This window comes from Hydrogenophaga sp. YM1 (assembly GCF_016903055.1).
In the GTDB taxonomy this organism is placed as follows: domain Bacteria; phylum Pseudomonadota; class Gammaproteobacteria; order Burkholderiales; family Burkholderiaceae_C; genus Hydrogenophaga; species Hydrogenophaga borbori.
On record NZ_CP070223.1, the window covers coordinates 4,407,008 to 4,461,443 of the forward strand.

General features: G+C 66.9%; 56 protein-coding genes and 1 tRNA gene (2 of these 57 cut by a window edge). 17 read left to right on the top strand and 40 right to left on the bottom strand.

Features of this window, described 5'->3' with window-relative positions; translation table 11 throughout:
• From JNX00_RS20680 to JNX00_RS20695, 4 genes are all read right to left on the bottom strand, one after another.
• Nucleotides 1–115, bottom strand: the beginning of a protein-coding gene (locus JNX00_RS20680) for an acetyl-CoA acetyltransferase (protein ID WP_204743561.1). It extends 1,055 nt beyond the left edge of the window; only the first 115 of its 1,170 coding nucleotides appear in the window; its start codon is at nt 113–115; its stop codon lies off the left edge, out of view.
• Complete coding sequence (locus JNX00_RS20685) at nt 112–1,689, bottom strand: AMP-binding protein (protein WP_204743562.1); 1,578 nt, start codon at nt 1,687–1,689, stop codon at nt 112–114. Before JNX00_RS20685 ends, JNX00_RS20680 begins: the two co-directional genes overlap by 4 nt.
• 53 nt (nt 1,690–1,742) lie before the next feature.
• Nucleotides 1,743–2,723, bottom strand: a complete 981-nt coding sequence (locus tag JNX00_RS20690; protein WP_204743563.1) for a tripartite tricarboxylate transporter substrate-binding protein — start codon at nt 2,721–2,723, stop codon at nt 1,743–1,745.
• Nucleotides 2,724–2,821: 98 nt separating this feature from the next.
• On the bottom strand, nt 2,822–3,376 hold the full coding sequence (locus JNX00_RS20695; protein WP_204743564.1) for a VOC family protein: 555 nt from the start codon (nt 3,374–3,376) through the stop codon (nt 2,822–2,824).
• Between the two features lie 275 nt (nt 3,377–3,651).
• On the opposite strand from JNX00_RS20695, the gene JNX00_RS20700 reads away from it, so the two are divergent.
• Nucleotides 3,652–4,464, top strand: a complete 813-nt coding sequence (locus JNX00_RS20700; RefSeq protein ID WP_204743565.1) for a LuxR family transcriptional regulator — start codon at nt 3,652–3,654, stop codon at nt 4,462–4,464.
• 29 nt (nt 4,465–4,493) lie between these two features.
• Here JNX00_RS20700 and JNX00_RS20705 read toward each other — a convergent pair whose 3' ends face one another.
• From JNX00_RS20705 to JNX00_RS20740, 8 genes are all read right to left on the bottom strand, one after another.
• A complete protein-coding gene (locus JNX00_RS20705) occupies nt 4,494–5,453 on the bottom strand; it encodes a tripartite tricarboxylate transporter substrate-binding protein (protein WP_204743566.1) in 960 nt (319 codons plus the stop codon).
• A gap of 106 nt (nt 5,454–5,559) precedes the next feature.
• On the bottom strand, nt 5,560–5,901 hold the full coding sequence (locus tag JNX00_RS20710; protein WP_204743567.1) for an NIPSNAP family protein: 342 nt from the start codon (nt 5,899–5,901) through the stop codon (nt 5,560–5,562).
• Between the two features lie 379 nt (nt 5,902–6,280).
• Nucleotides 6,281–7,819, bottom strand: a complete 1,539-nt coding sequence (locus JNX00_RS20715) for an AAA family ATPase (RefSeq protein ID WP_204743568.1) — start codon at nt 7,817–7,819, stop codon at nt 6,281–6,283.
• A 17-nt stretch (nt 7,820–7,836) separates the two neighbouring features.
• Nucleotides 7,837–9,936: a hypothetical protein gene (locus tag JNX00_RS20720; RefSeq protein WP_204743569.1), complete on the bottom strand. Its 2,100-nt coding sequence runs from the start codon at nt 9,934–9,936 to the stop codon at nt 7,837–7,839.
• A 227-nt stretch (nt 9,937–10,163) separates the two neighbouring features.
• A complete protein-coding gene (locus JNX00_RS20725; protein ID WP_204743570.1) occupies nt 10,164–11,639 on the bottom strand; it encodes a site-specific integrase in 1,476 nt (491 codons plus the stop codon).
• Between the two features lie 400 nt (nt 11,640–12,039).
• The gene (locus JNX00_RS20730) at nt 12,040–13,590 is read right to left on the bottom strand and encodes a hypothetical protein (protein WP_204743571.1); all 1,551 of its coding nucleotides are present in this window, start codon (nt 13,588–13,590) and stop codon (nt 12,040–12,042) included.
• Nucleotides 13,591–14,552: 962 nt separating this feature from the next.
• A complete protein-coding gene (locus JNX00_RS20735; RefSeq protein WP_204743572.1) occupies nt 14,553–16,964 on the bottom strand; it encodes a hypothetical protein in 2,412 nt (803 codons plus the stop codon).
• Nucleotides 16,954–17,895: a PIN domain-containing protein gene (locus tag JNX00_RS20740; protein WP_204743573.1), complete on the bottom strand. Its 942-nt coding sequence runs from the start codon at nt 17,893–17,895 to the stop codon at nt 16,954–16,956. Before JNX00_RS20740 ends, JNX00_RS20735 begins: the two co-directional genes overlap by 11 nt.
• A 345-nt stretch (nt 17,896–18,240) precedes the next feature.
• On the opposite strand from JNX00_RS20740, the gene JNX00_RS20745 reads away from it, so the two are divergent.
• Together JNX00_RS20745 and JNX00_RS20750 are read left to right on the top strand one after the other, a co-directional pair.
• Nucleotides 18,241–18,678 (top strand): HU family DNA-binding protein, encoded by a 438-nt coding sequence (locus JNX00_RS20745; RefSeq protein WP_204743574.1) that lies wholly within the window; start codon nt 18,241–18,243, stop codon nt 18,676–18,678.
• A 155-nt stretch (nt 18,679–18,833) separates the two neighbouring features.
• Entirely contained in the window at nt 18,834–19,277 is a 444-nt protein-coding gene (locus JNX00_RS20750; RefSeq protein WP_204743575.1) for a helix-turn-helix transcriptional regulator, read from the top strand.
• 621 nt (nt 19,278–19,898) lie between these two features.
• Here the strand turns inward: JNX00_RS20750 and JNX00_RS20755 are convergent.
• A tRNA-Arg gene (locus tag JNX00_RS20755) sits at nt 19,899–19,974 on the bottom strand.
• Between the two features lie 235 nt (nt 19,975–20,209).
• Here JNX00_RS20755 and JNX00_RS20760 point away from each other — a divergent pair.
• On the top strand, nt 20,210–21,061 hold the full coding sequence (locus JNX00_RS20760; protein ID WP_070401211.1) for a c-type cytochrome: 852 nt from the start codon (nt 20,210–20,212) through the stop codon (nt 21,059–21,061).
• Between the two features lie 30 nt (nt 21,062–21,091).
• Here JNX00_RS20760 and JNX00_RS20765 read toward each other — a convergent pair whose 3' ends face one another.
• Genes JNX00_RS20765 through JNX00_RS20775 form a run of 3 tightly spaced genes read right to left on the bottom strand, consistent with a single transcriptional unit; the run spans nt 21,092 to nt 23,085 of the window.
• Nucleotides 21,092–21,625, bottom strand: a complete 534-nt coding sequence (locus tag JNX00_RS20765; RefSeq protein ID WP_204743576.1) for a DUF2946 family protein — start codon at nt 21,623–21,625, stop codon at nt 21,092–21,094.
• A 10-nt stretch (nt 21,626–21,635) separates the two neighbouring features.
• Nucleotides 21,636–22,646 carry an alpha/beta fold hydrolase gene (locus tag JNX00_RS20770; RefSeq protein WP_204743577.1) on the bottom strand — a complete coding sequence of 337 codons (1,011 nt, stop codon included), beginning with the start codon at nt 22,644–22,646 and terminating at the stop codon, nt 21,636–21,638.
• A 1-nt stretch (nt 22,647) separates the two neighbouring features.
• On the bottom strand, nt 22,648–23,085 hold the full coding sequence (locus tag JNX00_RS20775; RefSeq protein WP_204743578.1) for a nuclear transport factor 2 family protein: 438 nt from the start codon (nt 23,083–23,085) through the stop codon (nt 22,648–22,650).
• Nucleotides 23,086–23,156: 71 nt separating this feature from the next.
• Between JNX00_RS20775 and JNX00_RS20780 the strand changes: the two genes are divergently transcribed.
• Genes JNX00_RS20780 through JNX00_RS20790 form a run of 3 tightly spaced genes read left to right on the top strand, consistent with a single transcriptional unit; the run spans nt 23,157 to nt 25,243 of the window.
• Nucleotides 23,157–23,756 carry a LemA family protein gene (locus JNX00_RS20780; protein WP_070401214.1) on the top strand — a complete coding sequence of 200 codons (600 nt, stop codon included), beginning with the start codon at nt 23,157–23,159 and terminating at the stop codon, nt 23,754–23,756.
• Between the two features lie 49 nt (nt 23,757–23,805).
• Nucleotides 23,806–24,705: a TPM domain-containing protein gene (locus JNX00_RS20785; RefSeq protein WP_204743579.1), complete on the top strand. Its 900-nt coding sequence runs from the start codon at nt 23,806–23,808 to the stop codon at nt 24,703–24,705.
• 10 nt (nt 24,706–24,715) lie between these two features.
• Nucleotides 24,716–25,243, top strand: coding sequence for a TPM domain-containing protein (locus JNX00_RS20790; RefSeq protein WP_070401216.1), 528 nt, complete (start codon nt 24,716–24,718; stop codon nt 25,241–25,243).
• Nucleotides 25,244–25,316: 73 nt separating this feature from the next.
• Here JNX00_RS20790 and JNX00_RS20795 read toward each other — a convergent pair whose 3' ends face one another.
• From JNX00_RS20795 to JNX00_RS20840, 10 genes are all read right to left on the bottom strand, one after another.
• On the bottom strand, nt 25,317–25,886 hold the full coding sequence (locus tag JNX00_RS20795) for a cyclic nucleotide-binding domain-containing protein (RefSeq protein ID WP_070401217.1): 570 nt from the start codon (nt 25,884–25,886) through the stop codon (nt 25,317–25,319).
• 117 nt (nt 25,887–26,003) lie between these two features.
• On the bottom strand, nt 26,004–26,420 hold the full coding sequence (locus JNX00_RS20800; RefSeq protein WP_070401218.1) for a F0F1 ATP synthase subunit epsilon: 417 nt from the start codon (nt 26,418–26,420) through the stop codon (nt 26,004–26,006).
• Between the two features lie 86 nt (nt 26,421–26,506).
• Nucleotides 26,507–27,919, bottom strand: coding sequence for a F0F1 ATP synthase subunit beta (gene atpD, locus JNX00_RS20805; protein ID WP_070401219.1), 1,413 nt, complete (start codon nt 27,917–27,919; stop codon nt 26,507–26,509).
• Nucleotides 27,920–27,963: 44 nt separating this feature from the next.
• Nucleotides 27,964–28,830 (bottom strand): F0F1 ATP synthase subunit gamma, encoded by an 867-nt coding sequence (gene atpG, locus JNX00_RS20810; protein ID WP_070401220.1) that lies wholly within the window; start codon nt 28,828–28,830, stop codon nt 27,964–27,966.
• Nucleotides 28,831–28,857: 27 nt separating this feature from the next.
• Complete coding sequence (atpA, locus tag JNX00_RS20815) at nt 28,858–30,414, bottom strand: F0F1 ATP synthase subunit alpha (protein ID WP_070401221.1); 1,557 nt, start codon at nt 30,412–30,414, stop codon at nt 28,858–28,860.
• A 52-nt stretch (nt 30,415–30,466) separates the two neighbouring features.
• A complete protein-coding gene (locus JNX00_RS20820; protein WP_070401222.1) occupies nt 30,467–30,997 on the bottom strand; it encodes a F0F1 ATP synthase subunit delta in 531 nt (176 codons plus the stop codon).
• Nucleotides 30,998–31,018: 21 nt separating this feature from the next.
• Nucleotides 31,019–31,489, bottom strand: coding sequence for a F0F1 ATP synthase subunit B (locus JNX00_RS20825; protein WP_070401223.1), 471 nt, complete (start codon nt 31,487–31,489; stop codon nt 31,019–31,021).
• Between the two features lie 126 nt (nt 31,490–31,615).
• Nucleotides 31,616–31,861 (bottom strand): F0F1 ATP synthase subunit C, encoded by a 246-nt coding sequence (gene atpE, locus JNX00_RS20830; protein ID WP_009519254.1) that lies wholly within the window; start codon nt 31,859–31,861, stop codon nt 31,616–31,618.
• Between the two features lie 77 nt (nt 31,862–31,938).
• The gene (gene atpB / locus JNX00_RS20835) at nt 31,939–32,805 is read right to left on the bottom strand and encodes a F0F1 ATP synthase subunit A (protein ID WP_070401224.1); all 867 of its coding nucleotides are present in this window, start codon (nt 32,803–32,805) and stop codon (nt 31,939–31,941) included.
• Between the two features lie 22 nt (nt 32,806–32,827).
• The gene (locus JNX00_RS20840) at nt 32,828–33,334 is read right to left on the bottom strand and encodes an ATP synthase subunit I (RefSeq protein WP_204743580.1); all 507 of its coding nucleotides are present in this window, start codon (nt 33,332–33,334) and stop codon (nt 32,828–32,830) included.
• A gap of 141 nt (nt 33,335–33,475) precedes the next feature.
• Between JNX00_RS20840 and JNX00_RS20845 the strand changes: the two genes are divergently transcribed.
• Genes JNX00_RS20845 through lipA form a run of 4 tightly spaced genes read left to right on the top strand, consistent with a single transcriptional unit; the run spans nt 33,476 to nt 36,345 of the window.
• The gene (locus JNX00_RS20845; protein WP_204743581.1) at nt 33,476–34,351 is read left to right on the top strand and encodes a D-amino acid aminotransferase; all 876 of its coding nucleotides are present in this window, start codon (nt 33,476–33,478) and stop codon (nt 34,349–34,351) included.
• Nucleotides 34,352–34,360: 9 nt separating this feature from the next.
• The gene (locus JNX00_RS20850; RefSeq protein WP_070401227.1) at nt 34,361–34,645 is read left to right on the top strand and encodes a DUF493 family protein; all 285 of its coding nucleotides are present in this window, start codon (nt 34,361–34,363) and stop codon (nt 34,643–34,645) included.
• A 4-nt stretch (nt 34,646–34,649) separates the two neighbouring features.
• Nucleotides 34,650–35,342, top strand: coding sequence for a lipoyl(octanoyl) transferase LipB (gene lipB / locus JNX00_RS20855; protein ID WP_070401228.1), 693 nt, complete (start codon nt 34,650–34,652; stop codon nt 35,340–35,342).
• Nucleotides 35,343–35,364: 22 nt separating this feature from the next.
• Nucleotides 35,365–36,345, top strand: a complete 981-nt coding sequence (gene lipA, locus JNX00_RS20860; protein ID WP_070401229.1) for a lipoyl synthase — start codon at nt 35,365–35,367, stop codon at nt 36,343–36,345.
• 13 nt (nt 36,346–36,358) lie between these two features.
• Here the strand turns inward: lipA and JNX00_RS20865 are convergent, their stop codons facing one another.
• From JNX00_RS20865 to JNX00_RS20900, 8 genes are all read right to left on the bottom strand, one after another.
• Entirely contained in the window at nt 36,359–37,714 is a 1,356-nt protein-coding gene (locus tag JNX00_RS20865; protein ID WP_070401230.1) for an amidase family protein, read from the bottom strand.
• Complete coding sequence (locus tag JNX00_RS20870; RefSeq protein WP_204743582.1) at nt 37,714–38,880, bottom strand: ABC transporter substrate-binding protein; 1,167 nt, start codon at nt 38,878–38,880, stop codon at nt 37,714–37,716. Before JNX00_RS20870 ends, JNX00_RS20865 begins: the two co-directional genes overlap by 1 nt.
• Nucleotides 38,881–38,941: 61 nt before the next feature.
• On the bottom strand, nt 38,942–39,658 hold the full coding sequence (locus tag JNX00_RS20875; protein ID WP_204743583.1) for an ABC transporter ATP-binding protein: 717 nt from the start codon (nt 39,656–39,658) through the stop codon (nt 38,942–38,944).
• Nucleotides 39,651–40,442, bottom strand: coding sequence for an ABC transporter ATP-binding protein (locus JNX00_RS20880; protein ID WP_070401233.1), 792 nt, complete (start codon nt 40,440–40,442; stop codon nt 39,651–39,653). The genes JNX00_RS20875 and JNX00_RS20880 overlap by 8 nt, the downstream gene beginning before the upstream one ends.
• A complete protein-coding gene (locus JNX00_RS20885; protein ID WP_204743584.1) occupies nt 40,439–41,404 on the bottom strand; it encodes a branched-chain amino acid ABC transporter permease in 966 nt (321 codons plus the stop codon). Before JNX00_RS20885 ends, JNX00_RS20880 begins: the two co-directional genes overlap by 4 nt.
• A 126-nt stretch (nt 41,405–41,530) precedes the next feature.
• Nucleotides 41,531–42,391: a branched-chain amino acid ABC transporter permease gene (locus JNX00_RS20890; RefSeq protein WP_204743585.1), complete on the bottom strand. Its 861-nt coding sequence runs from the start codon at nt 42,389–42,391 to the stop codon at nt 41,531–41,533.
• A gap of 33 nt (nt 42,392–42,424) precedes the next feature.
• Nucleotides 42,425–43,618, bottom strand: coding sequence for an ABC transporter substrate-binding protein (locus tag JNX00_RS20895; RefSeq protein WP_083293372.1), 1,194 nt, complete (start codon nt 43,616–43,618; stop codon nt 42,425–42,427).
• A 40-nt stretch (nt 43,619–43,658) separates the two neighbouring features.
• Nucleotides 43,659–44,912 carry an FAD-dependent oxidoreductase gene (locus JNX00_RS20900; protein WP_204743586.1) on the bottom strand — a complete coding sequence of 418 codons (1,254 nt, stop codon included), beginning with the start codon at nt 44,910–44,912 and terminating at the stop codon, nt 43,659–43,661.
• A 276-nt stretch (nt 44,913–45,188) separates the two neighbouring features.
• On the opposite strand from JNX00_RS20900, the gene JNX00_RS20905 reads away from it, so the two are divergent.
• From JNX00_RS20905 to JNX00_RS20915, 3 genes are all read left to right on the top strand, one after another.
• The gene (locus JNX00_RS20905) at nt 45,189–45,923 is read left to right on the top strand and encodes a GntR family transcriptional regulator (RefSeq protein WP_070401237.1); all 735 of its coding nucleotides are present in this window, start codon (nt 45,189–45,191) and stop codon (nt 45,921–45,923) included.
• Between the two features lie 10 nt (nt 45,924–45,933).
• The gene (locus JNX00_RS20910) at nt 45,934–46,623 is read left to right on the top strand and encodes an AraC family transcriptional regulator (protein WP_204743587.1); all 690 of its coding nucleotides are present in this window, start codon (nt 45,934–45,936) and stop codon (nt 46,621–46,623) included.
• Between the two features lie 71 nt (nt 46,624–46,694).
• Nucleotides 46,695–47,537 (top strand): DMT family transporter, encoded by an 843-nt coding sequence (locus tag JNX00_RS20915; RefSeq protein WP_204743588.1) that lies wholly within the window; start codon nt 46,695–46,697, stop codon nt 47,535–47,537.
• 7 nt (nt 47,538–47,544) lie between these two features.
• Here the strand turns inward: JNX00_RS20915 and ptsP are convergent, their stop codons facing one another.
• The 5 genes from ptsP to JNX00_RS20940 all read right to left on the bottom strand — a co-directional run bounded on the left by ptsP (nt 47,545) and on the right by JNX00_RS20940 (nt 51,855).
• On the bottom strand, nt 47,545–49,290 hold the full coding sequence (ptsP, locus tag JNX00_RS20920; RefSeq protein ID WP_204743589.1) for a phosphoenolpyruvate--protein phosphotransferase: 1,746 nt from the start codon (nt 49,288–49,290) through the stop codon (nt 47,545–47,547).
• Nucleotides 49,291–49,372: 82 nt separating this feature from the next.
• Nucleotides 49,373–49,642 (bottom strand): HPr family phosphocarrier protein, encoded by a 270-nt coding sequence (locus tag JNX00_RS20925; RefSeq protein ID WP_070401241.1) that lies wholly within the window; start codon nt 49,640–49,642, stop codon nt 49,373–49,375.
• On the bottom strand, nt 49,611–50,057 hold the full coding sequence (locus JNX00_RS20930) for a PTS fructose transporter subunit IIA (protein ID WP_070401242.1): 447 nt from the start codon (nt 50,055–50,057) through the stop codon (nt 49,611–49,613). Before JNX00_RS20930 ends, JNX00_RS20925 begins: the two co-directional genes overlap by 32 nt.
• A complete protein-coding gene (locus JNX00_RS20935) occupies nt 50,054–51,325 on the bottom strand; it encodes an MFS transporter (RefSeq protein WP_204743590.1) in 1,272 nt (423 codons plus the stop codon). The genes JNX00_RS20930 and JNX00_RS20935 overlap by 4 nt, the downstream gene beginning before the upstream one ends.
• Nucleotides 51,322–51,855 carry a hypothetical protein gene (locus JNX00_RS20940; protein ID WP_204743591.1) on the bottom strand — a complete coding sequence of 178 codons (534 nt, stop codon included), beginning with the start codon at nt 51,853–51,855 and terminating at the stop codon, nt 51,322–51,324. The genes JNX00_RS20935 and JNX00_RS20940 overlap by 4 nt, the downstream gene beginning before the upstream one ends.
• A 69-nt stretch (nt 51,856–51,924) precedes the next feature.
• On the opposite strand from JNX00_RS20940, the gene JNX00_RS20945 reads away from it, so the two are divergent.
• Nucleotides 51,925–53,190, top strand: coding sequence for a CaiB/BaiF CoA-transferase family protein (locus JNX00_RS20945; RefSeq protein ID WP_070401245.1), 1,266 nt, complete (start codon nt 51,925–51,927; stop codon nt 53,188–53,190).
• A 6-nt stretch (nt 53,191–53,196) separates the two neighbouring features.
• Nucleotides 53,197–53,601, top strand: coding sequence for a thioredoxin fold domain-containing protein (locus tag JNX00_RS20950; protein ID WP_070401246.1), 405 nt, complete (start codon nt 53,197–53,199; stop codon nt 53,599–53,601).
• A 7-nt stretch (nt 53,602–53,608) separates the two neighbouring features.
• Here JNX00_RS20950 and JNX00_RS20955 read toward each other — a convergent pair whose 3' ends face one another.
• Nucleotides 53,609–54,313, bottom strand: a complete 705-nt coding sequence (locus tag JNX00_RS20955; protein WP_204743592.1) for a DUF4197 domain-containing protein — start codon at nt 54,311–54,313, stop codon at nt 53,609–53,611.
• A gap of 67 nt (nt 54,314–54,380) precedes the next feature.
• Between JNX00_RS20955 and JNX00_RS20960 the strand changes: the two genes are divergently transcribed.
• Nucleotides 54,381–54,436, top strand: partial view of a TlpA disulfide reductase family protein gene (locus JNX00_RS20960; RefSeq protein WP_239478200.1) — the beginning only. It continues 460 nt past the right edge of the window; 56 of the gene's 516 nt are visible here — the first part of the coding sequence; the start codon lies at nt 54,381–54,383; its stop codon lies beyond the right edge, outside the window.

Below are 54,436 nucleotides of genomic sequence, written 5' to 3' on the forward strand. Positions count from 1 at the left end.
TCAGCCCGGCATCGGCCAGAGCCTCGCACGTCACACGGACCATGAGCGACTCGACCGTTTCATCGCTCAGCCGACCGAACTTGGTGTGGGCCCATCCGATGATGCATGGATTCATTTCGCTTTTCCTTGAATCGCCCGTTCGCGCAGTTCCCTTTTGAGCACCTTGCCGTAGGCGTTCCTCGGCAGTTCATCGACCCAGTGGAAGGACTTGGGTCGGCGGTAATCGGCCAACTCGCGGCTGCATCGCTCGGCGATGTCACTGGTCTGGGGCCGGGTGGTGCCGGAGGGCACCAGGAAGGCCGTGACGGCTTCGCCCCAAAGGGGGTCCGGCAGGCCCACCACAGCGGCTTCGGCAATGCCCTCGAACGAGGCCAGAACATCCTCGATCTCACGCGCGTAGACGTTGGAGCCGCCGCTGATGATCATGTCCTTCTTGCGGTCCACCACGAACAGGTTGCCGTCCGGGTCGAAGTAGCCGATGTCACCGGTGTGCAGCCAGCCGCCGAGCAAGGTGGACTCGGTGGCTTCGGGGCGGCGCCAGTAACCTTTCATCAGGTGAGGTCCCTGCGCGCAGATCTCGCCGAGCTCGCCCTGCGGCAGTGCCTGATCGGCCTCGTCCACGATGCGCAGGGACACGCCGCGGCAGACCTTGCCAGCGGAGCGGATCAGACCCGACTTCTCGCCCGAGGCAATGAGCGCATGGGTCTGGCGGTCCATGACCGTCAGGAACATCGGGCACTCCATCTGCGCGAAGGACTGCACCAGCGTCTGGGGGCCGAAAACCCTCAGCGCATCGGTCAAGGTGGCTTGGTCGATCGGCGAGCCGGCGTAGTACAAGGTGCGCAGATCGGGGAAGGTCTCGTCGCTGTGCTGGTTCAGCAGCATGCGGATCATCGACGGCACCAGGAAGCAATTGTTGATGCCGTGTTGACCGAACCACTGCAAGCACACTCGCACGTCGAACTTCGAGGACACGAAGTTGGTGCCACCCAGGTCGAAGGTCGGCAACATCAGAAAGCCGGCGCCATGGGTCAGTGCCGCGACGTGCAAGGTCTTCTCGGCATCCTGGTAGTCGAGGTAGTGCTTGATGTACTCGGCCGCCTCGCGCCACGAGCGGTGCGACAGCATCACCCCTTTGGGCAAGCCGGTGGTCCCGCTCGTGTACATCAGGGAGCAGAGCTCGTCGGCATCCACCGCCTCGGGCTCCCGGCGGCTGCCGTCGCCCGTCCATTGCATCAGCTCGCTTCGGGCGACCTTGAGCACGCCAGGCACCGCGCACAGCGTTGGCCGCGCCGCCAGCAGTTCATCGTCTCCGATCAGCACGGCGGCCTCGGCGTCCTTGACGAAGTGAAGGTGCTCCGCCTCCAGCAGTCGCACGCTCATCGGCACCACCACCATGCCGGCCGCCGCGCACCCGAAGAACACCTGTACGTATTCCAGCGAGTTGCGCATGAGCATGGCCACGCGGTCACCCCGGCGCAGCCCCAGATGGCGCAGTGAAGCGGCCACGGCATCCACTTTCGAGGCGAGTTCGTCGTAGCTCCATTGGCGCTGCTCGGCATCACCGATACCCAGCTCGACGACAGCGCGAGCCTGCGAACGTTGTGCCGCGAACTTGAAGATCGGATCAGCGATGTTCGTGCGCAGGCTTCCTGTCTGCGCATCCACACAGTCGACTGTGTTGGTCATTTCAGGTTTTCAATGGTTCTGTGGAACTGGCCGCCTATGGGTCGAAGCCGCGCTCATTCACCGCGAATGCCGCGCTGCGTGATCAGCGGGTGCCAGCGCGCGATTTCCCGGTCGAGCAGAGCGCCAAACTCCTCCCTGGAACTGGTCAGCGTTTCGACCCCCATCTCGCGCGTCTTGCGTTCCACGCTGGGGTTCAGAAGCGCCTTGGCGTATTCGGCTCTCAGTTTCTCGATGACCTGAGGAGGCGTGCCTCGCGGCACCACCAGCCCCTGCCAGGCATACAGTTCGACATCGTTCACGCCGGACTCCGACATTGAGGGCACCTCGCTGAAGCTCGGCTGTCGCTTCTCTGTGAGCGTTGCGATGGCGTGCAGGCTCTTGCTTCGAATGAAAGGACTCGCCGTGATGGCATCGAGCACCATGAAGGGCACATGCCCGGCGATGACGTCCTGCACGGCAGGCCCGGCGCCCTTGTACTGAATCGCGACCACGTCCAGCCCCTCTCGCGCTAGGATGAACTGCGTCGCCAGGTTGTGAGGGGTTCCAGTTCCCGGTGACGCATAGCTGAACTTGCCGGGCTGGCTCTTCGCGAGGTTCACGAAGGAACGGTAGTCCCGCGCGGGAAAGCCGGGGTTGGACATCAGGAACAGCGGCGCCCTCATCATCAAAGTGACGAGGTCGAAATCCTTCTTCACGTCGTATGGAAGCTTGGGAAACAGCGCCGCGTTGAACACGAGCGTGCCGTTGTCGGCTGTGAAGATGGTGTAACCGTCGCTGGCGGCCAGCTTCAGTTGCTCGGCGGCGATCATCTGCGAGGCCCCCGGGCGGTTGACCACCACCACCGGCTGCCCCATGTTGACGGACATGGCTTGCGCCACCGTTCGGGCAAAGGTGTCTGAACCGCCACCGGGAGGCGCGCCAATGATCCAGGTGATGGGACGCGTCGGAAACTTCGCGGCCTCTTGGGCGCTCGCGGCCAGCGGCAGCGCCACCAGGGCTGCGATGAAAAGCCTTTTGCTGAGGATCTTGAGCATGTGAGTCTCCTTCGTCAGAACAGATGAACCGGTGCCATCGCTCCCTGCCGCCTTGTGCGGTCTTGTCGTGTGACGCCGCTGGCTGCGGCGACGGTCGCTCACTGGTAGCGTTTACGCGTCTCGCGAATCATTTCGATCATGGCCTGGGGAACGTCGCGGCCCTCGCGCACGGCAGCTTCCTTGGCGTCCAGCCACAGCTTGAGGTCGGCGTAGCCTTGCTCCGTGTGGCGGTTCCACTTCTTGTCCAGCGGCGTCGTGATCTCCAGGCGGTAGCCCGACGGATCGTGAAAGTAGATGGAGAGGATCAGCCCTTTGTGGTTGGTCGGACCCACCACGTCCAGACCGTTGCTGCGCAACCAGTCGTACCACTGAAGGACCTCGGCTTCGTCCTTGGCCTGCAGGGCCATGTGGTTGAAGATGGGGTACGCCGGATGGCTCGGCGGCGAGGGCAACGGCACCCCCGGCAGCTCGAAGAACGCCAGGGTCGAGCCATCGCCCATTCGGAAGAAGATGTGGAAATAGGGAATCGGATCGCCGGTGGACGGCACCTGGTCGTCGAAGATGGTGCTGGCCAGTTCCATGCCCATGATGCGCGCGTAGAAGTCGGTGGTCGCCGCCACATCGTGGGTAATCCACGCGGCATGGTTCAGCATGCGGGGCGTCAGGCCAGGATTGGCGGGGCGGGGAGCCGCGCTTGACAGCGGCGCGGGCTTAGCGACGGTCATGGGGAGTTTCCTGTTGAAGATCGATGTCTTCATTGTGGAAATGCGAACCCAGGCTGTCAGTCACCCGCCAAGGGGACATTGGCCGCCTGGCTGCGCCACTCGGCTTGGGTCTATGGTTTTCCCGATGCAGCCACCGCCAAGGGCCAAGGACCGCGCCCCGCTCCCGATAATCGCGGGCACCTTGTGCCCATAGAACAGCCGCCATGCTTGATGCTCTGACGATCTACCACCCCACAGCCTCGCATCCCGCGCCCTTCACGCGCTTGAACGCATTGATCGACGGCATTGGCAATGCAGACTTCTGGCGCTGCCTGATCGAGTTCCTGGAAACCATTGCGGGCGGCGAACACTGCGGCGCGTGGGAACTGAGTGAGAACCACATGCTGGGCGTGGGTGCGGCCAGCCAGAACGGCTCGGACCAAGCCTGCCGTAGGCTTCAGCAGTATGCCGAACCCAGATTTTGGCGTCGCGATCCGGCTCTGGCCATGGCCCGCCAACAAGCGAGAGACTGCGGACCCATCGTGGTCCGCATGGATCCGCGGCAAGTGCGCGACACCCTAATACGCGATCAGCTCTACGGCGAGGACCGCATACGGGAACGAATCATCATGTGTCGTCTACGACCACACGCCACTTTCGGTCTGAGCGTGGTCCGAGGCGAGTCGCGCGGGCCATTCAGCTGTGCTCAGCTTGAGTCGCTGGCCACGGTGGCGGATCCTTTGCTGCGAGTACTCTACAAGCACCACCAGATCATGCGCACACAGCGGTCGCCCAAGCCGGTGACGAAGGACAGGCTGCCCGAGATTGAACGAACGCTGCAATACGCCGATTCAAGGCTTCCGCTGCGCGAGGCACAGCTCTGCGCAAGGCTCATTGCCGGAATGACACTGCCGGAAATCGCACGGCAATTGGGCGTGGGAAGTGAAACCGTGGAGACCTACCGCAAGCGCGCCTACGCCCGCCTCGGCGTGAGCAGCAAACAAGCCCTTCTGGTGCGCTACCTAGGGCTGCACTGAAGCGTCGCTCGGGAGCGAACCCATCTGCGTCAGTTGAGCACGATGTTTGCCTTTTGTGCCAACTCGCGCCAGCGCAATACTTCTCGGGCGATGTACTCGTTCATGTCGCGCGACGTCATGCTGAGAGGCTCGCCACCGAGTTGCCTCACCTGGCCAATGAAGGCCTCGGAGCCGACGATCGACGCCAGTTCGCGCTCCAGACGCTCTCGCACCGCCAGCGGTGTGGCCGCCTGCACAGCCAGCCCGGTCCATGAAGAGACCTCAAAACCCGCCAGGGTTTCGGCCACGGTCGACACCTCGGGCAAACTGGGCCAAGGCTTGAGCGAGGTCACGGCCAGTGCACGCAACTTGCCGGACCTGATCTGGCCGACCAGCGACGGCACGGTGTCCACCACGACGTCCAGTCGGCCGCCCAGAATGTCGCTGATCAGGCCCGTCGAGCCAGGATAGGGAACGTGCGTCCAGCGAAACTCGCCAACGGAAGCCAAGTACTCGGCTCCCAGGTGCTGGGTCGTACCAGCAATGGCTCCGTAGTTCAGTTTGCCCGGCGCTCGGCGCGCCGCTTCAAGCAGGTCCCTCACGGATTTGATGGGACTCGCGGGGTTGACGACGATGGCTAGCGGAAAACTGGACACCATGCCCACAGGGGCGAAGTCACGGCGCAAGTCGTAGGTCAGCTTGGTGTTCAAGGCAGCCTGCACCCCGATTCCCGCGTTCAGCAGGCCCAGCGTGAGGCCATCCGGCGTCGATCGAGCGACTGCGGTCATCGCGATGCTTTGACCAGCGCCGGGCCGCGGCTCCACCGTCACGCTCTGATTGAGCCGCCCCCCCAGAAGCGTTGCCACACTGCGCGAAACCAAGTCACCATTGCCGCCAGGTCCGCCGCCGTGCACGATTTTCAGAGGCCGATCCGGCCAGCTTTGTGCAGTAGCGAAGTTGCAGGTCATTCCCAGCAAGGCCATCGCCATGCAGGCGCGTCGGGTTGTCATTGGAGTGTCCTCGGTGAGTGGAAATTGGGCAGAACATGCGCTTTCGCACGCAGAGCGGGATAGCACCTACCGTAGATATCGCACGAAGCCGTCGTGCCAGAGGCGCTTAGGCACGAGGATCCGATAGGGACATCCAAACGGGCTGAAAGAACGGAGCGGGTAGCAAAATTTGCGATGTCTGGCTGAGCAGCAGTGGGAGAATCTTGTTGACGTAAGCGCGAAATCCCGGGTCGGCCAGCAGTTTTGCGCGACGTTCTTGTCGCTCGAGCAGATCGCTGAATGCCCACTGATGGACAACCTGATTCAGTTCACCGATTTCCGTCGAGTAATAACCCACCAGCCGCCCCAGCATACGCAGCTGAACATCCAGACCCTCGGACTGGTACAGCGCTAAGTATTCGCGCACGGTCCCTGGCTTCAAGGTGTAGGTGCGCTGCTCAATCAACATGCAAAATATCCTCCGCGCTCTCGAAAGCTACAGACAAAGTCTGGGGAGCCTTCATTCTTGGAATGCTCCAACAATGAGCAAATATCGCCTCTCAATGTAGTACTCAAAACGCGCACAGTCTGCCCCGGGAAGACGGGACACGAAGCAATTCTGCGAAGCCCTGCAAGCGCTGTGCCCGGCCCTGTCGCACTGCCTGTGCAATGGCTGAGCTAGAGATTTGGTAGATCTCTCGAACACTCAAGAGCGCCAGTCGGCTCGAACCAGAGAACTCAGCGCGAGGTTCACACCTTGATCAGGCATGCCCCGTTGATTTCGACGTTCTCAAACCGAAGTTCATCGACAGATCACGCCTAACTCACATTCCCGGGATAGCCTCTGGTCAGTGAAACTTCGCACACCGCTCCCCTGCCTCATTCATGCATTCATCCTCCAGAAGTTCGACCGGAAGGTGTTCGATGCCCAGCATCAGTTGCCTGGCTGCTACCGCCTTCGCCACCGCGGCCATCACCGCCTGATAGATCTCCCGCGGGCTCAACGGCGTGAGCGCAAGGATGAAGCGCTTGTCCGGCTCCGCCATGCTCACACCCGATTGCTGGATCGCATTCCTGACCACGCTCCTGGCCACCTGGATCGCCTGCTCCGCATTTGGCGGCATGATCAGGAATTCCTTGAGCCGGCTGCGCAGCGTCGGCGCGATCAACTGCGGGTAGTTGGCAGTCGCGATCCAGGTGATGAGGCTCGCGTCGAGTTCCAGCTCCAGGCTGTTGTCCCGCACATGGGCTGCCGAGACTGGCTCCAGCAGCGAGTGCAGTACCGTCGTCGGTGACATCGCCCGCCCGGAGGAAGAGCCCATCGTCTGCGCCTTGTCCAGTTCATCGAGGATCACTACGGGGTTGGCATAGTCGCCCAGACCCAGCAGCTCGAACACCAGGCCGTAGTGCGAGTTGCCCCAGGTCTTCTCGGAACCGAGGAAGGCAGAAGACGTTTCGGCCTGGTCCATGGGGTGACGGCGCACCGGCACGCCCATGGTCTTGGCGAGCGCCTCGGTGAAGTGTGTCTTTCCCACCCCCGGCGGGCCGAAGAACAGCATCGGCGGCAGGCGCACCGGCTTTGAGCTCACGCGCTGCAGCGCGACGTGGTTGGCGACGAACTCGATCACCTCGGTGAAGTGCGGGTGGTCCTGCTTGAGGTCGAGGACGGTCTGGACCGAGCGCGGGATGCCCACCCGGCGGTACGGTCCGCGCTCGATCAGCAGACGGCCGATGGCCTCACTTCTTTTGACGACGTCGGTGTCCGCCGTGTTGGCCGTACTGCGCATCTTTTCCACGGCGTCGAGGGAGTAGACCTGCAGCCGGCGCTTCTTCGAGGTCTTTTCCAGAGCCAGACGGAATGCTTCCGGATTGCCCTTCGGCCCGCCGGCCTTGTTCACGACCGCGGTCTTCGCCTTCGCTTGCTCCTGTTCGAGCTTCTTCCTTTCCTGCTCGGCACGCTCCCGCTCGGCTTCTTGTTCCTTTCTGCGCGCATCCATCCGAGCGAGGCGCTCTTCGGACTCGCGGTTGAGCTGGTCTTGCTCCTGTTGGAACAAGCGTTCGACGAGCCCGATGGGCAAGTAAAGCTCCGGGATCCGGTGATCCAGGGGCTTGAATGGCACGAAGGTGTGCTCGGAAAAGTACTTCGCCCGCCCCGGCGCCGGCGGCAACTCGAAGTCCGCGGTCCGGGTTTCAGCTACAGGGCCCTCCACTTGAGCGCTGTTCTCCTCGATCTCCTGGCCCTGCTTGCCTTCCCGGCGCTCGCCGCCCTCCCCGGCCGGCGGCTGGCCCAAGGCTTGCAGATCGTGATGGCCTTGCGGCTCCGCATTCGTGTCGCCGTGTCGGCCTGTGCTCGGCGCCTCGTGGGGCCAGTTCTTGTTGTCCATCATGTCAGGTCCCTCCCCGCTCACTTCAGCGCGCGCAGCTTGTTGTAGTGGCTGATGCGGATCTGCTCGATCGCCGGCGGCACCCCACGCGAACCGAAACGCCGGCCCACCTGCCCCTTCTCGATGAAGGACAGCGCCACCTCGGCTTCCGGGCGCTTGCGCACCAGGTGTGCCGCCAGGCGCTGCAGCACCAGCACGGCTTTGGGACCGGCGTAGTGCAAGGCGTAGACCTGCCGGTTGTGCCCGATGCGGCGTTTCACCTCATGGATGGTCCCTGGCACGCCCACGCACACCCGGAAGTGCTTCAGGGTCTGCAGGCAGTTCTGCGTCACCTGCACCACCAGGCGGTAGGTGCTGGCGCGGTTGGGGTACGTTTGCTTGACGATGGCAATGCACCCGTCGCCATCGAGCATGCCGGCCGCCCAGGACAGGCTCGGGCGGGGCCAGGGGATGGAGCGGTTTTCATAGGCGCGGCGCTCGTGGTCGGGGATGCGCACCGGTGTCGGCTTCAAGCCCGCGCCCGAGAGCATGGCCAGGGACCACAACCCCGCGGAATCATCGACATCGCTGTCGTCGATCTCGGGCATCTCGGTGAGCGGGCCTTCGTCGGGTTCGTACGCCAGGTCGAGATCAGCTTGGGCGTCATCGTGCGCATTGCCGCTCGGGTCGCCACTCACGTCGCCGCGCACGTAGCGCTCAGCGGCCGAGGCAGCCGCATCGTCCACCGCTGCCGCATCCCCCGGCACCCGGGCCAGTGCCGCGGTCACCAGCGTCGGCACGGGCTCCAGCGGCAGCGAATGCTGCGCATCAGGACGCGCATCGCGCAGACGAGCATAGGCTTCGCGGCGGGCCAGTCGCATGGCGTCACCAAAGGTCTGCGCCATGAGAGAGAACCTAGGATTCACCGGGTTCTTGCCCAGGGGGCCGTGCTTGCTGCCGATGCGGTACTGCTGGTGCACCGCGTCAGAAAGCAGCAGTTGCAGCCAGACACCGTCGTTGACCGCCTCCTTCATGCCACCCTGGCCATCGGCCTCGGCACTCGCCGGCTCCAGGTTGATGAAGCGGGAGAGCAGCCCGCGCAGCGTGAGCCGGGTCAGCGGGTGCGCGGCGCACTCGGCCTCGCGCTCTCGCGCCAGGGCTTCGCTGGAGGAATAGCCGCCACCCGTCACCAGATCCGGTGCTGCGTGCAGCGATCCCAGTTCGGCGATCAGGCAGGCCACGCGAACCAGCGAGGTTTCGTCGCGGCTCAGTTCAGGACTGTTGACCTGCTCGGCCGCGGCCACACCGAGGGCGAGGGGGTGCACCACGCTGCGCGCACGCACCTCTGGCAGCAACGACACCAGCGCCTGCTCGATGTCGGGTCGGGCGATGGCGGCCATGAAGAGCGCCTGATGGGCGGGTTTCAGGCTCAGGATGGCGTGATTCAGATCGGCGGTGATGCCGTCGGACAAGCCCAGGTGGTCGAGCAGCCAGGGCCCGGAGCCGCGGCCCGAGCGCGGCTGATCGATACCCGTGACCAGCAGTGCGTCACCCGGCACGCCCGGCACCCGGGTCTTGGTGGCACGGATCCAGCGAACACGGGGAGAAGAGGCTTGGGCAATCTCGGTCTGCTCCGAAGGCGTGGGCAGCACCAGCGTCTGGTCGCCGCTGCCGAGCAGGGCAATCGACACGCTGCCTTCACGGCGCTGGCAGATCTGACCGTGCTGATTCGTGTACGGGCCCACAGGGCCGAACGTGAAAGCCGCGCTCAGCAGCGTGTTCATGCGAAACACCGAGCCGGGCTCGGCAAGTTCGCCCAGCAGGTTGGGCATCTCTTCGCCAGGGGATACGGCGTAGGGCGCAAAGCCACCGGTGCCCGAGCCGGCGTCGAAGCGAGCTCGATCCGAGCCCTCGGCGTGCGCACCATCGTTGGCGGCTTGCTTGTTCAGGCGTGCCGAGAGCTGACTGCGCACGTCCTTCTCGAACTCGCCCATGTTCTTGGAGAGTTCATGCAGGATGTTCGGCATGGCCAGGGCGTGGGCAACCGGGTCGACGTGCGGCTGGATGTGGCCGGTGCCGTCATTGGCCTGGTCGATGATGGTGTTGTTGATCTGGGCGGTGATCTTGAGATTCGGGTTCATGGTTTGGGTCCTCGGTGATGAATGAGAAAACTGGTGAATGGGTTCTGGGTTCTGAAATCAGGTCGTCCTGAACGGTGGTTTTGAGGCGTTGGCGACGTGTTTGGGCTGTTTGAGACAAGGCTTAGCCTTGCCGGTGCAGCGGACACTTCGGTCCGGCCGGTTCAACAAGTGGTCAGAGGGTTGTGGTGGGAGTCGGGGTCTGCGCCCGAGCGCTTAGCGCCAGGTGCTCATCCGTGCCTCAGGAACGGTGGCAAGGGTGGGGGCTTCAGCAAGGCCGCGATCTCGACATCGCCCCGGTCCGTGCCGGTTCGACTCCTCTCTCCGGCACCGACGCCCGCGCCTTTGCGACGCCGTGGCGCGGGCAGCACCTCAATCGCCTCGACCTCGAGCGTTGACGGATCCAGTGCATCGTTGGCCGCGGCTTCGGAGTTGGCAGCGTGCGCAGTGGCTTGCTCGGTGCCAGGCAGCATGACGGTCTCCTCCGGCAAACGCATCACGATCCCCTGCACCGGCGCCACCGAGATGTGCTGCTTCAGGAGTCGCTCCATGGCAGAGCCGTCGCGGCGGGTCAGGTTGGGCACATAGCGGCTGTACACCCGAAACAGCATCTCGGTGCTGGTGTGGCCGAGTTGGCGCGCGATCCACTCCGGCGCTTCGCCCGCGGCCAGCCACAGCGTGGCCGCCGTGTGCCGCATCTGGTACGCCCTGCGGTGCGGCAGATTGAGATGGCGCAGCAGCGGCGACCAGACCCGATTCAGAAAATTCTGGTTGTCGATCGGCTCGCCCTTGCGGTTGCAGAACACGAACTCCGAGAGCTTCCCAGTCACCTTGAACTGCGCCTGCAGGGCGTCAAAGACAAGATCCGTCATCTGGATGTCGCGCACGCTGCCATCGGTCTTGAGCTCGTCCTCTTCCTTCATCACGATGGCCTCGCGAACCAGGATCAGACGGCGCTCGAAGTCGATGTACTTCCACTTCAGGCCATGCACCTCCCCCGTGCGCATTCCGGTGAAGAAGCGCACGGTGAAGTAGTGGCGGTAGTCCGCTCGCACGGTAGTCAGGATCTGCTGGACCTCCTCGAGCGTGAAGGGCATGACGTCGCTGCGCTTCATCTTCAGCGGCTTGATGTTGCGAAACGCGGACGTAAACTCCAGCCGGTCGGCCGCCTCGTTGAGGATCTGGCGCAGCGGCTTCATCACGGAGTTGATGCGACGGTTGGACAGCGTGGAAGAGCTTCTTCGGGCGGGTACTTTGGCGAGTGTTGCCCGAAAAGCCAGAACGTCTGCCTTGGTGATGTGGCCGACCTCTTTGTCCCCGAAGTACGGGATCAGGTACTGGTCCAGAGATCCGCGTTGTGTCACGCGGTAGCTGCGACGCCAGGACACCTCACACTCGGCAAACCACATGTCGGCGAAGTCCTTGAACAAGGGCGTGCCGGTGCGCGTGGTGGGCTGAGTGGCTTCAGCGTCGTTGGTCGAAGCTTCGGAGCCCACCTGGCCAAACTTGGCAGGAATCGGCTTACCGAAGGTCTTCTCGTAGTCGAACGAGCCGAGGGCGATTTCGCCTTCGATGCGCTCGAGAGCCTTTTGCAGGCGTTTGCGGTTCATCGGCGTGTCTGCAAGAGCGGTGTACTCGCGCAGCCGTTGTCCGGCATAACGGAAGTCAAGGAACAGCGTGGCCGGCGAGAGTCCGGTGACGACCATAGCTGCCGCTCGGATCCGCGACCGCAGTTGGCTCTGTTCAGTCTTGAGCCGACCTCGGTGCGCCGTCTCTGGCTGCACAGTGAGCGCAGTCCGTCGCCCGCTCTGGCCAAACTGCGGTTGGCTGACGCAAGGCGGTCGCTGAACTAGACCGGTTGTGGGCTGCATGAAGGCCGGCTGTACGACGTGCCGCGGCCCGGGCTACCGCACACCCTGGAACGTTGAAGGGAGCCATGCAGCCCCGATTCAATGACCGCGAGCATGACCCCATCACATTAGCCGAAGAGGCTTCCCCTGCATTGATAGACAAACTCGAAGCCATCCATCGGACTTGGTCGAATCCATGGCGACGTCCACTTGGTAAGCACGTGGACATCTACCCTGGAGTGGCTCGGCATTCGTGCTAGTAGCGAGCCCGGTTGCTGAAGCCAGCAATTAGGAGGCCCGCCGCGAGTGCACCCAACAGCGCCTCTGACACACACACGAGTTGAAGCGGGCCTGGTTTTGGCCCAATGTCTCCAAACACTAGAGATGTGAAACTTGCTAGAGACAAGTAGAAGTACTCGCGCCAGCCTGGCTCATTCGTCCAGTTTGCGTGAACTGCCTCCGGATAGAACGAGTAGACGCAAGCGTATCCGACGATCACGGAAATGGAGACTCCCAGTATCCGCACAGGCCTCTCACCGAATCCCCATATGCCCCACTCCACAACTTGGGCGGCCCACCTAAGCTTTACCTGCAGCATCGCCAATGCGCTTCTCGGCAGGGCAAGGCCAACGTAGAACAGAGCATATCGCTTCAGAAGCATCTTCAGCTCGACCTTGTTCGTTCGGCCGATCCGGAAGTTTTCGACCATGTCTTGCAAACGACCGGGGTAGCCTTTGAGCCGTGAGCTCTCTTCTTTATAAGGCGCCCAGGACGCCTTGAGCAACTCTACCCGTTCACGGTAGTAGAACTCGGACGCTTCTCGGCGAAGTCCGTTGGACTGGGCGGCGATTCGCAACAGCCGGAAGGTCTCTGCATTGGCTCGATATGTTCCTCGCTTTTTGTCTGGTTCGAAGGTCACCGCCTTGATGTCTGAGCCTTCGAACATGGGCAACACGCTAGACGCGTGAAAGCCGAGGCGATAGACACTGCATCCACGAAAGATGATCCTCCCTGCGCCGATATTCCTGTAGTAGTGGTCTTGAACTCTGCAGTTTTCGTAGCGAGTGCCCTCCATGGCGCACTCATCGAACCCGAGGAAAGGGAGTTCTGAATTCAGGATCTTGAGGTGCTTGACCGAAGAGAATGTGACAACTGAAAACTGGGAATTGGTCATAACACCATCGAGCGTCAACCAATCCAGGTCCGCGAAGTCAAGGTTGCGACCACCAAGGCCGGAACGACCAGTCAGCCTGAAGCCGCCGAGCTTCAGTACTTGAACTTCGCCGAAGAGCCACGCACGACTGGATTCAGGCACATCGTAAGATTCCCACAGGGAATATCGGAAGCTGTCTGCAACCTGTCGATTTGCTTTGTTGAACGGGATGGCTACACGACCGCCTCGTTGCTTGCGCAGCCAAGTGAAATAGGGAACGATACTTGTGATGTCTTCGGTGCTCTTGCCGAACAGTCCTCGCCTTAGGCTGGGGTCAGGGTCGACAGCGCGAAGAAGCCCACCAACCTCTTTGTCATCGACCACTCGGGTGAGCACGATCGTCTCGGAAGCTTTTTGCATAACTCCACGGCTCTGAATCGACTGGGAGTCCTGCAGCCCCTTAAAAATCGCGCTTGTCGGGACAACTTGGCACAGTAGGTCGACCGTCATGCCCTGCTCTGTAAGCCAGACCTCGAACTCTGGCAACAGCTCGGACAAGCGACTCAGTAGAACCGGAATGTCGTTCGACGCACGCCACTCATTGAACTGCCGGACCGACATTGACCAGAGTTCGCTTGGACTTTTGGTGATCATCTGAATCGCCCTCGGTTCCGCCGAGGCTCTTTGGGTTTAGTTTGGTCGCCGCGTGGCAAATTCTGACTTGCGAGTTGCCATGGTGGTTTGCTTCAGCCTCTGCCGGGGTATCTACCCGAAGGATTCAAGCAGGCAAGGGTAGTTGAATCATGACCCATTCCAGAGTCGCGAACGCCTCCGCCCCCTGGTTCACCATGCGCTCGATGATTAATCAACTCGGCCTCGTAGACTGCCCGAATGGCTAGTCTCGTTCGGCGCCAACCTTCGACCCTCCGGATACGAATGCCTCCGTCCAGTCTTGAAATAACACTGCAACGACCACTGACCGGAGTGTCGCGATTGTCGACGGTCGCTGCAGTGCCGTCACCGGAGGGCTCTTTCCGATCCTGACTTCGCTGCCAAAGCACAACGCAGACAGGAATGATGATGGCTACCACGGAAAAAATCGCCTGGGCCCATGTGGCCCACTCGCTCCGCGGCATGCAAGTAATTTCCCAGCCCCATTGCCAGAAGAGACAGTAGATATCGGGCTTGTCCAAAGCGCTCTCCCAGCGGATGAAATTGCCAATGCTACGTGTGCCCCATCAAACTTGCGCAGCGCCTTTTTTTGGGCCATCCGCAGGCTCTTGTCTGAGGAGTTCGAACGACGACAATTGGCTGCAAAGCAGCCGGCCAGGTTCAAACACTGATCGACCGCCCCAGTCTTGAGCCGCCCCGAGGAACCCGGTCTTCAACTCCGCAGCGATTGCTGTCCTTCGCTGGGACAGCCGTACTCACGTTGACTGCCACAATGCGGCCACTGGACATGATGACCTAGGAGCGCACAATCAGGTGCAGTGCTGGTTGCTTGCGGTGGCGCACATGCGCGACCACCCTCGCTCCAAGCGAGCGTTGTGCTAACTCCTGCGAACAGGCGCTGCGTCGCCTGGCATCCCAACCGCCATAGGGTGGGCGCATACGCGTCAACCGTCCAGATTGCCCTCGCCGTACTGATACTTCCTGAGCGCAATGTCCTCATCAGCGCGCTGACGCTCAGCGGCGCTCAAGCTGTCCAGTTTTGCAGACAGCCATTGTGCGAATGAGCGAACCTTGTCGTCTGGATCTGCCAGCCATGCAGCAAGCTCATCGCGCTTGCGTTCATACGCCTCCGCCAAGCCGTATTCGCCCCAAACGCCGCCCGTTGTCTCCAGAGCAGCAGCCAGTTCTCGCCACGCTCGCGAGTTCTCAGGCACAACCATCACGATCGCCTTGCAGACATCCAGGATGGGCGCGTTACCGCCGTAGGTACGAAGTACTGCCAGCGCGAACTCGAGGTCCTGCTCATCCCCGCTCGCGACGAACCCGAGCAGCGGTGCCTGAAGCTGATGCTCGAAGTTCGGGAACGCGCCCTTCAGCAGTCTGCCTCCACCTCGATACGGGAACATCACGCGAGCCTCGTCATCCTTGAAGCTTTCACGCACCATTGTCAGAAGCTCTTTTGGATATTGCGAAAGGAGCTTCTGCAAACCGTGCAGGCTATAGGGGATGGCTTCGAACTTATCCTCCAGCGCGCTGCGACCCTGAGCACGACGGTCAGCGCGTTCTTGGGTCTCGGCTTCGAGGCGCTTGGACAGGAAGCTCACGATGGATTCGATGTCATGCTCACCGATGGCACGCAGCACCTCCTCAGTCTGGTAGTCCAGCTCAGGCAGAGAAATGAGACTGCTCAGCACCTCGGTCCGTTCGTGAGGCTCCAATTTCACGGCCAGCGCCCTGAAGTCGCTGCCGAACCAGTAGCGTCGGGCCCAACGCGCGTCGTGATGCAGCGCCAGTGCACGCAAGCCGTCCATGAACACCTGCTTGGCCGGCTCAGATCCACGGACGTACAAGCTTGCGGCGATGCCCATTGATATGGCCAGCGTGTCTCGATCGTCTATTTCCGTAGCACGACGGACGATGGTGGCAAGCGTCGGCACACGATCACCGTTGTCCTTGAACATGGATTTGGCGATTGCGATCAGATGCTCTCCAGCAACGATCCAGCGTCGCTCCAAAGCTTCGACATCCGCCTTTCGCGAGCTCGAATGCAGCCCGATGAGCATGGGGATGAGGAACGGGCGCATACGCGCCTCGTGGCCCTCGATCAATCCCATCACCAGATCAGGCTTGCGCTGGGCAAGTAACTCCAGGAAATGGTAGAACACCGGGAAGGTCGCGACATCGTCCGATTCCGTCTTCGCGAACTCGAGAATCCGCGCATGCCATTCGGCTTGATTCTCATTGTTGATCGACTGCGCGTACGCTCGAGCAGCCTCCTGACGCTTGGTGTTCGAGTGGTCCCATTCCTCATCGTGGGAGCGCAGCTTTTCCCAGTCGCCGAAGATCCCGTCGAAACCGACAAATTGTTTGTAAAGCTGATACTCGGCGTGCCCCGCCACTGCATCACGGACTCTCAGAGCGGCGGCTTCCACGTCGGCAGAAGGCGCATGGTAGAAGTCCCAATAGGCGTCATGCTCGATGGTCTGGACGACGGGCAAAGGTTCTGTCGGTACGAGGTCGCACATGAACTCCAGGACCACGCGAGCGTCTCGCTCGAACATTCGATTGCTCTCAGCGCTCTGGGAGACGCGCTCTCTATGGGTGGCAGAATCGAGCGCGTTAAGAATTGACTTCCTGTACGCCACCTCCACCTTCAGCGGATACATGCGCTTCAGCAACTCGATCGCCGACAGTCGCATCTCGGCAACGCCACCCCCGCTGGGCACTGAACCGCGGGAAAGGGTCAACATGTTGTATGTCCAGTTCTGCCCCTCCATCACAGACGACAAAACCGTATTCAACACACGGCGGACCGCTGCGGCGTTGTCGCGCAACTGGTCGTCGTCCAAACTACCCAGCCGAGCCACGATTTCCAGCTGCGGCTGTGCGCCAAGGCTATTGAAGTGATGAAGGTTGAACTTTGCGAAGTCCTCCAGTGCGCCCTCGGCCTTCTGGCGAACTTCGGCATCAGCTGAGCGCGACAACTCGAGCAGGAAGTCCACGACTTCCGGAATGTGGGCATACCGGATCGTGTTCGGAACTTCGATCGCGTCACGGATCAGATGGCCCGCCGATCGGTAACGGTACTCCTGCTCCTCGATGGGCTGGCCCTCGTGCAGAAGTACTCGCGTACCGACTGACCGGACGAAGCCCGAAACGATCGGCACCACGGCGCCGTGGAACCGGGGCGCCAGAACCGCCAAGGTCTTGAGCGCGTCCTGAAGCCGATCAAACTCAGCGTCACTCGCGAGCACGTTCTCTACGCTGCGCAGCTCCTCGCTGAGACGTTTCTCTACCGCCGGCGACGGGTTGTCGATCAACTTGGCCAGGGTGGCCCGGCGCAGATCAGAATCCATGGTCAAGCGCCTTCAACAGAAATTCTTGGACGATTGGGTCCAACGAGGCCAATTTGGCCGTTTCCCGGTTCGTTGGCACCCAGTGGCTGCCGGTGTCGGTCAACGCGCCTGATACCTCTAGGGCCGTGGCTTCAACTTCAACAACGGCCCTGCGGATGCCGAGAGTTTCCAGGCGAGAGAGCAAGACCTCCTTGCCAGGCGTCTTCCAGGTTTCAATGACGCCGAGCAGGATGCGATCAAGGTTCACGAACTCCTTGCTTCGCAGCTGATCTAGCGGCACGGCAGGCTGGACTGCCGGTACAGCAGCGCGAATCGGCACTACCGCGGTTCTGACGTCGATCTCGACATCGAGCTTTTCCAGGTCGTCCCAGACCTCCACACCAGAGTCGGTGAGGGTCGCGGCGAGTCGCTTGTCTTTGGTCACAACGCAATGACGACCTGGTCTATCGGTGTTGGTCAGCACAGCTTCCAAGATCCAGGCGTCAGGCAGATCCTTTCGCCGGTTCTCACGCTTTTCCCGCGGGTTGAATGGGGGCTTCGTGCCGAAATAGCGCTGCCAAGCCTTCTCTGCATGCTCGCCAGTGTGAGCAAGCACCTCGATCTTGTGTTCAGCCAGATATTTGGCCAACGCGATAGCCGACTGACGATCCGCGTCTTCTCGCGTGGGCACGATGAGCTCTACTTTCGGGAGTCCGGCGAGCAACATGCCCAGTTGCCCCTTGCTCAACTCGTTCAGCTGGGTCACCGCCGCCCCGATGTGCCGATCAAAATCGTCGAGAAGCTGCGTGCGGCGCTCCTCCAACGCGATCTGCGGGAGATACAGTCTCGCCACGCCCTGCTGTGCCCGGCGAAGCATGCGGACGAAATTCGGGTGTCCAAACGGGGTGTCGTGGAGATAGTTGGTGTCGAAATAGACGTGGAACAGGTCCATGGGCAGCGCAGGCAAGAACGCGTGTGAATGTCCTGACCGGAATGATAGGAGGGCTGCAGGCTGATGCGGCTTGAAAGTTCACCGGTTCAATCTGAGGCTCAGTTTCTGTTGCGGTTTGGGCGCTTCAGCTACCGTTGTTTGCGGTTGCGGACACTCGGATCTTCGACCTTGAATGACCCAGTTCAGTCCAAAAGGGACGTTGCTCACGCCGAGCTTTGCTCAAATGTCGGGCTGTCGACGACTGGCTGGGAAACCGGGAAAAATCGCAGGCATGCCAGCCTGTAGACTGCAGACGCCGTGCGACTTGCGCGGCATTTCGCCAATGAAAACTGGAGTTCTCGAAGCATGGCAACTGCAAAGAAGGCGGCCCCCAAGGCCGCTGCCAAGAAGCCCGTGGCCAAGACCAAGGCCGTGAAAGTCACCCCCAAGGCAGTCACGAAGGCTGCGCCGAAGGGCGCCGGCGTTCTGAAGCCGATCAAGGAAACCTTCAACAAGACCAGTCTGGTCGGCCACTTGGTGCAGGCCTCGGGCGCCGACGCCAAGACAGTTAAGGCCGTCCTGGGCTCCCTTGAGGCCACAATCCATGCATCGCTGTCCAAGAAGGGGGCCGGCGCCTTCACGTGGCCAGGCGTGCTCAAGATCACCGCGCTGCAGGTGCCGGCGAAGAAGGCCCGCAAGGGCATCGATCCCTTTACCAAGGTCGAGCGCATGTTCGCAGCCAAGCCGGCGTCGGTGAAGGTGAAGGCGCGCTTCTTCAAGAAGGTCAAGGACGCCGCGCTGTAGATCGCTCGCTCGTCACGGAAAAGGACTCCCGCGGGAGTCCTTTTTTTCTTGTCTCTTCGATCTCGGGATGCGCCAGCGCACGTGGCATTGAGCTCGATCGCTACCCCGCGTCATTCGCGATGAGGCCGTGCACGTCACAAGAGTACTATCTGGATATGCCAAACTTTGCCCAATCGCTCAAGCAAGAGATATCGCGCATCGCTCGCAAGGAGGTCCGAAAGGACATTGCCGCGCTTCGCAAGGCCTCAACTGCTTACCGGTCTGAAATTGCCTCACTTAAACGTGCGGTCAAAGACCTCAGCGCACAGCTGCGCTCCGCGCAAAAGGCTGTCGCCCGCAGTACCCCAGCTGCTGCCGAGGAAGAGCCTACTAGACGCCCCGGACGTAAGCGAACCTTCAATGCCGAGCGGCTGAAAGCGAAGCGTCAATCGTTTGGGATGAGCCAAGCACAAATGGCCCAACTGCTTGGCATTTCTTCCCTTAGCTTGTGGAAATGGGAGTCCGGCCAGGTAACCCCGCGTGCGTCGATGCTCGAGCGCTATTTCGTCGCGATGAGTATGGGCAAGCGCAAGGCATGGAAGGCGCTTGAGACAACGTAGTTGCACAAGGACCGATTTCGAAGGCTCTCACCTCCATCGCCACGGAGTTGTCTCGCAGGGATAGTCCGCACCAGATTTGGTGCGGCAGAATGAGTTGGCGCTGTTAGCGTCGAATCTGCGCCAAGTACCGGTCATGTTGAGTTCCACTGATCTCTGACCCGCTCTAACTGGGTCAGAGATCAGTGGAAGACAACGGGGATACGGCAGGAATTTAGGATCCTCCGTGGTGCGGTCTGGAGTCTTATGCAGTATGCATACTGCATAAGACTCCAGACCGTCGACAACTGAATGACAGCTCTCACCACGTAGGTGACTAGTTCCACAGCCCGCAGAACATGCACTTCTCATTCATGATTGGCGCGCGCAGCTGGGGCGGCAGTCACTGGTCACTGGTCACGGGTCAGGGGCCAGGGGCCAATGGTCAGTTTGCGAAGCAGATCCACGACTTAGCCATGCAGTTGGGCTAGCGATGGGCTAGGAATGGGCTACACCGACATGCCAAGCGGATCGATGACCACAGCCTCAGTACCAAAATGTGGCCTACAAACGAAGGCTTCGGGGGCGTGATCTGGGCTGAACTAGATGCCCGACTCACGCTTGGATGCGCGTAAGTCCTTGATTTGGCGCGGCTGGCGGGGATCGAACCCACGACCCTCGGCTTCGGAGGCCGATACTCTATCCACTGAGCTACAGCCGCGTGGCTGGAAAAGACCAATACTCGTTCTACTGCGCGTTGCTCCGATGACGACAGCCTTCGGAGGCCGATACTCTATCCACTGAGCTACAGCCGCGCGGTGGCGCCCATTCTAGCGGCTTGCTCGGGATCGCCCGGCCCGCCAGAGGCGCTAGATATAATCGCGGGCTGTCCGCCGGTGCCCCGGCGCACATTGCCAGAAGGCCTTGAAGGCCCGCCTGCCACCCCTGAGGACCCCATGAGCGACCACGATTCCCATACCGGCCCCATCAAGACGCCCGCCCAGCTGCTGTGGACGTCCTTCTTCGCGTTCGTGGTTCCTGTGTTCGTCATCATCGGCCTGGTCTACTTCGTGACCTCGGCCAACAAGCCCGGCGCCGGCGCGGTCGACACCGACATCGCGGTCGCCCAGCGCATCGAAAAAATCGGCTCCGTGGAAATCCGCGACGCCAACCGCCCGCTGGAGTCGGGCGCGAACGTCTACAAGGCCCAGTGCGCCGCCTGCCACGCGGCAGGCCTCGCGGGCGCTCCCAAGTTCGGCGACGCCGCCGCCTGGGCTCCGCGCATCGCCACCGGTTACGAGGCCCTGCTGAACTCCGCCCTCAAGGGCAAGGGCGCCATGGGCGCCCAGGGTGGCGGCGCCTTCCGCGACCCCGAAATCGGCCGCGCCGTGGTGCACATGGCCAACGCCGCCGGTGCCAAGTTTGCCGAGCCGCAGCTGGCGGCCCCCGCCCCGGCGGCCGAAGCCGCCGCGCCGGCACCCGCACCGGCCGCACCCGCCCCTGCGGCCCCCGTGGCCGCCGCTCCTGCCACCGCCCCGGCACCGGCGGCCCCCGCCGCCGCTGTCGCCGCCAACGGCGAAGCCCTGTACAAGCAGGCCTGCACCGTGTGCCACGCCGCGGGCGTGGCCGGCGCGCCCAAGACGGGCGACAAAGCCGCCTGGGCCCCGCGCATCGCGCAGGGCGTGGACGCGCTCACCGCCAGCGCCATCAAGGGCAAGGGCGCCATGCCGCCCAAGGGTGGCGCCATGGCCGCCTCGGACGCCGAAATCAAGGCCGCCGTGCAATACCTGGTCGACCGCGCCAAGTAAGCCCGCGTGGCGCCACCGAGCACAAGCCGGTCAATGACCGGCTTTTTTCATGGCCTCGGGGCTGCGCACGAAGCCATAGCGCGCGGGCAGTTCGTCCACGCGCACGGTCTCGGGTTGCCAGCGGCCCGCCTCCACCGCATCGGCCGCGAGCGCCATGTCGGCCGTGTGCACGAGACCGATGCCACGATCGGTGTCGAGGTAGAGCCGGCCCTCCTCGTCGAGCAGGCTGGCGCGCACCGCCACGGGCTCGCCGTCGTGGGCCTGTACGCCACCGTCGGGCTGCAACCGCCAGACCCACGGCGTGTTCTCCAGCTCCACGTAGACGCGCTGCGGGCCGTTCTGGAAGAACCATTGGCCGAGCTCATCGGCCGCGTAATTGCGGTGGATGAAGGCAATGAGCTTGTCGTGCCTCAGCGGCGAACCCCTGCTGCGGGCGAAAGGGCCGGCGGCCTGCACGCGGTCGTCGCGCATGTACCACTGGCCGCGCGCGTCCAGCCCCAGCCAGCCGTGGCAGTGCGGCACGTTGGGCCATTTGGCGAGCGCGGCCTTGACGATGTCGTCCATGACAGTGGCCTCAGGTGTGGGCGAGCAACCAGTGTCCCACCGCCTCGGGCATGGCGCGCACATGGCCCGGCAATCCCCAGGCGCCCAGCGGGGCGGCGAAGCCCACGTGGCCGCCGTGCGCCGGCTGCCACAGCGTCACGCGCGCCCCGGCCTCGCGCGCGGTCGGCAGCGAATGCGCGGGCACGAAGGGGTCGTTGCGCGCGTTGACGGCCAGCGCCGGCACGCGGATGCGTGCCAGGTGCGGCTTGGCGGAGGCGCGCGCCCAGTAGTCCTCGGCGTCGCGGAAACCGTGCAGCGGGGCGGTGAAGATGTCGTCGAAGGCGTGCAGGTCGGCCGCCGCGCGCAAGGCCTCGGCGTTGAACAGGCCCGGGTGCTGGGCCAGCTTGTCCAGGGCCTTGGGCTTCATGCTGCGCAGGAACATGCGCGTGTAGATCTGCCGGTTCAGGCCCCGCCCGATGGCGTGGCCGCCCGCCGCGAGGTCCAGCGGCGAGCACACCGCCGCCACCGCCTTGACCACGCCGCTGGCCGCGTCGCCGGATTCACCGGCCCAGCGCAGCAGCGCGTTGCCGCCGAGCGAGACGCCCACCGCGACCAATGGACGCAGCGGCTCGGCCTGGGCGAAGCGGCGCAGGATCCAGTCGATCTCCTCGAAGTCCCCCGAGTGGTAGGCGCGCGGCGCGCGGTTGATCTCGCCCGAGCAGCCGCGAAAGTGCGGCACCGCGTAGGCCAGGCCGCGCTCGGCCGCGAAATCGGCAAAGGCCACGGCGTACTGGCTGGCCGAAGAGCCTTCGAGCCCGTGGAACAGCACTAGGCGCGGCGACTGCGCGTGCGCCGCATGCGAGGCGTGGTCGACGTCGATGAAGTCCCCGTCGGGCGTGGTCCAGCGCTCGCGCCGCCAGAGGGGCGCCGGGCCGAAACGCCGGCGCGCCAGCAGCGCGGGCCAGATGGTCTGCGCGTGCCCGCCGGGCAGCCACCAGGGCGCTCGGTAGGCGGACAGATCGACCAAGGGTTCGGGTTTCAATTCAATGCAGCAGGGGCTTCTGGGCGGACGCCTCGGCCGGCTCGGTGCGTGTGCCCGGGCTGGCGTGGTGCGCGATCAGGCGCCAGCCCTGCGCCGTTTTGATGTAGACATTGGTGGCAAGCACGAAGGCGTGGCGCGGCCCGTCGTCGCCGAGCACGGCCACACGCTCAACCACGCTGTGCACGGCGCAGTGGCCGTCGTCGTGGCGGTGCAGCTTCTCGGGCATGGCCATCACGCTGCCGTTGGCGAACATGGCCTCGAAGGTGGCGCGGATGGCCTCGTGCCCCAGCAGGCGCGGGCCGCTGGGGTGCACGCAGACGATGTCGTCCTCGTCCGCCCAGCAGGCCATGAGGCGGTCGATGTCGGCGTGTTGCAGGGCGTCGTAGAACGCGGCTTCGATGTCGTCCGGCGTACCCGGTGGCAGCTTGGGTTTGCGCATGCGCGCATTGTGCCGCCGCGCCACGGGTGCGGGGTATAGTGCCCGCGAACCCGGAACCCCAAGGAGATCCCATGCGTCGCCTGCTCTCGCTGCTGCTGCTCTGCGCCACCGCCGTGCTGGGCGGCTGCGGCTACAACGATTTCCAGCGCCTGGACGAAGAAAGCCGCTCGGCCTGGGCCGAGGTGCTCAACCAGTACCAGCGCCGCGCCGACCTCATCCCCAACATCGTCGCCACCGTGCAGGGCGAGGCCAATTTCGAGCGCGGCACGCTGGAGGCGGTGATCAACGCGCGCGCCAAGGCCACCTCGATCCAGGCCACGCCCGAGCTGCTCAACGACCCGGCGGCGCTGCAAAAATTCCAGGCCGCGCAGGGCGAACTGGGCAGCGCGCTCAGCCGCCTGATGGTGGTGGTGGAGCAGTACCCCAACCTCAAGGCCAACCAGGGCTTCTCCGACCTGCGCGTGCAACTCGAGGGCACCGAGAACCGCATCGCCGTGGCGCGCAACCGCTACATCCAGGCCGTGCAGGCCTACAACGTGCTGGCGCGCAGTTTCCCCAGCAACCTCACGGCCATGGTGTTCGGCTACCAGCCCAAGGCCAACTTCACCGTGGCCGACGAGGCGCAGATCAGCCAGCCGCCCAAGGTGGACTTCGGCACGCAGAAACCGTGATGCCGCGCCTGGCCGTGCCCTGAACCCCGCGCGGCCGCGCCCTCCTCCGATGAGCACCCTCCTGTCGCGCGCGCTGATGGCCCTGGTCCTGGGCCTGGCCACCGCCTTCGCCTGGGCGCAGGGCCTGCAGCCCGTGCCCGAGCTGCGCGCGCGGGCAATGGACCTCACGGGCACGCTGGACGCCGCCGCGCTGCAGCGCATCGAGGAGCGCCTGGCCGGCTTCGAGCGCGAGCGCGGCACGCAGATCGTGGTGCTGATGGTGGCGAGCACCGCCCCCGAGGACATCGCCGACTACACCCAGCGACTGGGCGACGCCTGGAAGATCGGGCGCCGCGACGTCGGCGACGGCCTGCTGTTCGTGATCGCCAAGGACGACCGGCGCATGCGCATCGCGCCGGCCAAGACCCTCGAAGGGGCCATCCCCGACCTGCTGGCGCGCCGCATCCTCGACCAGGCGGTGGCGCCCGCCCTGCGGCAGGGCGATTTCGCGGGCGGCATCGACGCCGGGCTCACGCAGATCATGGCCGCCGTGCGCGGCGAGGCGCTGCCGCCGCCCGCCCCGGCGCCGAGCACCCGCCGCGGCGCCGGTGAATGGACCGATGCCCTGGTGTTCCTGCTGTTCGCCGTGCCCATGGTCGCCGGTTTCATGCGCCGGGCCTTCGGGCGTGGGCTGGGCATCCCGCTCACCGGCGCGGCCACGGGCGTGATCGCCTGGCTGCTCACCTCGGTGCTGTGGGTTGCGGCCGGGGCCGCGGTGCTGGGCATGCTGGTGGCGGTGCTCGCTCGCTTCATGCCCGCGTCGATGCCGTCGTCGCGCGGCCGTGGCGGCCCTTGGGGCGGCAGCGGGGGCTGGGGGGGTGGCGGCTTCGGCGGCGGCCGCGGCGGCGGGGGCTTCAGTTCCGGCGGCGGTGGCAACTTCGGGGGCGGCGGCGCCTCCGGCGGCTGGTGAGGACCTGGCCATGAAACGCTGGTGGCGCTTGTTCAGACACCGCTGGATGGACCGGCACGACAGCGCGCGCGCCGTGCCCGACGACATGGCCGAGCGCCTCACGCGGCGTGTCACGGCCAGCGAGGCGCGCCACACCGGCGAGGTGCGCCTGGTGGTCGAGGCCGCCTTGCCCACCAGCTACCTGCTGCGCATCGGCCCCGACGAGCCCCTGGCCGCCGTGGTGCGCGACCGCGCGCTCGCCTGGTTCGGTCGCCTGCGGCTGTGGGACACCGAACACAACAACGGCGTGCTGATCTACCTGCTGCTCGCCGAACACGCCATCGAGTTCGTGGCCGACCGCGCGCTGGCGCGCCGGGTGGCGCCCGAGACCTGGCAGGCGATCGTCGACCGGCTCGGCGCGCAGTTGCGCGCGGGTGGGTTCGAGGACGGCCTCACGCAGGCGTTGGAGGAGGTGTCGGCGCTGCTGGTGCAGCACTTCCCGTCCGACGCCACGGCGCCCGGCGAGAACGAGCTGCCCGATACGGTGCTGCGCGCCTGAGCGCCGCACAGCTCGCCGCCAGCGCTCGCGCCGCCATGCGCCGCGCGGAGGTGCCCCCGATTCGCGCCGCCGATCAGCCGCGCCCGCGCGTCAGGTTGGTGCGGTTGTTCATCACCACCTGCAACTCTTGCTGCAGGGCCTTGTTCATCTGAGCGAAGGTCTTGAGCTTGCGCGTGGTGTCGCGCAGCCGGTCGGCCAGGCGCTTGGAGATGGCCAGCAGCAGGCGCGAGCCCAGGCGCGGGTCGTCCTTGAGCAGGCGCATCAGCGCGGTGCGCGACAGCACGGCGGCGGCGATGTCGGTGTTGGCCGTGCAGGTGGCCGAGCGCGGCGCACCGTCGAGCACGCCCATCTCGCCCAGCAGGTGGCCCGGCCCCATCACGTTGACCACCATGCTCTCGTGCAGGCCGGGCAGGTCGCTCTCGACAGCGATGTCGCCCTCAAGCACCAGCAGCATGTAGTCGTTGCCGCGCACCTCGCCCTCGTGAATGATCACCGTGCCGGCCTTGATGAGCTTGGGCTTCATGTAGCCCACCACCTTCATCGCGTCCGCGATCGTGAGATCGGCGAGCGCCGTCGGCGTGACCAGCAGCCGGGCGGCGACTTCTTCAGGAGCGAGTTCCGGACTGTCGAAGAGCGAGGACATGCAGCGGGTGGCGCGCGGGGGACGCGGCCATCATAGTGAAGCGCCCGAACGCTGAACAGCGGCGCGGGCAAAAAAAGACCGGCGCAGGGCCGGTCTCTCGCGAAGGGAAGACGTCCTTCACTTCTTCTGGCGGTACTTGCGCAGCGCCGCGATCTGCGCGGCCATGACCGCGAGTTCGGACGTGGCCTTGGCCAGGTCGACGTCGGTTTTCGCATTCTTCACCGCTTCTTCGGCCTGCTGGCGGGCCGACGAGGCCTTGGCCTCGTCGAGGTCCTTGCCGCGGATGGCGGTGTCGGACAGCACGGTGATGGCGTTGGGCTGCACCTCGAGGATGCCGCCGGCCACGAAGACGAACTCTTCGCCGCCGTCGGCCTTTTCGATGCGCACGGCACCGGGCTTGATGCGGGTGATCAGCGGAATGTGGCCGGGCAGAATGCCGAGCTCACCCGCCTCGCCCGGCAGGGCGACGAATTTGGCCTCGCCCGAGAAGATGGACTCCTCGGCGCTGACCACGTCGACGTGGATGGTGCTCACTGAATAGCCTCCGTACTGCGTACTGCGGTGCGAGCGCCTTCGGGCGGCCGGGCGGCGCTCATGGTGTTTCCTCAGGCAAGGACCGATCAGCCCGCCGCCAGCTTCTTGGCCTTCTCGAAGGCCTCGTCGATGGTGCCGACCATGTAGAAGGCCTGCTCGGGCAGGTGGTCGCATTCACCGGCGGTGATCATCTTGAAGCCGCGGATGGTCTCGGCCAGCGGCACGTACTTGCCGGGCGAGCCGGTGAACACCTCGGCCACGTGGAAGGGCTGCGACAGGAAGCGCTGGATCTTGCGGGCGCGGGCCACGGCCAGCTTGTCTTCGGGAGACAGTTCGTCCATGCCCAGGATGGCGATGATGTCGCGCAGTTCCTTGTAGCGCTGCAGCGTGCCCTGCACGGCGCGGGCCGTGCTGTAGTGCTCTTCGCCGACGACCAGCGGGTCGAGCTGGCGGCTGGTGGAGTCCAGCGGGTCCACGGCGGGGTAGATGCCCAGCGCGGCGATGTCGCGGCTCAGCACCACGGTGGAGTCCAGGTGGGCGAAGGTGGTGGCGGGCGAGGGGTCGGTCAGGTCGTCCGCGGGCACGTACACGGCCTGGATCGAGGTGATGGAGCCCACCTTGGTGGAGGTGATGCGCTCCTGCAGGCGGCCCATCTCTTCGGCCAGCGTCGGCTGGTAGCCCACGGCGGACGGCATGCGGCCCAGCAGGGCGGACACTTCGGTGCCGGCCAGCGTGTAGCGGTAGATGTTGTCCACGAAGAACAGCACGTCGCGGCCTTCGTCACGGAAGGACTCGGCGATGGTCAGGCCGGTCAGGGCCACGCGCAGGCGGTTGCCCGGGGGCTCGTTCATCTGGCCGTAGACCATGGCCACTTTCGACTCGGCCAGGTCGTCCAGCTTCACGACGCCGGAGTCGGCCATCTCGTGATAGAAGTCGTTGCCCTCGCGGGTGCGCTCACCCACGCCGGCGAACACGGACAGGCCCGAGTGCGCTTTGGCGATGTTGTTGATGAGCTCCATCATGTTCACGGTCTTGCCCACGCCGGCGCCACCGAACAGGCCCACCTTGCCGCCCTTGGCGAAGGGGCAGACCAGGTCGATCACCTTGATGCCGGTTTCCAGCAGTTCCTGCGACGGCGACAGCTCGTCGTAGGCGGGAGCCTTGCGGTGGATGGAGGCGGTGAGGGTCTGGTCGACCGGGCCCCGCTCGTCGATGGGGTTGCCCAGCACGTCCATGATGCGGCCCAGCGTGGCCTTGCCCACGGGCACGGTGATGGGGGCGTTGGTGTTGGTCACCAGCATGCCGCGGCGCAGGCCGTCGGACGAGCCCAGGGCGATGGTGCGCACCACGCCGTCACCGAGCTGCTGCTGGACTTCCAGCGTGAGGGCCGTGCCCTCCATCTTCAGCGCGTCGTACACGCGCGGCATTTGGTCGCGCGGGAATTCCACGTCCACAACGGCGCCGATGCACTGGACGATCTTGCCTTGCACTTGAGACATGATGTTTACCTTCTGTTTTCTCTGGATTCGGAGGGGCGCGGACCTTAGACGGCGGCGGCGCCGGCGACGATCTCGGACAGCTCTTTGGTGATGGCGGCCTGGCGGGTCTTGTTGTAGACGAGCTTGAGCTCGCCGATCACGTTGCCCGCGTTGTCGGTCGCGGCCTTCATGGCCACCATGCGCGCCGCCTGCTCGGACGCCATGTTCTCGGCCACGGCCTGATAGACCTGGGCCTCGACGTAGCGCAGCAGCAGCTCGTCGATGACGGTGGCCGCGTCGGGTTCGTAGATGTAGTCCCAGTCGCGGCCGCCCGCGCCTTCCTGCAGGTCCTCGGCGGTCAGGGGCAGCAGCTGCTGCACCACGACCTCTTGCCTCATCGTATTGATGAAGCGGGTGTAGGCCAGGTGCACGCTCTTGATGCGGCCCTCGGTGTAGGCGTCGAGCAGCACCTTGACGGGGCCGATCAGCTTGTCCAGGTGGGGCCGGTCGCCCAGGTTCGTGACGCTGGACACCACCTTGGCGCCGATGCGGTTCATGAAGCCCAGGCCCTTGTTGCCGATGGCCACGATCTCGGCCGACTCACCCGCGGCCTGCAGGGCCTTGAGCTCGTTCGTGAAGGCGCGCAACACGTTGGTGTTGAGGCCGCCACAGAGGCCCTTGTCCGTGGTCACGACGACGAAGCCCGCGGTCTTGGCCTCGTTGGTTTCCATGAACGGGTGCGTGTACTCGGGGTTCGCCTTGCTCAGGTTGCCCGCAATCTGCCGCACCTTCTCGGCGTAAGGCCGGGCCGCACGCATGCGGTCCTGCGCCTTGCGCATCTTGGACACGGAAATCATCTCCATGGCCTTGGTGATCTTCTTCGTCGATTCGAAGTTTTTGATCTTGCCGCGGATTTCCTTGCCTGTAGCCATCGCTGCTCCTGGTTGGCCCTGGGGCGCTCAGTACGTGCCGGTTTTCTTGAACTCGGCGATGGCCGCCGACAGCTGGGCTTCGGCGTCCTTGTCCATGGCCTTGTCGTTCTGCAGCTTGCTCAGCAGCGCGGCGTGCTTGTCCTTCAGGAAGGCGTGCAAGCCCGACTCGAAGGCCAGCACCTTCTTCACGTCGACGTCGTCCAGGAAGCCCTTGTTCACCGCGAACAGCGACGCGGCCATCAGGCTGATGGACTGCGGGCTGTACTGGGCCTGCTTGAGCAGTTCGGTCACGCGGGCACCGCGGTCGAGCTGTTTGCGGGTGGCTTCGTCGAGGTCGGAGGCGAACTGCGCGAAGGCCGCGAGTTCACGGTACTGCGCGAGGTCGGTACGGATACCGCCGGACAGGCCCTTGATCAGCTTGGTCTGGGCGGCACCACCCACGCGCGACACCGAGATACCCGCGTTGATGGCGGGACGGATGCCGGCGTTGAAGAGGTTGGTCTCCAGGAAGATCTGGCCGTCGGTGATCGAGATCACGTTGGTCGGCACGAAGGCGGACACGTCGCCGGCCTGCGTCTCGATGATGGGCAGCGCGGTCAGCGAGCCGGTCTTGCCCTTGACTTCACCCTTGGTGAAGGCTTCGACGTAGTCGGCGTTGACGCGGGCGGCGCGCTCGAGCAGGCGGCTGTGCAGGTAGAACACGTCGCCGGGGTAGGCTTCGCGGCCCGGCGGGCGGCGCAGCAGCAGCGAGACCTGGCGGTAGGCCACGGCCTGCTTGGACAGGTCGTCGTACACGATCAGGGCGTCCTGGCCACGGTCGCGGAAGTACTCGCCCATGGTGCAGCCCGAGTAGGCCGACAGGTACTGCATGGCGGCCGATTCGGAGGCCGAGGCGGCGACGACGATGGTGTAGTCCATCGCACCGGCCTGCTCCAGGGCGCGCACCACGTTCTTGATCGACGACGCCTTCTGGCCGATGGCGACGTAGATGCAGGTCATGTTCTGACCCTTCTGGTTGATGATCGCGTCGATCGCCACGGCGGTCTTGCCGGTCTGGCGGTCGCCGATGATCAGCTCGCGCTGGCCACGGCCGACAGGCACCATGGAGTCGATGGACTTCAGGCCGGTCTGCACCGGCTGGTCGACCGACTGGCGCGCGATCACGCCCGGGGCGACCTTCTCGATCACGTCGGTCAGCTTGGCGTTGATCGGGCCCTTGCCGTCGATGGGCTGACCCAGGGCGTTCACCACGCGGCCCACGAGCTCGGGGCCCACGGGCACTTCCAGAATGCGGCCCGTGCACTTGACGGTGTCGCCTTCGGAGATGTGCTCGTACTCGCCCAGCACCACGGCGCCGACGGAGTCGCGCTCGAGGTTGAGCGCCAGGCCGAAGGAAGGCACGCCGTCCTTGTTGGCCGGGAATTCGAGCATCTCGCCCTGCATCACGTCGGACAGGCCGTGCACGCGCACGATGCCGTCGGTGACGGACACCACGGTGCCCTGGTTGCGCACGTCGCTGCTGGCCGCCAGGCCCTCGATGCGGGACTTGATCAGTTCGGAAATTTCGGCGGGATTGAGTTGCATGACTCTTTCCTTCTTTCGTTGATTGGTATGCGGCGCGCCCGACGTCCGGCCATCAGGCCGTGAGGGCAACTTTCATCTGTTCCAGGCGGGCCTTGACGGAGGTGTCCAGCACCTCGTCGCCGACCACCACGCGAATGCCGCCGATGAGCTCGGGCTGCACTTGCACCTGCAGGTTGAGCGGGCGGGCGAAGCGCTTCTCGAGCACGGCCGACAGGTCGGCCAGGGCCGAGGGCTCGATCGGGAAGGCGCTGTACACCGTGGCGTCGGCCGATCCCTGCTGGGCGTTCTTGAGCGCGCGGAACTGGGCGGCGATCTCGGGCAGCGCGGCCAGGCGGTCATTGTCGATCACCGTGCGCAGGAAGTTCTGGCCGGCGGTCGGCAGCGGGCTCTTGAGCACGCCACCGATGAGATCGAACACCTGCTGGGGCGAGACCTTGGGGTTGTCGGCGAACTGGCGCAGCCCCGCATCGGCGGCCACGGTGGCCAGGGCGTCAAGCCAGGCCGCCGTGCCGGCGGCATCCTGACCGCAGGCCTTGAACAGCGCTTCCGCGTACGGGCGGGCAATGGTGGCGATTTCGGCCATGGTCGTCTCGTGTTGGACCGATCAGAGCTCGGTCTTCAGGCGGTTGAGCAGGTCGGCGTGCACGCCGGCGTTGACTTCCTTGCGCAGGATCTGCTCGGCGCCCTTGACGGCCAGCGCGGCCACCTGCTCGCGCAGCGTCTCGCGGGCCTTGACGACCTGCTGCTCGGCTTCCTGGCGCGCGGCGGCCACGATCTTGGCGGCCTCGTCGTTGGCGCGGGCCTTGGCCTCTTCGATGATGGTCTGCGCGCGGCGCTCAGCGTCGGCCAGGCGGGTGGCGGACTCGTTGCGCGACTTGCCCAGCTCCTCTTCGACGCGCTTGTTGGTCGCGGCGAGTTCGGTCTTGGCCTTCTCGGCGGCGGCCAGGCCTTCGGAAATCTTCAGCGCGCGCTCATCGAGGGCCTTTGCGATCGGTGGCCAGATGAACTTCATCGTGAACCAGATCAGGATCGCGAAGACGATGGCCTGCGCAAAGAGGGTTGCATTGATGTTCATCGCAACGCCTTTCTGTGTGGACTAAGGGAAAAACACACCGGCGACCCGGCGGACGGACCGAGGCGGCGGCGGGCGCTGCGCCCGCTCACCGCGATGGCCACGCCCGCGCGGGGCCGACCAACCGATTTACAGCGTGAAGGGGTTGGCGAAGGCGAACAGCAGGGCGATGGCCACGCCGATCAGGAAAGCCGCGTCGATCAGGCCGGCCAGGATGAACATCTTGGTCTGCAGGTCGTTCATGAGTTCGGGCTGACGGGCCGACGACTCGAGGAACTTGCCGCCCATCAGCGCGATGCCGATGGAAGCGCCGATGGCGCCCAGACCGACGATGAGGCCGCAAGCCAGAGCGACGAGACCCAGAACGTTTTCCATGATGACTCCTATTGAGATGGAAGTTTGCTGATTGAGAAAAGGAACGAAATTACCCGAGCGCGTCCTGGACGGTCGCGTCAGTGAGCGTCATGCGCCTGCCCCAGGTAGATAAGGGCCAGCATCATGAAGATGAACGCCTGCAAGGTGATGACCAGGATGTGGAACAAGGTCCACACCGTGCCGGCGATCAGGTGTCCGACGAAGAAGAGTCCACCGCCGAGCGAGAGGGTGGCATAGGCCCCCAGCAGCGCGATCAGCATGAACACCAGCTCACCCGCGAACATGTTGCCAAACAACCGCATGCCGTGCGAAACCGTCTTCGCCACGAACTCGATCATTTGCATCAGGAAGTTGACCACGCCCAACAGCACCGCCCAGAGCGGGTTCTTGCTGGTGCCGAAGGGAGCGGACACCAATTCATGCGCCCAGCCACCCAGGCCCTTGATCTTGATGTTGTAGAACAGGCAGAGCAACAGGACGGAGACGGACAGGCCCAGGGTCGTGGACAGGTCGGCCGTGGGCACGACGCGCAGGTAGTCCTTGAAGCCCATGGCGGGGCCGGCGCTGTGCCAGATCTGGGGAATCAGGTCGACCGGGATCATGTCCATGAAGTTCATCAGGAAGATCCAGACGAACACGGCCAGGGCGAGAGGGGCGATGAGCTTGCGGCTGGTGGCGTTGTGGATGACGGCCTTGGCCTGGTTGTCCACCATTTCAACCAGGATCTCGACGGCGGCCTGGAAGCGGCCCGGCACGCCGGCGGTGGCCTTGCGCGCGGCCAGCCACAGCACGACGCACATGAGCAGGCCCAGCAGGCTGCTGACGACCACCGAGTCCACATTGATCACGGAGAAGTCGACGATGCTCGACTGCTTGTGGTTCGTCAGGTGAACGAGGTGGTGGCGAATGTATTCGCCCGGGGTCAGAGTGCCTTCAGCAGCCATTTGTGTGCACCAAAACGCGGAGTCAACCGTTTGCGACCGGTCTGCGGGTCTGGAGCAGCACCCCGAACCAGTAGACCTTGAGAACCAACACCAGCCCGATCAGCAGCCCGATCCAGTTCGGCTCGGGCAGGATCCAGACCGCCGCGGCCAGCAGAGCCACCGACAGCAGGACTTTCACGCCCTCCCAGAACAGGAAACCGACCAGCGCGGCCTGCGCAAAGCCCGACGAGAGCCGGGACAAGGCGCTGGAGGTCAATCCGTAGGCCATGAGGGCCGAAGGGATCGCCACCGTTGCCGCGCCGTACAGGACCGACACCGCGACAGAGGCCCGTTGCGTGAGCAACGCGGCAACCGCGGCGGCGAGCAGCCCCACCAGCCACTGCACCCCCACCAGCCGCCAGAGCGATAGCCCCGGCTGGCTGGCGCGCCATTGCCGCGCTTCCTCGCGCGTCAACGGCTTGAATTCGGGTTCTTGCGCCCCATCTCCGGGGTCATCGGTCAGGGGCGGCGTCGGCTTGGCAGTCAGCATGGGTCGACAACGCGGTTGACGGAAAGATGACGGACCGGTCAGGTTCGCAAAGCCATTGATTATACGTAGAAACCCGATGGGCCAGTCAAGGCTCGGGAGCGGTCGCGCGCGGGCGAAAACACCCAGCCGGATAATCCCCTCATGAACCCTCCCCTGCCCGATTCGCTCTGCTTTCTCAACGGCGACTACACCGCCCTGCGCGACGCGCGCATCAGCGTGCTCGATCGAGGCTTCATCTTCGGTGATGGCGTCTACGAGGTGCTGCCGGCTTACAGCGGACGGATCTTCCGCTTCACCGAGCACATGGACCGGCTGGACCGCTCGCTGCGCGAGCTGCGCATCGCCAACCCCCACACGCGCGACGAATGGCTGGCGATCGCGCGCCGGCTGATCGCCGACCGCCAGGCCGCGGGCGTGGCCAACCAACTGATCTACCTGCAGGTCACGCGCGGCGTGGCGCCGCGCGACCACGTGATGGTGCCGGGCCTGACGCCCACGGTGTTCGTGATGGCCGGCGAGATGAAGCTGCCCAGCGCCGAGCAGCGCGCCAACGGCGTGGCCTGCGTGACAGCCGACGACTTCCGCTGGCAGAAGGCCCATATCAAAAGCACCAGCCTGCTGGGCGCGGTGTTCGCGCGCCAGATCAGCGCCGACGCCGGCGCGCTGGAAACCGTGATGTTTCGCGACGGCTTCCTCAGCGAGGCCGCGGCCAGCAACGTCTGGGTGGTGAAGAACGGCACCGTGATGGGGCCGCCCAAGGACCACCTGGTGCTGGAAGGCATCCGCTATGGCCTGATCGAGTCGATCTGCCGCGACAACGGCATCCCCTTCGAGCTGCGCCCCGTGTCGCGCGACGAGGTGCTCGCCGCCGACGAGCTGCTGCTGTCCTCGGCCACCAAGGAGGTGCTGCCCATCACCACGCTCGACGGCCGCCCGGTGGGCAATGGCCAGCCCGGCCCGGTGGGCGCGCGCCTGCTGGCCGCCTACCAGCGCGCCGTGGCCGAGCAATCCCTCTGAGGCCACGCCATGGACACGCCACCCGACATCCCGCCCGAGCAGTCGCTCATCACCTACCCCACCCATTTCCCGATCAAGGTGATGGGCGACAACGTCGAGGGCTTCGCCGAGGCCATCGTCGAGGTGGTGCGCAACTTCGACCCGTCCTTCGACGCCGCCACGCTGGAGCGCCGGCCCAGCAAGGCCGGCAACTACATGGGCCTGACGGTGGCCGTGTTCGTCACCAGCCGCGACCAGCTCGACGAGGTCTACCGCACCCTGACCACGCACCCCATGGTCAAGGTCGTGCTCTGATTCCATGGACGTGCGCTGGCTCGGCCGGGCCGCCTACCGGCCCACCTACGAAGCCATGCAGGCCTTCACCGCCGCGCGCACGCCCGACACGCCCGATCAGCTCTGGGTCTGCGAGCACCCGCCGGTGTTCACGCAGGGCCTGGCCGGCCACGAAGACCACCTGCTCGCGCCCGGCGACATCGAGGTGGTGGCCACCAACCGCGGCGGCCAGGTCACGTACCACGGCCCGGGCCAGGTGGTGGCCTACCCGCTGATCGACCTGCAGCGCGCGGGCTACTTCGTCAAGGAATACGTCTACCGCATCGAAGAAGCGGTGATCCGCACGCTGGACCATTTCGGCGTCACCGGCCACCGCGTGGCCGGCGCGCCTGGCATCTATGTGCGGCTGGACGATCCGCGCGGCCACGCGCGGCTGCCGCAGGCGCCCGCGCGGCGCGAGCCCGGCAGCCCGCCGCCCGCGCCCGACTTCGCCGGCCTGGGCAAGATCGCGGCACTGGGCATCAAGGTGAGCCGGCACTGCACCTACCACGGCGTGGCCCTGAACGTGGCCATGGACCTGCAACCCTTCCACCGTATCAACCCGTGCGGCTACGCCGGGCTGCAAACGGTGGACCTTTCTACAATCGGCGTCCCCGTCACCTGGGACGACGCGGCCATTGTCCTGAGCCAGAAGCTCGGCGCACTGCTGGCCCCTTGAGCCCATCGCCACCCCCTTCGCCATGAGCACGACCTACGATCCCACCGCCAAGCAGAAAAGCCAGGCCAAGACCGCGCGCATCCCCATCAAGATCGTGCCGGCCGAGACGCTCAAGAAGCCGGAGTGGATCCGCGTCAAGGCGGGCAGCCCGAGCACCCGCTTCTACGAGATCAAGGACATCCTGCGCAGCAACAAGCTGGTGACGGTGTGCGAGGAGGCCAGCTGCCCCAACATCGGCGAGTGCTTCGGCAAGGGCACGGCCACCTTCATGATCATGGGCGACAAGTGCACGCGCCGCTGCCCGTTCTGCGACGTCGGCCACGGCCGCCCCGATCCGCTGGACGCGGACGAGCCGGTCAACCTGGCCAAGACCATCGCCCAGCTCCAGCTGAAATACGTGGTGATCACCAGCGTGGATCGCGACGATCTGCGCGACGGCGGCGCGGGCCATTTCGTCGAGTGCATCCGCAAGACGCGCGAGCTCTCCCCCCAGACCACCATCGAGGTGCTGGTGCCCGACTTCCGCGGTCGCGACGACCGAGCGCTGGACATCCTGAAGGCCGCGCCGCCCGACGTGATGAACCACAACCTGGAGACCGTGCCGCGCCTGTACAAGGAAGCGCGCCCGGGTTCGGACTACGCCTTCAGCCTGAACCTGCTCAAGAAGTTCAAGGCCCTGTTCCCGAACGTGCCGACCAAGAGCGGCATCATGGTCGGCCTGGGCGAGACCGACGAGGAGATCCTGCAGGTGATGCAGGACATGCGCGCGCACGGCATCGACATGCTCACCATCGGGCAGTACCTGTCGCCCAGCGGCCACCACCTGCCGGTGCGCCGCTACGTGCACCCCGACACCTTCAAGATGTTCGAGGCCAAGGCCTACGAGATGGGCTTCACCCACGCCGCCGTGGGCGCCATGGTGCGCAGCAGCTACCACGCCGACCAGCAGGCCCACGGCGTGCTGGAAGCGCTGGCGGCGCCGGCTTCCGCCGGCCCGCGCTGAGCGCCCGGCCCGCTCAGCGGGCCCCGGCCAGCAGCGCCTCGATGCGCGCGCCGGCCTGCAAGACCGCCGCGTCCTGGAAGCGCGGCCCCACCACCTGCACGCCGAAGGGCGCGCCCTCGGCGTCGGCGCCCAGCGGCAGGCTCAGCGCCGGCTGCTGCGTGAGGTTGAACGGGTAGGTGAAACCGCCCACGGCCTCGAACCAGGGCCCGGCGCCCACCTCGCCCAGCGGCGGCGCCGCGCCCGGCGTGGCCGGCGTGATCAGCAGGTCGACGTCGGCGAAGCGCTGCGCCAGCGCACCGGTCCAGGCGCGCAGGCGGGCGCGGGCGCGCGCCAGCTCGGCCGGCGCCTGCGCGGCGCCCTGCCCGTACGCGTCGCGCAGGCCGGGCGAGAGCCGCTCGCGCTGCGCCTCGGTCCAGTCCACGAAGGACTCATGGATGCGCGACAGCCAGACGCGCCACATGTCCTCGGCCCGGTCGCTCGCGGCCTCGGGCCAGTGGATCAGCGTGTGGCCCGCGCCGGCCAGGCGCTCCACCAGTGCCGCCACGGCCTCGGCCATGGCCGGCTGCACGGCCCGCGACGAGCCCAGCGACAGCGTCCAGGCCACGCGCAGGGCGCGGGCGGGCGGCGCCTCGGTCCGCGCGAACAGCGAAGAAGGGTCGCGCGCGTCGGCTTGCGACAGCACGCGCATGGCCAGGGCGCAGTCGGCCACCGAGCGCGTGAACGTGCCCAGGTGCGCGAACTCGGCGAAAGCGCTGGCCGGCGCGAGCGGGATGGCGCCGAAGCTGGGCTTGAAGCCCACCGTGCCGCTCCACGACGCGGGCAGGCGCACCGAGCCGCCGGCGTCGCTGCCCAGGGCCAGCGGCCCCCAGCCAGCGGCCACCTGCGCGGCCGCCCCGCTGCTGGAGCCGCCGATCTCGCGGCCCGGCGCCGCGGGGTTGCGGGTGGTGCCGGCCTGCGGGTTCGACGAACCCACGGTCCAGCCGAACTCGGTGGTGGTGGTCTTGCCGAACAGCACCGCGCCGCCCGCGCGCAGCGGCGCCACGCCGGGCGCGTCCTGCGGCACGGGGTCGTCGCTGCCGCTCAGCGAGCCGCGCCGCGTGGGCCAGCCGGCCACGTTCACCAGGTCCTTGATGGAGACCGGCACGCCGTCCAGCACCGACAGGGGCCGGCCCTCATGCCAGCGCCGGCCCGAGGCCTCGGCCTCGCGCGCGGCCGCCGCGCGGTCGAGCAGGCAGAAGGCGTTGATGCCGCGCGCGTCGGCCTCGATGGCGTCGAACAGCTGGTCCAGCGCCTGCAGCGGGTGCAGGCGGCCATCGCGGTAGGCCGCGGTCAGCCCGGCGACGTCCAGGGACAGGGCGTCGACGGCCATCAGGGCGCCGCCTTGAAGGTTTCGAACTCGACGTTGTAGTAGGCGCCGTCCTGCTTCTCGAAGCGGCGGATGTACTGGTCGTGCACCACGTCGCGGCTGTTCTTGTCGATGGTCAGGCTGCCGCGCGGGCTGTCGATCTTCAGCCCGGCGAGCGCGGCGATCAGCGTCGGCCCGTCGGCCTTGCCGCCGGTCTTGGCCAGCGCCGCGTACAGCGCGGCCATGCCGTCGTAGGCGGCCACGCCCATGATGGTGGGGCGCGACTTCGCATCGCGCTGGGCCTTGAACTCGCGCACGAAGCGCTCGTTCAGCGCCGACTTGTGGTGCATGGAATAGGGGTACACGGTGGTGATGCCCACGCCGCGCTCGCCGATCGCCTCGACCAGGGCCTCGTCGACGATGTCGCCGGTGCCGATGAGCTGGATGCCGGCCTCGGGCAGGCCTTTGTCGCGGTACTCCTTGATGAAGGCCGGCGCCACGTCGCCGCCGTTGACGAAGGAGAACAGCACATCGGGCCGGGCGTCCTTCACGCGCTGCATGTAGGGCGCGAAGTCCAGCGTCATGAGCGGCGTGCGCACGCTGCCCACGATCTCGCCGCCGGCCTTCTTGAAGGCCGCGATGAAGGCCGCCTCGGCGTCGTGGCCCGGCGAGTAGTCGGCCACGATCACATAGGCCTTCTTCGCGCCCTGCTGGATGGCCCACTGCGCGATCGGCGGCACGGTCTCCGGGTAGTGGAAGGAGGTGCGCACCATGTAGGGCGACTTGGCGGTGAGCCCGCCGGCGGCCGCGTTCATGACGATCATGGGCACCTTGGCCTGGGTGGCGATGGGCGCCACCGCCAGCGCGTTCGGCGTGAAGCCGAAGCCCGCGAGCACGTTCACCTTCTCGCGCACCACCAGTTCGGTGGCGATGCGCTTTGCCGCGTCGGGGTTGGGCCCGCCCACGTCCTTGATCACCACCTCCACGCGCTTGCCGGCCACGCTGTCGCCGTGCATCTTCTGGTAGGCCCGTATGCCGGCCTGCATCTGCTTGCCGAATTCGGCGAAGGGGCCGGACATCTCGGCGATGACGCCGACACGCACGGTGTCCTGGGCGAAGGCGGCGGGTGCGGCCGCCAGACCCAAGGCGACGAGCGCGCCACCAAGGGCTTTCTGGAAAGGGAATGGCATGACAGGTGTCCTCATGGGGGGTTGAACCGGGCGCCCCGGCGCCCGCGATGGAATCGGGGGGTCAGGCGGGTTCGGCGATGCCCACGCCCAGCAGGCCTTCGAGCAGGGCCGCGTCCTGGGCCAGCGCCGCGCTCGGCCCCGCGTGCACCACGGTGCCGCGCTCCAGCACGATGGCCTGGTGCGTCATCTCCAGCGCCAGCACGGGGTGCTGCTCCACGACGATGGACGCCAGACCTTCCTGCTCGCAGAGCCGGCGGATCGAGACCGCCAACTCCTCCACGACGATGGGCGCCAGGCCTTCCATGGGCTCGTCCAGCAGCAGCAGGCGCGGGTTGGTCATCAGCGCGCGGCCGATGGCCAGCATCTGCTGCTCGCCGCCCGAGAGCTGGTTGCCGTAGTTGCCGCGCCGCTCGCGCAGGCGCGGGAACAGCCCGTACACGCGCCGCAGGTTCCACGGCCCCTTGGTGGCGATCACCGTGAGGTTCTCCTCCACCGTGAGCGAGGGAAAGACCTCGCGCTCCTGCGGCACCCAGCCCAGGCCGGCGCCGGCGCGGCGGTGCGAGGGCCAGCGCGTGATGTCCTGCCCGGCCCAGCGCACGGCGCCGCGCATCACGCGGGTGTTGCCCATCAGGGTTTCGAGCAGCGAGGTCTTGCCCACGCCGTTGCGGCCCAGCACAGCGAGGCTCTGTCCCTCGTCGAGCGAAAAGCCCAGTTCGTGCAGCACGACGGCGTTGCCGTAGCCGGCCACCACCCGGTCGAAAGCCAGCAGCTCAGCCATGCGCCACCTCCACGGGGATGGCGCGCGTGGCCTGCGTGTGGGACTGGCCCAGGTAAACCTCGCGCACGCGCGGGTCGCGACCGATCTCGGTCGGCGTGCCCTCGGTGAGCACCTGCCCCGTGACCAGCACCGAGATGCGGCGCGCGAAGCGAAAGACCAGTTTCATGTCGTGTTCGATGAAGAGGACGCTGATGTCCGCCGGCAGCGCGGCGATGACCTCGAATAGCTCGCCACTCTCGTCCTCCGGCACGCCGGCGGCCGGCTCGTCGAGCAGCAGGATGCGCGGCTTGGCCGCCATGGCCAGCGCGATCTCCAGCAGGCGCTGCTTGCCGTAGGGCAGCTCGGCCACCGGTACCTCGGCCAGCGCATCGAGCTTCAGGCGCCCGAGCAGCTCGTGCGCCTCCGCGTAGACGGCGGCGTGGCGCTTGAGCGGGCGCCACCACACGGCGCCCAGGCCCTCGCGTTCGCTGATCGCCAGCACCACCGAGCTCAGCGGCGTGAGGCTGGGGAACAGGGTGTTGATCTGGAAGGTGCGGGCCAGGCCGCGGCGCGCGCGGCGGTCGGCCGACAGCGCGGTCACGTCCTCGCCGTTCATGAGCACGCGGCCGGCCGAGGGCTTGTAGACGCCGGTGAGCAGGTTGATCAGCGTGGTCTTGCCGGCGCCGTTGGGGCCGATCAGGGCCTGGCGCGCGCCGGGCTCCAGCGACAGGCTCACCTCGCTCACCGCGCGGAAGGCGCCGAAGGAGATGCCCAGGCCATGGGTCTGCAGGGCGGGCGTGTTCATCGGGCGTCCTCCCGGGTCTGGAACAGGCGCGAGAGCGCGCCCATGAGGCCACCGCGGCCCATCAGCACCGCGGCGATGAGGAAGAGGCCCAGCCAGAACTGCCAGTACTGCGGGTTCATGTCGGCGAACCAGTCGTGCACCAGCATGTAGACGATGGCGCCGATCAGGCCGCCGTACAGGCGCCCCGTGCCGCCCAACACCAGGATGATCAGGATCTCGGCCGAGCGGTTGAAGCCGATCGATTCGATGCCGACGAACTGCGTGGTCTGCGCCAGCAGCGCGCCCGCGACGCCGGCCACGCCGGCCGACAGCGCGTAGGCCAGGCGCAGGCGCGCGTCCACCGGCGAGCCGATGGCCAGCATGCGCTTGCGGCTGTCGTGGATGCCGCGCAGCGCCAGGCCGAAGGGCGAGCGCAGGATCAGCCGCACGCCCAGGAAGACCAGCAGCACCATGAAGAAGGCGTAGACGAAGGCGGTCTGGCCGAACAGGTCGAACTCGAAGCGGCCGAACAGCGGCTGCACCACCATGCCCTGCAGGCCGTCGGTGCCGCCGGTGATGCCCGAGAGCCGGTTCGCCAGCTCGGCCAGCAGCATGCACACGCCGATGGTGATCATCAGCCGCGCCAGGTCGGTGCCGCGCACCACCAGGGCGCTGAGCAGGTAGCCGAGCGCCACGCAGACCAGCAGCGCCACCAGCAGGCCCGAGAAGGGTTCGCCCCAGCCATGCTTGGCCAGCAGGCCGGCCGCGTAGGCGCCCGCGCCGAAGAAGGCCGCGTGGCCCACGGTGAGGATGCCGGCGTAGCCCAGGGCCATGTCCAGCGACACGGCGAACAGGCCGAAGATGAGGATCTGGCTCATCAGGCTCAGGTGCTCGGGCAGCAGGAAGTAGCACGAGCCCAGGGCCAGCCAGAAGAACACCTCGGCCGCCCGCAGCTGCGCGGGCTTCAAAACAATGGGTTTCATATCAGCGGCGCCCCAGATGCGGCGTTTGAAGCGAGGCCAAGCAGAGGCACCGCGGGACCGGCTTGGCCGGACCGCAGGTGCCGCCCCCTTGAGGGGGTCGCGCGAAGCGCGGCGGGGGTGTTCGGATCACGCCAAGCCCTTTCGCGGGACGATCCCGTTGGGCCGCACGAGCAGCATGACGATCATGACCACGTAGATGAGGAAGGCGCCCGCCTCGGGCAGGTAGTACTTGCCGGCCACGTCCACGATGCCCACCAGCAGCGCGGCCACGAAGGGGCCGGTGATGGTGCCGGCGCCGCCGACGCAGACCACGATGAGGAAGTACACGAGGTACTTCAGCGGAAAGCTGGGCTCCAGCCCCAGCATGCCCAGGCTGAGCGCGCCGCCCAGGCCCGCCAGGCCGCAGCCCAGCGAGAAGGTGAGGAAGAACAGGCGCTGCACCGGAATGCCGGTGCCGGCGGCCACGCGCTGGTTGTCCACCGCCGCGCGCACCATGGCGCCGTAACGCGTGCGCCCCAGGCCCAGCAGCAGCGCCGCGAGCACCAGCAGGCCGCAGACGATGAGGAACAGGCGGTAGCGGCTCACCTCCAGGCCCAGCAGGGACAGGCGGCCGTCGAGGGACTCGGGCAGCGTGAACGGCTGCATCGTGGGCCCGAAGAACCAGGTGAAGGCCGCCACCGACACGAACACGATGCCGATGGACAGCAGCACCTGGTCGAGCGGGTGCGCCTTGTAGAGCCGCCGGTAGAGCAGCGCCTCGAACAGCGCGCCCACCAGCGCCGCGGCGACGAAGGCCGCCGCGAGCGCGGGGTAGAAGCCCAGGCCGTAGCGGTTCATCAGCAGCGCCGCCGCGTAGCCGCCCACCATGGCGAAGCTGCCGTGGGCCAGGTTCACGAAGTTCATCAGGCCCATCGTGATGGACAGGCCCACTGCTATGAGGAACAGGAGCATGCCGTAGGCCACTCCGTCGAAGATCACGATCGCCATGGGGATCCGTTCACAAGTCCGCCGGGCGCGCGCTCAAGGGGCGGCCTTGGCCGGGTCCTTCACGCGCTCGAACTGGTCGAACTCCACGTTGACGAGCTTGCCGTTCACGCGTTCGGTCTTGCGGATGTAGACGGTCTGCACGATGTCGCGCGTGGCGGCGTCGATCTCCACCGGGCCGCGCGGGCTCTCGAACTGCAGGCCCTTGAGGGCGTCCATGACCTTCTCGCCGCGGGTGTCGCCCTGGGTCTTGGCCAGCGCGGCCTCGATGGCCGAGAGCGCGTCGTAGGCCGAGACGGCGAAGTAGCTCGGGCGCATGGCCTTGCCGAACTGGGCCTCGAAGTCCTTCACGAACTTCTGGTTCTTGGCCGAGGGGTGCGCATAGGAGTAGTGGTGGCTGGTGACCAGGCCCAGGGCCACGTCGCCGGTGGCGTCGAGGTAGCTGTCGTCGGTGGCTTCGCCGGTGGCGAAGAGCTGGATGCCGGCGGCCTCCATGCCGCGCTCCTTCCACACCTTCAGGAAGGCCGGCGGCATCACGCCCGAGGGGAAGAAGAAGAACACCGCCTGCGGCTTGGCGTCCTTGATGCGCTGCACGTAGGCCGAGAAGTCGGGGTTGTTCATGGGCGTGCGCAGCTCGCCGGCGATCTGGCCGCCGCCGGCCGTGAAGGCCTTCTTGAACGCGGTCTCGGCATCGACGCCCGAGGCGTAGTCGGCGACCACGGTGTAGACGTTGTTCACGCCCTTGCGCAGCAGCCAGCGCGCCATCGGGTCCGACACCTGCTGCACCGTGAACGAAACGCGTGCGATGTAGGGCGAGCTGGTGGTGATGGCCGAGGACGAGGCGTTGGCCACGATGGTGGGCACCTTGGCCTGGGTGGCGATGGGCGCGACGGCATAGGCGTTGGGGCTGAAGTCCAGGCCGGTGATGAAGCTCACCTTGTCGCGCACCACCAGTTCCTGGGCGAAGCGCTTGGCCGCGTCGGGCGCGGGGCCGGCGGTGTCCTTCTTGACGATCTGCACCGGCCGGCCGGCGATCTGGCCGTTGCGCTCCTTGAGGAAGAGCGCGATGCCGGCGTCGAACTGGCGGCCGTAGTCGGCGTAGGGACCGGAGTAGGTGGCGATCAGGCCGATGCGCAGCGGCTCGGCGGCCTGCGCGGCCCCGAGCGCGCCCAGGGCGCCGAGGCCGGCCAGGCCGAGTGCGGCGATGGCTTGTCGTTTGGTGAGGGTCATGGTGGGGCTCCGTGGGGAAGGGAAAAATGCGAAAGGGGGTTCAGGCCGCAGCGCCCAGCGCGGCCATCGCGGCCTTGAGGTCGCTGGCCGGGTCGGCCAGGACCTGGGGCGACAGGCGCGCGCCCGCCGCGATGAGCTGGCGGCTCAGCAGGTGTTCGCCCGGGCGGTTGACGCTGTGCGCGGCCGCGACCGCACCGTCTCGCAGGTAGAAAACGCTGAAGCGCCCGCTGTCGGGCTCGCCGCGCACCACGGCTTCGTCGTCGGCCCGGGCCACGCCGGCCATCTGGAACTTGAGGTCAAACTGGTCGCTCCAGAACCAGGGCACGGCGGTGTTGGGGCGGGGCTGGCCGACCAGCAGGCTGGCGGCGGCGCGCGCACCGTCGGTGGCGGCCTGGATGGATTCGTGCCGCACGCGCGGCGCGCCGGGCGCGGGCGCCACGGCGGCCACGTCGCCGGCCGCCAGCACACCCTCGGCCGAGGTGCGGCCCAGCGGGTCGGTGACGATGCCGTTGTCCACCGTCAAGCCGGCGTCGCGCGCGAGCTCGCTGTTGGGCCAGACGCCAATGCCCAGCACCACCAGATCGCAGTCGATGCGCTGGCCATCGGCCAGCTCGACGGCGGCCACGCGGCCGTTGGCGCCCAACAGGCCGCGCACGCCGCGCCCGGTCAGCACCCGCACGCCGCGCTGGCGGTGCGCGTCTTCCACGAAGGCCGCCATGCGCTCGGGCAGGCTGCGCGCCAGCAGGCGCGGCTGGGTCTCGACCACGCAGACCTCGGCGCCGCGCGCGCGCAGCGCGGCCGCCACCTCCAGGCCGATGAAGCCGCCGCCGATCACGCAGACCGAGCGCGCGGACGCGGCGGCCTCGGCCACGCGCAGCGCGTCGTCCAGGGTGCGCAAGGGCAGCACGCCGTCCAGTTCGGCGCCGGGCAGCGACAGGGCGCGGGCGCGCGCGCCGGTGGTGAGCGCGAGCCAGCCGTGCTCGAGCACGCTGCCGTCGTCCAGCGTGAGGCGGCGCGCCGCCAGGTCCAGCGCGGCGACGCGGCGGCCCAGGCAGAGCCCGATGCGCTTCTGGGCGTAGAACTCGGGCGCGCGCAGCCAGAGCTGGTCCACCGTGGCCTTGCCGGTGAGCAGGCCTTTGGACAGTGGCGGGCGCTGGTAGGGCGGGTGGGGTTCATCGCCGACGATGAGGATGTCCTCCTCGAAACCCAGCTCGCGCGCGCTGCTGGCGAGCTGCAGTCCGGCGTAGGAGGCGCCGACGATGACCAGGGGCCGGGTCGTTGTGCTGCGGGTCATGGGCTCACTCCGGTTCGGGGGTATCGGGGCGCCGCATTGTATGCAAGTGAATTCATCAAACCAACACAGTCGGACAAACAGGCGACAAGCGAACGATGTAGATGGAGAAATAAAGGGTTAACCCTTATTTGATTGGCACCAATTTGGAGCAATCAACTGGCTTTCAAAATCAATCCCGACTCATTGCATGCAGCTTGCATGCCAACTCATCGCCGCGGCGTGCATTCGCGGCCGGCTCTCCTAGAATTCCCCGCCCGCATCCCCCTGTTCAACCGCATGGACTCCCAACAATCCCGCGTGCTGGTGCAGCTGCGCGACCTGATCCTCAAAGGCGAGTTCGTGCCGGGCGAGCGCCTGGCCGAGATCCCGCTGGCCGAGAAGCTCGGCGCCTCGCGCACGCCGGTGCGCCTGGCGCTGGCCAGCCTGGAGCACGAAGGCCTGATCGAGCCTTCGCCGACGGGGGGCTACCAAATGCGCCGCTTCACCTCGCAGCAGATCGCCGACGCGATCCGCGTGCGCGGCCTCATCGAGGGTTTCGCCGCCCGCCTGCTGGCCGAGGAAGGCGCACCGCGCCAGCTGCTGCGCGAGCTGCACGAATGCCTGGAGCGCGGCGACCAGACGGTCAACAAGCCGACCATGGAGCTGGACGACTACACGGCCTACGTCGAGGCCAACGACCGCTTCCACCAACTCATCATGGACGGCTGCGGCAACTCGGTGCTGCGCCGGATCATGGACATGCTGGACGCCATGCCCTTCGCCTCGCCCAGCTCCATGCTGCCCATGCAGTCGTCCATGGAAGAGGGCCAGCAATGGATGCGTCTGGCCCAGCGCACGCACCACGCCATGGTGCAGGCCATCGAGCGCGGCCAGGGCTCGCGCGCCCAGGCCCTCGGTGAAGAGCACGTGGAGATCGCGCGCATGAACCTCGACTACGCGCTGGAGCGACCCGAACTCGCCACGCGGCTGATGCCCGGCATGCGGCTGGTGGCCACCAAGAACAAGGCCTGAGGACCCCCCCATGGGCCGCACCGCCTCCGCCCGCGACCACCTGAGCGTGCGCGCCTACGGCGCCTCGCATGGCTGCCACGACCACGGGCATTTCCAGATCCTGGTCGGCCTGGAGGGCGCGCTCGAACTGGAGATCGCGGGCCGCGGGCAGCGCATCGCCGCGGGCGACGGCTGCATCGTGCCGCCGGGCGAGCGCCACGACTTCGAGGCGCGCCAGGGCGCGCGCTGCCTGGTGCTGGACAGCCACGTCAGCGACTGGGCCCTGGCCACGGCCAGGCCCACGGCCGCCACGCAGGCGCTCGCGCGCTACCTCGCCGAGGCCTGCGCGCGTGGCCTGCCCCGCGCCCAGGCCCTGGGCCCCGCCCTGCTGCTGGAGAGCTGGCTGCCCGACGGCGCCGCGCCCCGGCGCGCGCGCCGCGCGATCGACTGGTCCGCGCTGGCCGACTGGGCGCGCACGCGCTGGGCGCACGAGGCCATCGAGGTGGCCGATCTGGCCGCGCGCGCGCACCTGAGCCCGGCGCAGTTCGCCGCCCGCTGCCGCGAGGAGCTGGGCCTGAGCACGCAGCGCTGGCTGCGCGGGCTGCAGCTCGAGCAGGCGCGCCGGCTGCGCGCCCAGGGCCTGCCCGTGGCCGAGGCCGCGCGGCGCAGCGGCTACCGCTCGCCCTCGGCGCTCACGGCGGCGCTGCGCCGCCGCGCCTGAGCCGCGCCTGAGCCGCGCCGCGCGACGATGGACCCGCGCCGCGCGACGGCGTGCCGCGCGATGATCGCGGGATGCGTTCCGCCAACCTGCTCGCCCTGGGCGCGATCGTGCTGTGGGCCTCGCTCGCCGCGCTCGGCGTGGCCCTCTCCCACGTGCCGCCCTTTCTGCTGACCGGCCTCGGCCTGCTCGTCGGCAGCCTGATCGCCTTGCCGCTGTCGCGCTTCGACCTGCGCCGCTGGCGCGTGCCACCGAGCACGCTGGCGCTGGGCATCTACGGCCTGTTCGGCTTTCACTTCCTGCTGTTCATCGCCCTGCGCCACGCACCACCGGTGCAGGCCAACCTCATCAACTACCTCTGGCCATTGGGCATCGTGGTGATGGCGCCGCTGATCCTGCCGGGCGTGCGCCTGGGCGCGCGCCACCTGATCGCCGCGCTGATCGGTTTCGCGGGCGCCGCCTTGGCCATCCTCGGCCGCGCCGAGGGAGGCGCTGGCACCGCCTGGGCCTGGGGCTACCTGCCGGCGCTGGGCTCGGCGTTCATCTGGGCCACCTACTCGCTGCTCACCCAGCGCGTGACACACTTCCCCACGGCCGCCATCGGCGGCTTCGCCGCGGTTTCAGGCGCGTTGTCGCTGCTGTGCCACGCGGCGCTGGAGCACCCGGTGGCGCTGTCGGCTCGGGATGGAGCGCTGATCGCGCTGCTGGGCCAGGGCCCACTGGGTGGCGCCTTCTTCCTGTGGGACGCGGCACTCAAGCGCGGCGACGCACGCCAGATCGGCGTGCTGAGCTTTCTCACGCCGCTGCTGTCGACCTGCACTTTGCTGGCGGTGCGCGGCGAATGGCCCAGTGCCTCGGTGCTGGTGGCGGCCGCCATGATCGTGGGCGCGGCGGTATTGGCCACGCGCGCGCGCTGAGACCGCCTCAGTCGACCAGCAGCGCGGCCGGGTCGTCGGACTGCAGCACGGTCTGCGCCCAGGCGGCCAGCTTGCCCGTGTCGCTGCGCAGGATTTGCTGCTTGACCGCGAGGATGCGCGAGGGGTGCATGGAGAAGCTGCGCAGCCCCAGGCCCAGCAGCAAGCGCGTGAGCGTCACGTCACCCGCCATCTCGCCGCACACGCTCACGCCCTTGCCCTGGGCGCGCGCCTGCGCGATGGTGCTGGCCACCAGCTGCAGCACCGCCGGGTGCAGCGGGTCGTACAGGTGCGACACGGCCTCGTCGGCGCGGTCGATGGCCAAGGTGTACTGGATCAGGTCGTTGGTGCCGATCGACAGGAAGTCGAAGTGGCGCAGGAACAGCGGGATGGTCAGCGCCGCCGCGGGCACCTCGATCATGGCGCCGAGCCGCACCTCGCCGAAGGGCACGTCGGCCACGGTGAGCTGGTCGCGCGCGCGGTTCACCAAAGCCAGGGTCTGGCGGATCTCGCTCGCGTGCGCGAGCATGGGAATGAGCAGGTTGACCGGTCCGTGCGCGGCCGCGCGCAGGATGGCGCGCAGCTGCTCAAGGAACATGGCGGGATCGGCCAGGCTCCAGCGGATGGCGCGCAGGCCCAGGGACGGGTTGAGGTGGTCGTCGCCGCGCGCGGCGCTGCGGTCCAGCGGCTTATCGGCGCCCACGTCCACGGTGCGGATGGTGACCGGCAGGCCCTGCATGCCCTCGACGGCGCGGCGGTAGGCGCGGTACTGCTCCTCCTCGTCGGGCAGGCGGCCGTTGCGGCCCATGAAGAGGAATTCGCTGCGGAACAGGCCGACGCCAGCGGCACCGGCCTTGAGCGCGCCCACCACGTCGTCGGGCTGCTCGATGTTGGCCAGCAGCTCGATCTTCTGGCCGTCGAGCGTGACGGCCGGCGTGTTCTTCAACCGCGAGAGCTTCTCGCGCTCGACCTCGCCCTGGCGCTGCTTGTAGCCGTACTCGGCCAGCACGATGGGCGAGGGATCGACCACCACCACGCCGGCGTCGCCGTCGATCACCACCCAGTCGTCCTGGCGGATCAGGTGGCTGGCCGAGCGCGCGCCCACCACGGCCGGGATGTCCAGGCTGCGCGCCACGATGGCGGTGTGGCTGGTCTTGCCACCGACGTCGGTGACGAAGCCGGCGAACACGCTCTGCTTGAACTGCAGCATGTCGGCCGGCGAAAGGTCGTGCGCAATGAGCACCAGCGGCTCGTCCTCGCTCGCGCGCGCGGCCGCGACGGCGGGTGCGGCGATCGGCGTGGCCTGGCCGCGCATCACGCGCAGCATGCGGTCCACCAGTTGCTCCAGGTCGGCCTTGCGCTCGCGCAGGTAGGGGTCTTCCATCTCGTCGAACTGGCGCGAGATGACCTCCAGCTGCGTGGTCAGGGCCCATTCGGCGTTGTAGTGCCGGTCCTGCACCCAGTGCTTCACGCCGTCGGTGAGCTGCTCGTCCTGCAGCAGCATGAGGTGCACGTCGAGCAGTGCCGCGAGCTCGGGGTGGGCATCGACCTGGCCCAGGCCAACCAGGCCCTGCTGCACGCGCAGGATCTCCTCGGCCACCGCCTTGCGCGCCTGGCGCAAGCGCTCGATCTCGCCCTCCACCTCGTGCGCCGCGATGAGGCGGTGCGCCACGTCCACGCGGCTGGCGGCGACGATCACGGCCCGCCCGATGGCCACGCCTCGGGACACGGCGAGACCATGAACGGAGAACGTCATGTGTCGCCGCCGGAGCGCCTGGAGGCGAAACCGCGCCCTCGGGGAGCCCCGACCCGCGAAGCGACAGCGCGTGGGGGCCTCTTCATTCGCCCTCGCCGAACTTGTCGTTGATGAGGGCCAGCAGCGCGTCCATCGCGGCGCGCTCGTCGCTGCCGTCGGTCTCGATGTCCACCGTGCTGCCCAGTCCCGCGGCCAGCATCATCACGCCCATGATGCTCTTGGCGTTGACGCGGCGTTCGCCGCGCGACATCCAGACATCGCTGATGAAGGTGCCCGCCAGCTTGGTGAGCTTGGCCGAGGCGCGGGCGTGCAGGCCCAGCTTATTGCTGATGGTCGCGGTGGTCTTGATCATGCGGGGATCGTCGGGCCTGGTTTTGCGGAGCGGTCACGGCCACCTGCATCACGCCCTGCGTGGCACCGATGATGGCGCGCGAGATCAGCGCGTCGAGCGACTCGTGGCGGTAGCTCACGGTGCGCAGCAGCATGGGCAGGTTCACGCCGCAGACGAGCTTGCTGCGCACGCCGTCGATGAGGCGCTGGGCCACGTTGCAGGGCGTGGCGCCGAACATGTCGGTGACCACCAGGGTCTGCGGACGGGCCATCTGGGCCAGCAACGCGCGCGCCTGGGCCAGGGTTTCTTCGGGCGGCACGTTGGGCTGCACGTCCAGCGCCACCACCGCGTCCTGCGCGTCGGGAAAGACATGCAGTACGCACTGCCGCAGGGCCGAGGCCAGCGGGGCGTGCGCGATCAGCAGAATGCCGTTCATGGGCGCAGTGTAGCGGCGCGGTCCCGCTCGATGCGGCGCCAGCCGCGCCAGAACAGCCCGTAGGCCGCCACGCAGCACAGCGCGAACAGGGCCACCGCGCCGCGGTAGCGGTCGGGCTCGCTCCAGCCGAAAACGTCCAACGCGTCGATCGCCAGGCCGATGCCCCACTGCAGCACGAATACGCCGGCGAAGATGACCAGGTTGTAGGCCGACAGCGCGCGGCCCGCGGCCTGCGGCGGCAGGGCCAGGGCCACGGCGGGCTGCGACAGCGCCACGAAGGTGGAGCTGACGCAGAACAGCGCCCAGAGCAGCCAGCCCGCGCGCGGGCCGAGCCAGGCGATGGCCACGATCACCACCAGGCTGATGGGCAGGCCCCAGCCGATCAGCGACTCGGGCCGGATGCCGCGGCGCGCCAGGTGCGGGTTGACCACGCCCCAGGTCCAGAAGGACGCGAGCATGCTGAGGTTGATGGCGAACAGGCCCATGGCGGCCTCGTCCGGCGTGTAGCCGGCGACCTTGACCATCCAGGGCCCGGCCCACAGCGCCTGCACGGCCACCATGCCGCCGTAGTTCATGAAGCCCACGGGCACCATGGTGCGGAAGTAGTGGTCGCGCCAGATGAGTCCGTAGCCGCCATCGGGCGAACCGGCGGCCGGCGCGGGCGCGTTCGCGTGCCGCGTCCACGCCGGCACCGACCAGGCCAGCGCCGCCATGGACAGCACGAACAGCAGGGCCAGCGCCCAGAACAGGCCGCGCCAGCCGATCACCGGCAGCAGCCATTGCACCGGCAGCGTGGACGCCACCATGCCCATGGAGCCGGTCATCAGCATCCAGGAGTTGGTGCGCAGCTGTACGGCGGGGCTGAACCAGCGGCGAAAGCCCGTGAGCGGCGCCATGAGGCAGGCGCTGAGCCCCATGCCGGTGAGCACGCGCGCGGCCAGCAGGCTGTAGAAGCTGTCGGCCAGCGCGAAGGCCACGCTGCCCGCGACGGCCATGGCCAGAAAGGCCAGCACCACGCGCTTGGGGCCGTGGTGGTCGAGCCAGCGGCCCATGGGCAGCTGGGTGAGCGCGAAACCGAAGAAATAGCCGCCCGCGAGCAGGCCCAGGTGGCCCGGCGTGAGCGAGAGCTCCGCGCTCAGCGTGGGCGAGAGCGTGGCCGTGATCGCGCGCACCAGGGCCGACAGGAAATACGTGCCGGCAAAGACGAGGAACACCGTCACCGCCACGCGTGGGGTGAGCAGTTCGTCGTGGGCGCTGGAAACGCTCATGGCAGGCGGACTCCCTCGAAGAAGGTGGCGGCGAGCTCGGGCTCGATGGCGCGGCCGTAGATGGCCGCGTGCAGCAGCTGGCCGCCCCGCATGGCGTGCAGGGCGCGCACCTGGACGGGCTCACCGCCCGGGCTGCGCCCACTGGCCTGCAGGCCGAGCGCGCGGTCGCTGCCCGGCACGCCAGCCGGCCAGGACGCGGCGGGGTCGTCGGCCAGGGCCGGGTCGGCCTGCACCGCCAGCAGCGTGGCGCGGCGCCAGGCCTCGAGCGCCCGCGCCGCGCGCGCGGCATCGCCCGCGTCGACCCAGGCCACGGCGAAGGTCAGGCCGCCGGTGTCGCAGCTGAGCATGTGCAGCGTGGCGTTCAGGCCGCCCAGCGGCACCTCGCGCTCGGCGCGCTCGGGCTTGCAGGGCAGCAGGGCCTCTACGGGTGCGCCATCCGCGCGCACGGTGCGCCAGTTGAAGGTGGGGGTGCAGGCGGCGATGAGCAGCAGCCCGGTCAGGGCGCCGGCGAGTCGTCGGGAACGGATCATGGAACTGGACGGGGGCCGGTCCGCGGGGCGCGGCACCGGAGGCGCGAGGGTCTCGCGCACAATGCACGGATGAATGCTCTGGATGGTATCCGCATCCTCGATTGCTCGCGGGTCCTCGCCGGCCCGTGGTGCACGCAGACCCTGGCCGACCTGGGCGCCGACGTGGTGAAGGTGGAGCGCCCGCGCGGGCCCAGCCACCCCGGCGGCGACGACACGCGCGGCTGGGGCCCGCCCTTCCTGCGCGGACGCGATGGCCAGGACACCGCCGAGGCGGCCTACTACCTGGGCGCCAACCGCAACAAGCGCTCCATCACCTGCGACCTCTCGGTGCCCGCCGGGCAGGCGCTGATCCGCGAGCTGGCCGCCCGGGCCGACGTGTTCGTGGAGAACTACAAGGTGGGCGACATGGCGCGCTACGGGCTGGACTTCGCCGCGCTGCGCGCGCTCAACCCGCGCCTGGTCTATTGCTCCATCACCGGCTTCGGCCAGACCGGCCCTTACAAGGACCGCGCGGGCTACGACTACGCGGTGCAGGGCATGGGCGGCCTCATGAGCATCACCGGCGAGCGCGACGACCTGCCCGGCGGCGGCCCGCAGAAGGTGGGCGTGGCCGTGGCCGACCTGTTCACCGGGCTGTACGCGACCGTCGCCATCCAGGCCGCGCTGCGCCACGCCGAGCGCACCGGCGAAGGCCAGCACATCGACATGGCCCTGCTCGACACGCAGGTGGCCATGCTGGCCAACCTGGGCGCCAATTACCTGGTGCGCGGCCGTGCCGACGGGAAGGTGCCGGGCCGCGCGGGCAACGCGCACGCCAACATCGTGCCCTACCAGGTGTTCGAGGTCGCGCCCGACGGCAGCGGCCAGGCGCAGCACATCATCCTGGCCGTGGGCAACGACGGCCAGTTCGCCAAGTTCTGCGACGTCGCCGGCCGCCCCGAACTGGCCCGCGACGAGCGCTTCGCGCGCAACCAGAACCGCGTGCGCCACCGCGCCGTGCTGGTGCCCCTGCTGGAGGCCGTGATGAAGACGCGCGGCAAGGCCGACTGGCTGGCCGCCCTGGAAGCCGCCAAGGTGCCCTGCGGCCCCATCAACGACCTGGCCGAGGTGTTCGCCGACCCACAGGTGCGCGAGCGCGGCATGGTCCACACCTGGGAACACCCGCTGGCCGGCGCCATGGACCTGGTCGCCAGCCCCATCAAGATGAGCGCCACCCCCGTGCGCAATCACCGCCCGCCGCCGCTGCTGGGCCAACACACCGAAGAGGTGCTCGCCGAGTGGCTGGGCGCCGACGCCGCGCGCCTCGCGCAACTCCGCGGCAGCGGAGCGATCTGAACCGCCATGGCCTACCAACCCCTGCCCACCCCAAAATCGCTGCGCGCCGCGGCCGACGCCACGGCCGCGCGCGGCGAACCCCTGGTCGTGATGATCACGCTGCGCGGCTGCGTCTATTGCGAGCTGGTGCGCAACAGCTACCTGCACCCGCTCATGCGCGAGGGCCGGCTGATCGCCGTGCAGCTCGACTTGCAGGACAAGGCCACCGCCATCCAGGACTTCGGCGGCCGCACCACCACGCCGGCCGCCCTGGCCGAGGAATGGCGGGTGCGCCTGACGCCCACGGTCTTCTTCTTCGGCCCCGAGGGCCGCGAACTGGCCGAGCGGCTGGAGGGCGTGACCTCCACCGACTTCTATGGCAGCTACCTGGACGAGCGGCTGGAGTCCGCGCGAAAAGCCCTCAAACGATAGCGCCCACTCACTTCAAGGAGCCGAACACCTTCTTGAGAATGTCGCTGCCCGTGCCCACCGGGTCCTGGCGGATCTTGCGCTCCTCCTCGCCGATGATGGTGTAGAGGCCGTCGAGCGACTTGCCGGTGACGTAGCGCTCGATGTTCGCGTCCTCCTTTTTCACCAGCCCGAAGCCGGAGGCTTTCTCGGCCACGCGGTTGTAGCTGCGCGCCAGGCCCACCTTCTGGGTGGTTTTCGTGACCACGGGCAAGAATTTTTCGCCCAGCGGGGCGCGCGTCTTGTCGGCGAAGAAACGGGTGACGGAGTCGTCGCCGCCCGTCAGGATGTTCTTGGCGTCGGTCACGCTCATGGACTTTACCGCGCCGACCAGCAGGTCCTTGCCCAGGGGCACCGCCTGCTCGGCGGCACGGTTCATGCCGGTGATGAGCTCGTCCACCCGCTTGCCCTGGCCAGCGAAGCTGAGCAGCTTGGCCGCGTCTTCCAGATAACCGGGCAGGGGAATCCGAACTTTCGGGTTGCCGAGGAATCCATCCGTCTTGCCCAGCAAAGCCACGGCGGCCAGCGCGCCTTTTTCGAGCGCGGTGCGAATGCCGGCCGCGGCGTCCTTGTCCGTCAGGTCCGACAGGGACAATGCCCAGGCCTGGCGCTGGGCGGCGACAATCAGCAATCCCACGCTGCCCAGGGACAGGCGATGAAACTGGCGGCGTTGCATGTGGGTGCTCCCTCACGTTGATCCGAGGCGGGCACTGTAGATGGTGAAGCAGGAAATGACAAACCCGATGACCAAGAGGCCCGAACCGAACCGCCGCCAGGTGTTGGGCGCGGGCCTGGCGCT

Excerpts from the sequence above, each read along its gene's own strand:
- JNX00_RS20685 (WP_204743562.1), bottom strand. The coding sequence starts at position 1,689 with ATGACCAACACAGTCGACTGTGTGGATGCGCAGACAGGAAGCCTGCGC.
- JNX00_RS20690 (WP_204743563.1), bottom strand. The coding sequence starts at position 2,723 with ATGCTCAAGATCCTCAGCAAAAGGCTTTTCATCGCAGCCCTGGTGGCG.
- JNX00_RS20695 (WP_204743564.1), bottom strand. The coding sequence starts at position 3,376 with ATGCTGAACCATGCCGCGTGGATTACCCACGATGTGGCGGCGACCACC.
- JNX00_RS20700 (WP_204743565.1), top strand. The coding sequence starts at position 3,652 with ATGCTTGATGCTCTGACGATCTACCACCCCACAGCCTCGCATCCCGCG.
- JNX00_RS20705 (WP_204743566.1), bottom strand. The coding sequence starts at position 5,453 with ATGACAACCCGACGCGCCTGCATGGCGATGGCCTTGCTGGGAATGACC.
- JNX00_RS20710 (WP_204743567.1), bottom strand. The coding sequence starts at position 5,901 with ATGTTGATTGAGCAGCGCACCTACACCTTGAAGCCAGGGACCGTGCGC.
- JNX00_RS20715 (WP_204743568.1), bottom strand. The coding sequence starts at position 7,819 with ATGATGGACAACAAGAACTGGCCCCACGAGGCGCCGAGCACAGGCCGA.
- JNX00_RS20720 (WP_204743569.1), bottom strand. The coding sequence starts at position 9,936 with ATGAACCCGAATCTCAAGATCACCGCCCAGATCAACAACACCATCATC.
- JNX00_RS20725 (WP_204743570.1), bottom strand. The coding sequence starts at position 11,639 with ATGGTCGTCACCGGACTCTCGCCGGCCACGCTGTTCCTTGACTTCCGT.
- JNX00_RS20730 (WP_204743571.1), bottom strand. The coding sequence starts at position 13,590 with ATGATCACCAAAAGTCCAAGCGAACTCTGGTCAATGTCGGTCCGGCAG.
- JNX00_RS20735 (WP_204743572.1), bottom strand. The coding sequence starts at position 16,964 with ATGGATTCTGATCTGCGCCGGGCCACCCTGGCCAAGTTGATCGACAAC.
- JNX00_RS20740 (WP_204743573.1), bottom strand. The coding sequence starts at position 17,895 with ATGGACCTGTTCCACGTCTATTTCGACACCAACTATCTCCACGACACC.
- JNX00_RS20745 (WP_204743574.1), top strand. The coding sequence starts at position 18,241 with ATGGCAACTGCAAAGAAGGCGGCCCCCAAGGCCGCTGCCAAGAAGCCC.
- JNX00_RS20750 (WP_204743575.1), top strand. The coding sequence starts at position 18,834 with ATGCCAAACTTTGCCCAATCGCTCAAGCAAGAGATATCGCGCATCGCT.
- JNX00_RS20760 (WP_070401211.1), top strand. The coding sequence starts at position 20,210 with ATGAGCGACCACGATTCCCATACCGGCCCCATCAAGACGCCCGCCCAG.
- JNX00_RS20765 (WP_204743576.1), bottom strand. The coding sequence starts at position 21,625 with ATGGACGACATCGTCAAGGCCGCGCTCGCCAAATGGCCCAACGTGCCG.
- JNX00_RS20775 (WP_204743578.1), bottom strand. The coding sequence starts at position 23,085 with ATGCGCAAACCCAAGCTGCCACCGGGTACGCCGGACGACATCGAAGCC.
- JNX00_RS20780 (WP_070401214.1), top strand. The coding sequence starts at position 23,157 with ATGCGTCGCCTGCTCTCGCTGCTGCTGCTCTGCGCCACCGCCGTGCTG.
- JNX00_RS20785 (WP_204743579.1), top strand. The coding sequence starts at position 23,806 with ATGAGCACCCTCCTGTCGCGCGCGCTGATGGCCCTGGTCCTGGGCCTG.
- JNX00_RS20790 (WP_070401216.1), top strand. The coding sequence starts at position 24,716 with ATGAAACGCTGGTGGCGCTTGTTCAGACACCGCTGGATGGACCGGCAC.
- JNX00_RS20795 (WP_070401217.1), bottom strand. The coding sequence starts at position 25,886 with ATGTCCTCGCTCTTCGACAGTCCGGAACTCGCTCCTGAAGAAGTCGCC.
- atpD (WP_070401219.1), bottom strand. The coding sequence starts at position 27,919 with ATGTCTCAAGTGCAAGGCAAGATCGTCCAGTGCATCGGCGCCGTTGTG.
- atpG (WP_070401220.1), bottom strand. The coding sequence starts at position 28,830 with ATGGCTACAGGCAAGGAAATCCGCGGCAAGATCAAAAACTTCGAATCG.
- atpA (WP_070401221.1), bottom strand. The coding sequence starts at position 30,414 with ATGCAACTCAATCCCGCCGAAATTTCCGAACTGATCAAGTCCCGCATC.
- JNX00_RS20820 (WP_070401222.1), bottom strand. The coding sequence starts at position 30,997 with ATGGCCGAAATCGCCACCATTGCCCGCCCGTACGCGGAAGCGCTGTTC.
- JNX00_RS20825 (WP_070401223.1), bottom strand. The coding sequence starts at position 31,489 with ATGAACATCAATGCAACCCTCTTTGCGCAGGCCATCGTCTTCGCGATC.
- atpE (WP_009519254.1), bottom strand. The coding sequence starts at position 31,861 with ATGGAAAACGTTCTGGGTCTCGTCGCTCTGGCTTGCGGCCTCATCGTC.
- atpB (WP_070401224.1), bottom strand. The coding sequence starts at position 32,805 with ATGGCTGCTGAAGGCACTCTGACCCCGGGCGAATACATTCGCCACCAC.
- JNX00_RS20840 (WP_204743580.1), bottom strand. The coding sequence starts at position 33,334 with ATGCTGACTGCCAAGCCGACGCCGCCCCTGACCGATGACCCCGGAGAT.
- JNX00_RS20845 (WP_204743581.1), top strand. The coding sequence starts at position 33,476 with ATGAACCCTCCCCTGCCCGATTCGCTCTGCTTTCTCAACGGCGACTAC.
- JNX00_RS20850 (WP_070401227.1), top strand. The coding sequence starts at position 34,361 with ATGGACACGCCACCCGACATCCCGCCCGAGCAGTCGCTCATCACCTAC.
- lipB (WP_070401228.1), top strand. The coding sequence starts at position 34,650 with ATGGACGTGCGCTGGCTCGGCCGGGCCGCCTACCGGCCCACCTACGAA.
- lipA (WP_070401229.1), top strand. The coding sequence starts at position 35,365 with ATGAGCACGACCTACGATCCCACCGCCAAGCAGAAAAGCCAGGCCAAG.
- JNX00_RS20865 (WP_070401230.1), bottom strand. The coding sequence starts at position 37,714 with ATGGCCGTCGACGCCCTGTCCCTGGACGTCGCCGGGCTGACCGCGGCC.
- JNX00_RS20870 (WP_204743582.1), bottom strand. The coding sequence starts at position 38,880 with ATGCCATTCCCTTTCCAGAAAGCCCTTGGTGGCGCGCTCGTCGCCTTG.
- JNX00_RS20875 (WP_204743583.1), bottom strand. The coding sequence starts at position 39,658 with ATGGCTGAGCTGCTGGCTTTCGACCGGGTGGTGGCCGGCTACGGCAAC.
- JNX00_RS20880 (WP_070401233.1), bottom strand. The coding sequence starts at position 40,442 with ATGAACACGCCCGCCCTGCAGACCCATGGCCTGGGCATCTCCTTCGGC.
- JNX00_RS20885 (WP_204743584.1), bottom strand. The coding sequence starts at position 41,404 with ATGAAACCCATTGTTTTGAAGCCCGCGCAGCTGCGGGCGGCCGAGGTG.
- JNX00_RS20890 (WP_204743585.1), bottom strand. The coding sequence starts at position 42,391 with ATGGCGATCGTGATCTTCGACGGAGTGGCCTACGGCATGCTCCTGTTC.
- JNX00_RS20895 (WP_083293372.1), bottom strand. The coding sequence starts at position 43,618 with ATGACCCTCACCAAACGACAAGCCATCGCCGCACTCGGCCTGGCCGGC.
- JNX00_RS20900 (WP_204743586.1), bottom strand. The coding sequence starts at position 44,912 with ATGACCCGCAGCACAACGACCCGGCCCCTGGTCATCGTCGGCGCCTCC.
- JNX00_RS20905 (WP_070401237.1), top strand. The coding sequence starts at position 45,189 with ATGGACTCCCAACAATCCCGCGTGCTGGTGCAGCTGCGCGACCTGATC.
- JNX00_RS20910 (WP_204743587.1), top strand. The coding sequence starts at position 45,934 with ATGGGCCGCACCGCCTCCGCCCGCGACCACCTGAGCGTGCGCGCCTAC.
- JNX00_RS20915 (WP_204743588.1), top strand. The coding sequence starts at position 46,695 with ATGCGTTCCGCCAACCTGCTCGCCCTGGGCGCGATCGTGCTGTGGGCC.
- ptsP (WP_204743589.1), bottom strand. The coding sequence starts at position 49,290 with ATGACGTTCTCCGTTCATGGTCTCGCCGTGTCCCGAGGCGTGGCCATC.
- JNX00_RS20925 (WP_070401241.1), bottom strand. The coding sequence starts at position 49,642 with ATGATCAAGACCACCGCGACCATCAGCAATAAGCTGGGCCTGCACGCC.
- JNX00_RS20930 (WP_070401242.1), bottom strand. The coding sequence starts at position 50,057 with ATGAACGGCATTCTGCTGATCGCGCACGCCCCGCTGGCCTCGGCCCTG.
- JNX00_RS20935 (WP_204743590.1), bottom strand. The coding sequence starts at position 51,325 with ATGAGCGTTTCCAGCGCCCACGACGAACTGCTCACCCCACGCGTGGCG.
- JNX00_RS20940 (WP_204743591.1), bottom strand. The coding sequence starts at position 51,855 with ATGATCCGTTCCCGACGACTCGCCGGCGCCCTGACCGGGCTGCTGCTC.
- JNX00_RS20945 (WP_070401245.1), top strand. The coding sequence starts at position 51,925 with ATGAATGCTCTGGATGGTATCCGCATCCTCGATTGCTCGCGGGTCCTC.
- JNX00_RS20950 (WP_070401246.1), top strand. The coding sequence starts at position 53,197 with ATGGCCTACCAACCCCTGCCCACCCCAAAATCGCTGCGCGCCGCGGCC.
- JNX00_RS20955 (WP_204743592.1), bottom strand. The coding sequence starts at position 54,313 with ATGCAACGCCGCCAGTTTCATCGCCTGTCCCTGGGCAGCGTGGGATTG.